48 protein-coding genes (1 of these 48 running past the window's edge) are annotated in these 57,671 nt (G+C 53.5%); 11 read left to right on the forward strand and 37 right to left on the reverse strand.

Annotation, left to right across the window (positions count from 1 at the left end; genetic code table 11):
• Positions 1–39: 39 nt before the first annotated feature.
• The 3 genes from JW984_12785 to JW984_12795 form a co-directional block, all read right to left on the reverse strand.
• The gene (locus JW984_12785; protein ID MBN1574064.1) at positions 40–474 is read right to left on the reverse strand and encodes a C_GCAxxG_C_C family protein; all 435 of its coding nucleotides are present in this window, start codon (positions 472–474) and stop codon (positions 40–42) included.
• 32 nt (positions 475–506) lie between these two features.
• Positions 507–1,595 (reverse strand): alpha/beta hydrolase, encoded by a 1,089-nt coding sequence (locus tag JW984_12790; protein ID MBN1574065.1) that lies wholly within the window; start codon positions 1,593–1,595, stop codon positions 507–509.
• A 129-nt stretch (positions 1,596–1,724) separates the two neighbouring features.
• Positions 1,725–2,612, reverse strand: coding sequence for a thermonuclease family protein (locus tag JW984_12795; GenBank protein MBN1574066.1), 888 nt, complete (start codon positions 2,610–2,612; stop codon positions 1,725–1,727).
• Between the two features lie 378 nt (positions 2,613–2,990).
• On the opposite strand from JW984_12795, the gene JW984_12800 reads away from it, so the two are divergent.
• Both JW984_12800 and JW984_12805 read left to right on the forward strand, forming a co-directional pair.
• Positions 2,991–3,251: a thiamine-binding protein gene (locus tag JW984_12800; GenBank protein MBN1574067.1), complete on the forward strand. Its 261-nt coding sequence runs from the start codon at positions 2,991–2,993 to the stop codon at positions 3,249–3,251.
• Positions 3,252–3,394: 143 nt separating this feature from the next.
• Positions 3,395–4,075, forward strand: a complete 681-nt coding sequence (locus tag JW984_12805; GenBank protein ID MBN1574068.1) for a class I SAM-dependent methyltransferase — start codon at positions 3,395–3,397, stop codon at positions 4,073–4,075.
• A gap of 333 nt (positions 4,076–4,408) precedes the next feature.
• On the opposite strand, the gene JW984_12810 is transcribed toward JW984_12805, so the two are convergent.
• Positions 4,409–4,852: a methylglyoxal synthase gene (locus JW984_12810; protein MBN1574069.1), complete on the reverse strand. Its 444-nt coding sequence runs from the start codon at positions 4,850–4,852 to the stop codon at positions 4,409–4,411.
• Between the two features lie 137 nt (positions 4,853–4,989).
• A complete protein-coding gene (locus JW984_12815) occupies positions 4,990–5,535 on the reverse strand; it encodes a hypothetical protein (protein MBN1574070.1) in 546 nt (181 codons plus the stop codon).
• A 92-nt stretch (positions 5,536–5,627) separates the two neighbouring features.
• Here JW984_12815 and JW984_12820 point away from each other — a divergent pair, with 92 nt between their 5' ends.
• A complete protein-coding gene (locus JW984_12820) occupies positions 5,628–6,296 on the forward strand; it encodes a lysoplasmalogenase (protein ID MBN1574071.1) in 669 nt (222 codons plus the stop codon).
• 6 nt (positions 6,297–6,302) lie between these two features.
• On the opposite strand, the gene JW984_12825 is transcribed toward JW984_12820, so the two are convergent.
• On the reverse strand, positions 6,303–7,721 hold the full coding sequence (locus JW984_12825) for a patatin-like phospholipase family protein (GenBank protein ID MBN1574072.1): 1,419 nt from the start codon (positions 7,719–7,721) through the stop codon (positions 6,303–6,305).
• A gap of 622 nt (positions 7,722–8,343) precedes the next feature.
• Complete coding sequence (locus JW984_12830; protein ID MBN1574073.1) at positions 8,344–9,672, reverse strand: patatin-like phospholipase family protein; 1,329 nt, start codon at positions 9,670–9,672, stop codon at positions 8,344–8,346.
• Positions 9,673–9,895: 223 nt separating this feature from the next.
• On the opposite strand from JW984_12830, the gene JW984_12835 reads away from it, so the two are divergent.
• Positions 9,896–11,254 (forward strand): C69 family dipeptidase, encoded by a 1,359-nt coding sequence (locus tag JW984_12835; GenBank protein MBN1574074.1) that lies wholly within the window; start codon positions 9,896–9,898, stop codon positions 11,252–11,254.
• 78 nt (positions 11,255–11,332) lie between these two features.
• Positions 11,333–11,602 (forward strand): bacteriophage holin, encoded by a 270-nt coding sequence (locus JW984_12840; protein ID MBN1574075.1) that lies wholly within the window; start codon positions 11,333–11,335, stop codon positions 11,600–11,602.
• Between the two features lie 361 nt (positions 11,603–11,963).
• Here JW984_12840 and JW984_12845 read toward each other — a convergent pair whose 3' ends face one another.
• Both JW984_12845 and JW984_12850 read right to left on the reverse strand, forming a co-directional pair.
• The gene (locus tag JW984_12845; protein MBN1574076.1) at positions 11,964–12,413 is read right to left on the reverse strand and encodes a CBS domain-containing protein; all 450 of its coding nucleotides are present in this window, start codon (positions 12,411–12,413) and stop codon (positions 11,964–11,966) included.
• 156 nt (positions 12,414–12,569) lie between these two features.
• Positions 12,570–13,787, reverse strand: a complete 1,218-nt coding sequence (locus JW984_12850) for an anaerobic sulfatase maturase (GenBank protein ID MBN1574077.1) — start codon at positions 13,785–13,787, stop codon at positions 12,570–12,572.
• A gap of 236 nt (positions 13,788–14,023) precedes the next feature.
• Here JW984_12850 and JW984_12855 point away from each other — a divergent pair, with 236 nt between their 5' ends.
• The gene (locus tag JW984_12855) at positions 14,024–14,584 is read left to right on the forward strand and encodes a hypothetical protein (protein MBN1574078.1); all 561 of its coding nucleotides are present in this window, start codon (positions 14,024–14,026) and stop codon (positions 14,582–14,584) included.
• 111 nt (positions 14,585–14,695) lie between these two features.
• Here the strand turns inward: JW984_12855 and JW984_12860 are convergent, their stop codons facing one another.
• The 4 genes from JW984_12860 to JW984_12875 all read right to left on the reverse strand — a co-directional run bounded on the left by JW984_12860 (position 14,696) and on the right by JW984_12875 (position 18,408).
• A complete protein-coding gene (locus JW984_12860) occupies positions 14,696–15,859 on the reverse strand; it encodes a hypothetical protein (GenBank protein ID MBN1574079.1) in 1,164 nt (387 codons plus the stop codon).
• 136 nt (positions 15,860–15,995) lie between these two features.
• On the reverse strand, positions 15,996–17,165 hold the full coding sequence (locus JW984_12865; protein ID MBN1574080.1) for a hypothetical protein: 1,170 nt from the start codon (positions 17,163–17,165) through the stop codon (positions 15,996–15,998).
• A 330-nt stretch (positions 17,166–17,495) separates the two neighbouring features.
• On the reverse strand, positions 17,496–18,074 hold the full coding sequence (locus JW984_12870) for an ECF transporter S component (GenBank protein MBN1574081.1): 579 nt from the start codon (positions 18,072–18,074) through the stop codon (positions 17,496–17,498).
• Between the two features lie 100 nt (positions 18,075–18,174).
• Entirely contained in the window at positions 18,175–18,408 is a 234-nt protein-coding gene (locus JW984_12875; protein ID MBN1574082.1) for a hypothetical protein, read from the reverse strand.
• A gap of 200 nt (positions 18,409–18,608) precedes the next feature.
• Between JW984_12875 and JW984_12880 the strand changes: the two genes are divergently transcribed.
• The 3 genes from JW984_12880 to JW984_12890 all read left to right on the forward strand — a co-directional run bounded on the left by JW984_12880 (position 18,609) and on the right by JW984_12890 (position 24,600).
• The gene (locus JW984_12880) at positions 18,609–20,603 is read left to right on the forward strand and encodes an ATP-dependent helicase (protein MBN1574083.1); all 1,995 of its coding nucleotides are present in this window, start codon (positions 18,609–18,611) and stop codon (positions 20,601–20,603) included.
• Positions 20,604–20,769: 166 nt separating this feature from the next.
• The gene (locus tag JW984_12885) at positions 20,770–22,374 is read left to right on the forward strand and encodes a leucyl aminopeptidase (GenBank protein MBN1574084.1); all 1,605 of its coding nucleotides are present in this window, start codon (positions 20,770–20,772) and stop codon (positions 22,372–22,374) included.
• 261 nt (positions 22,375–22,635) lie between these two features.
• Positions 22,636–24,600: an acetoacetate--CoA ligase gene (locus JW984_12890; GenBank protein MBN1574085.1), complete on the forward strand. Its 1,965-nt coding sequence runs from the start codon at positions 22,636–22,638 to the stop codon at positions 24,598–24,600.
• 851 nt (positions 24,601–25,451) lie between these two features.
• Here JW984_12890 and JW984_12895 read toward each other — a convergent pair.
• The 10 genes from JW984_12895 to JW984_12940 all read right to left on the reverse strand — a co-directional run bounded on the left by JW984_12895 (position 25,452) and on the right by JW984_12940 (position 36,653).
• Complete coding sequence (locus JW984_12895) at positions 25,452–25,850, reverse strand: Zn-ribbon domain-containing OB-fold protein (protein ID MBN1574086.1); 399 nt, start codon at positions 25,848–25,850, stop codon at positions 25,452–25,454.
• A 13-nt stretch (positions 25,851–25,863) separates the two neighbouring features.
• Positions 25,864–27,042, reverse strand: coding sequence for a propanoyl-CoA acyltransferase (locus tag JW984_12900; GenBank protein MBN1574087.1), 1,179 nt, complete (start codon positions 27,040–27,042; stop codon positions 25,864–25,866).
• A 22-nt stretch (positions 27,043–27,064) separates the two neighbouring features.
• The gene (locus JW984_12905) at positions 27,065–27,439 is read right to left on the reverse strand and encodes a hypothetical protein (GenBank protein MBN1574088.1); all 375 of its coding nucleotides are present in this window, start codon (positions 27,437–27,439) and stop codon (positions 27,065–27,067) included.
• Positions 27,440–27,780: 341 nt separating this feature from the next.
• A complete protein-coding gene (gene meaB / locus JW984_12910; GenBank protein ID MBN1574089.1) occupies positions 27,781–28,773 on the reverse strand; it encodes a methylmalonyl Co-A mutase-associated GTPase MeaB in 993 nt (330 codons plus the stop codon).
• A 510-nt stretch (positions 28,774–29,283) separates the two neighbouring features.
• Entirely contained in the window at positions 29,284–31,014 is a 1,731-nt protein-coding gene (locus JW984_12915) for an AMP-binding protein (protein ID MBN1574090.1), read from the reverse strand.
• A gap of 364 nt (positions 31,015–31,378) precedes the next feature.
• Positions 31,379–32,179 (reverse strand): ABC transporter ATP-binding protein, encoded by an 801-nt coding sequence (locus tag JW984_12920; GenBank protein ID MBN1574091.1) that lies wholly within the window; start codon positions 32,177–32,179, stop codon positions 31,379–31,381.
• Between the two features lie 40 nt (positions 32,180–32,219).
• The gene (locus JW984_12925; protein MBN1574092.1) at positions 32,220–32,999 is read right to left on the reverse strand and encodes an ABC transporter ATP-binding protein; all 780 of its coding nucleotides are present in this window, start codon (positions 32,997–32,999) and stop codon (positions 32,220–32,222) included.
• A gap of 73 nt (positions 33,000–33,072) precedes the next feature.
• A complete protein-coding gene (locus JW984_12930) occupies positions 33,073–34,269 on the reverse strand; it encodes an ABC transporter substrate-binding protein (GenBank protein MBN1574093.1) in 1,197 nt (398 codons plus the stop codon).
• Positions 34,270–34,367: 98 nt separating this feature from the next.
• Positions 34,368–35,471 (reverse strand): branched-chain amino acid ABC transporter permease, encoded by a 1,104-nt coding sequence (locus JW984_12935; GenBank protein ID MBN1574094.1) that lies wholly within the window; start codon positions 35,469–35,471, stop codon positions 34,368–34,370.
• Between the two features lie 27 nt (positions 35,472–35,498).
• On the reverse strand, positions 35,499–36,653 hold the full coding sequence (locus tag JW984_12940) for a branched-chain amino acid ABC transporter permease (GenBank protein MBN1574095.1): 1,155 nt from the start codon (positions 36,651–36,653) through the stop codon (positions 35,499–35,501).
• 242 nt (positions 36,654–36,895) lie between these two features.
• On the opposite strand from JW984_12940, the gene JW984_12945 reads away from it, so the two are divergent.
• Positions 36,896–39,349 (forward strand): hypothetical protein, encoded by a 2,454-nt coding sequence (locus tag JW984_12945; GenBank protein ID MBN1574096.1) that lies wholly within the window; start codon positions 36,896–36,898, stop codon positions 39,347–39,349.
• A 34-nt stretch (positions 39,350–39,383) separates the two neighbouring features.
• On the opposite strand, the gene JW984_12950 is transcribed toward JW984_12945, so the two are convergent.
• From JW984_12950 to JW984_12980, 7 genes are all read right to left on the reverse strand, one after another.
• Positions 39,384–40,034 carry a protein-L-isoaspartate(D-aspartate) O-methyltransferase gene (locus tag JW984_12950; GenBank protein MBN1574097.1) on the reverse strand — a complete coding sequence of 217 codons (651 nt, stop codon included), beginning with the start codon at positions 40,032–40,034 and terminating at the stop codon, positions 39,384–39,386.
• Positions 40,035–40,245: 211 nt separating this feature from the next.
• Positions 40,246–40,755, reverse strand: coding sequence for a Rieske 2Fe-2S domain-containing protein (locus JW984_12955; protein ID MBN1574098.1), 510 nt, complete (start codon positions 40,753–40,755; stop codon positions 40,246–40,248).
• 117 nt (positions 40,756–40,872) lie between these two features.
• Positions 40,873–42,474 carry an FHA domain-containing protein gene (locus tag JW984_12960; GenBank protein ID MBN1574099.1) on the reverse strand — a complete coding sequence of 534 codons (1,602 nt, stop codon included), beginning with the start codon at positions 42,472–42,474 and terminating at the stop codon, positions 40,873–40,875.
• A 344-nt stretch (positions 42,475–42,818) separates the two neighbouring features.
• Positions 42,819–44,636, reverse strand: coding sequence for a Stp1/IreP family PP2C-type Ser/Thr phosphatase (locus JW984_12965; GenBank protein ID MBN1574100.1), 1,818 nt, complete (start codon positions 44,634–44,636; stop codon positions 42,819–42,821).
• A gap of 9 nt (positions 44,637–44,645) precedes the next feature.
• Complete coding sequence (locus JW984_12970) at positions 44,646–46,148, reverse strand: VWA domain-containing protein (GenBank protein MBN1574101.1); 1,503 nt, start codon at positions 46,146–46,148, stop codon at positions 44,646–44,648.
• A 466-nt stretch (positions 46,149–46,614) separates the two neighbouring features.
• Positions 46,615–47,379: an FHA domain-containing protein gene (locus JW984_12975; protein MBN1574102.1), complete on the reverse strand. Its 765-nt coding sequence runs from the start codon at positions 47,377–47,379 to the stop codon at positions 46,615–46,617.
• A 238-nt stretch (positions 47,380–47,617) separates the two neighbouring features.
• Entirely contained in the window at positions 47,618–48,265 is a 648-nt protein-coding gene (locus tag JW984_12980) for an FHA domain-containing protein (protein ID MBN1574103.1), read from the reverse strand.
• Between the two features lie 363 nt (positions 48,266–48,628).
• Here JW984_12980 and JW984_12985 point away from each other — a divergent pair, with 363 nt between their 5' ends.
• On the forward strand, positions 48,629–49,141 hold the full coding sequence (locus JW984_12985; protein MBN1574104.1) for a hypothetical protein: 513 nt from the start codon (positions 48,629–48,631) through the stop codon (positions 49,139–49,141).
• Between the two features lie 623 nt (positions 49,142–49,764).
• On the opposite strand, the gene JW984_12990 is transcribed toward JW984_12985, so the two are convergent.
• The 7 genes from JW984_12990 to mreC form a co-directional block, all read right to left on the reverse strand.
• A complete protein-coding gene (locus JW984_12990; GenBank protein MBN1574105.1) occupies positions 49,765–51,297 on the reverse strand; it encodes an AMP-binding protein in 1,533 nt (510 codons plus the stop codon).
• A gap of 354 nt (positions 51,298–51,651) precedes the next feature.
• The gene (locus JW984_12995; protein MBN1574106.1) at positions 51,652–53,085 is read right to left on the reverse strand and encodes an RtcB family protein; all 1,434 of its coding nucleotides are present in this window, start codon (positions 53,083–53,085) and stop codon (positions 51,652–51,654) included.
• A 16-nt stretch (positions 53,086–53,101) separates the two neighbouring features.
• Positions 53,102–53,578, reverse strand: coding sequence for an archease (locus JW984_13000; protein ID MBN1574107.1), 477 nt, complete (start codon positions 53,576–53,578; stop codon positions 53,102–53,104).
• 13 nt (positions 53,579–53,591) lie between these two features.
• Positions 53,592–54,674, reverse strand: coding sequence for a rod shape-determining protein RodA (gene rodA, locus JW984_13005; protein ID MBN1574108.1), 1,083 nt, complete (start codon positions 54,672–54,674; stop codon positions 53,592–53,594).
• 20 nt (positions 54,675–54,694) lie between these two features.
• Positions 54,695–56,527: a penicillin-binding protein 2 gene (gene mrdA, locus JW984_13010; GenBank protein ID MBN1574109.1), complete on the reverse strand. Its 1,833-nt coding sequence runs from the start codon at positions 56,525–56,527 to the stop codon at positions 54,695–54,697.
• A gap of 44 nt (positions 56,528–56,571) precedes the next feature.
• Positions 56,572–57,144 carry a hypothetical protein gene (locus tag JW984_13015; GenBank protein MBN1574110.1) on the reverse strand — a complete coding sequence of 191 codons (573 nt, stop codon included), beginning with the start codon at positions 57,142–57,144 and terminating at the stop codon, positions 56,572–56,574.
• Positions 57,137–57,671, reverse strand: partial view of a rod shape-determining protein MreC gene (gene mreC, locus JW984_13020; protein MBN1574111.1) — the 3' portion only. The gene runs 314 nt beyond the window's last position; the window shows 535 of its 849 coding nt (coding positions 315–849); its start codon lies off the right edge, out of view — the gene reads right to left on this strand; it ends in the stop codon at positions 57,137–57,139. Before mreC ends, JW984_13015 begins: the two co-directional genes overlap by 8 nt.

Below are 57,671 nucleotides of genomic sequence, written 5' to 3' on the forward strand. Positions count from 1 at the left end.
ATTTCCTCAACATTATCTCTTTTCGTTCAAATAACGCCCCTAAAGCATCTCTTCGATGATCTCCGCCGCAAACCTGACAAACCCCGGGCACTTGGTGTAAAAAAGCTGATTGTCGACGGCGAGACTCCGCCCCTCTTCCGTTCCGATGTCGCAACCAAGTAGATCTCTACAGACGATGGACCCGTTTTTCGCGTTGAATTTTTCCGCGAACCGGTGGACCGCTTCGTAGGTCTTTTCCTTTGCGTCGAAATCTCCACCCTTCGAGGAAGGGAACTTCAGCCCCAGCACCATGAAGGCGCCGGTCACCGCCCCGCATGTTTCCGCCATTCTGGCCATCCCCCCGCCAAACCCGCAGGATAATCTGAGCGCACTTTCGAGGTCGATGCCGAGCTCCACCCCGTACGTCGACAGGATCGCCTGGGCGCAGTTGTAACCCTTTTCAAATTGAGAAACCGCATCTTCCGTCCTGCTCATAATTACAACTCCAATTCATTTGTTATTAGAAATCACCGTTTATACGTCTCGGCCTTGACCTTTTCCACCATAAGTCTGTTGAATCTCTCAGGCTCCTCGAAACACGGGCTGTGGGCTGATCTTTCAAACCAGATGAACTCCTTCTTTGGAGCTTTAAGCGCCTCGAAATATTCCTCGGCGAGCTCAAAGGGGGTGTTCCAGTCGTGCCTGCCGATCATGAAGTAGACGGGGACTTCCACCTCTTCGATCTCGGTCATGAAGTCTATCTTCATCACATCCTCCCACATCAGAGGAAGAGAGAATTTCAGCCCCTTCATAACGTTAAGCGAATCAAATATCGTATACTCCTCATTGAAGATATATGTTATATATAAACTTCTATAACTGCTTTTGCCATAGCAAGCTCCCCCGAATTTCGTAAGCCACTTTCTTTGAACGAGGAGATCGTCACAACCGTTTTTGTAAAGGCCGTCTTTCGGTGGGCCTATCCTATTCAGCTCTTTCAGCGCTTTTCTGTTATTGGTCTTTTCCGCCGTCCGCAGCGTGAAATCGTACGAGAGCGCCTCGTTTCTCGCGCCGTCCACGCACTGGCCGATACCCACGTAGGCGTAGAAATCCCCGGGGTATCTGTCTATCAGATACATTCCGAGGATGCTCCCCCAGGAGTGGCCGACAATATATATTTTGTCGGTATTGAACTTTTTCTTCAGATACTGGACAAGCTCATGGGCGTCCGAGATGATCTGCTCCACGGTCATCGACTCCGGCGGTATATCCTTTGAATACGATTTACCGGCCCCCCTCTGATCCCAGGTGACCACCACGAAATCGGACTCCAGATCGCCGTTGTCCTTGATCACACTGGGGGTTGTGGGCACACCCGGCCCTCCGTGGATGAAGAGAAGCACCGGATTCCCCACATCGGTGCCCCTCATTACAATCCACTGATCCACCCCGCCGAGGTTCACCTTCTCTATCCTGGCGATGCTCCTCTCGGAAACCAGTCCGTTTGCATCGACGATCTTCGGCGTATAGCTGCACGCCAAGGCGACAAAAATAGTCATCGACAAAAGGATCATCGGTCGAAGCGATCGTATAAAACCGCGTTTATAACTTTTCATCTTCTCTCCTCTTTTCTAAATTGAGAAAGTATATATTAAAAAAACCCGGACTGCAAGCCCGGGCCGTAATATTTTTTACTTTTATTGAAATTACTATTTGCCCCCGTCGGCACCATTAATCCTAAGGCATCAATCCCCAGGGAGCAGGTTCATTGTTCCGACCGCCTCGGAGACGTCGTCGGGCCATACGAAGATGCGCTTGAAGGGCTCGACCTTGATGTAATCCTGCGGATTGTAGATCTTCCTCGTCGTCATATCGACGCAGTAGCGGCTTATCCATGCATATCTGTCCGCCGTGCTCATCTTGCTCCCCTCTACGATATTTTTTGTTATGTTAAAGAGCTTCACGCACATCCTGAATTCGTATCCTGTCAGGGACTTTTTGTCGGACCAGCATCCCGCCTTTCCCTTGTACGCCTTATTTGCGGCCTCGTAGAACATCACAAGGTCAACGTGCCTCGGGAGGCTGGGATAGATCATCATGGACGCCGCCCAGCCCGATTTTATCATCAGCAGGTTGAATGTTGCCCGCTCCTCCCTCGTCATGGTCTCTCTCTCCTCCGCGCTGTACGAAGGCGCCATGTAGGCCAAAAGCCTGCCGTACTGATCGAAATGCTCGTCGGCGGCCATAATGAAGACGCTCCTCGGTTTGCCGCTTGGCCTTTTCAGTTTCTCTTCCACCATATCGGTGAACTTCCGGGATGCCTCCTCACCCTGGTCCTCCTGGAGGGTCCCCGCCTTCCCCGTCTCGAGCTTCGGCAGGAGAAACTTGCCGAGCTCCTTTTCGATGGGGGCCTTCCCCTCTTTTATCCACTCCGCCAGCTGGGCCAGGTTTCCATTCTGATTAGAGGGCCTCTGGTTCCCGGGATAGTGGACCTCCGGTGTTTCGATGCTCAACAACCTGATGGATGTCGATACGTAAGGAGTATCACCGTCCGTTGCCCTAATATACTTCGTCGTTCCCACCGAATCAAGCTGCTGTCCCATAGGGTCCCAAAATATCATAACGTCAGACATAACAGACCTCCTTAAGATTGTTAAAAAAATTGCCAAGGTATTTTGTAGTGAAACTGCGCCGGGCTTTAACCGAAGCTCAGAAAGCGAAATCAAGAACGATTAAGAAAATGCAGGATCAAGGCAAAGGAGATACAATTCCAAGGTAAAACAGATGTAAGATCAAAGTAAAGGAAATGTAGAATAAAGCTAAATGAGATGTGATTGGCTACACAGTTGTTCATGATATTATCACATTTGTATGATAATGTCAAGAATAGTGCTATTTCTTATGATTATTTTTATGCATGCTTTTATTTGTTCATGAGGAAATATTTACTATTTTTCGGAAGATATTTTTAGTATAATGCAAAAGCTTCAAAGAACGAAGGGAGGGAAACTATGACCCATATATCTTGTGAGGTGAGCCTTTACCCGTTCGTGAAAGACGAGCCGTTCGAGCCGATACGAACCTTTATCAAGAGCGTCAAGGAGTCGGGGCTTTCGATCCACACAGGACCGATGAGCTCCCATATCGAGGGCGATCTGGAAAAGGTCTTCGATGTCCTTAAGGGCACGTTCGGCGACGCCTGTGAGAGTGGCCCCGTTGTCATGGTGATGAAGGTCTCCAACACCTGCCCCCCCTGGCATGAGCCGAAATAACACCGGTGATCCGCCCTTGCTTTAAAGAAAACTCTCTCAAAGCTGCGGGGTCTTCTCCACACTTGTAAGGGCAGTAAGATAATTTTAAAATTTTGAGCTTCACTCAAAGGTGCGAGCTTGCCGAGCTTGCTTAAATGGATAATATGGATAATATTGATAGTGCAGAGAATCCCTTCGACAACAGGAAAGTCGCGGAGTCTTACGAGGCCTACTTTGAAACGGAGAGGGGAAAAGAGATAGACACGGAAGAGAAAAGTCTCATCCGCTCCCTCGTGGGTGGGGGCGGCGGCAGGAGGCTCCTCGATGCAGGGTGCGGAACCGGTTACTTCGGCCGGTTCTTTATCGATCTCGGCTACAATGTGACAGGCCTCGACCCCTCCAGGGCGATGCTCCTCGAGGCGAAAAGGAAGGGTGGCGTAAGATGTATCCTCGGAGACGCCCACGATCTGCCGTTCCCAGACCGCTCCTTTTCAGGGGCGGCCCTCTTTACAGTCATCGAATTTGTGGATGATCCCGAGACGGTTATCGATGAGCTTATCAGGGTCTCCGACAAATCCATTTTTATCGCTTTTCTGAACAGATGGGGCCCCCTGAACGTCAAGAGGTACATAAAAAACCAATTGGGGGGAAAGGACCTGTTCGCCGCGGCCCGCTTCTACTCTTTTAGCCAAATCCGCAGGATGATCGTAAGGTCGGCCGAAAAAGCGAAAAGGAGGTGCGAGATCAAATGGGGGGGAGCGCTGGGGCCGAGGTTAATCTCGACGAAGCTAACGAGGGCCCTCTTTTCCGAGTTCATCCTGATAAGGGCCGACCTCGATACCTGACACCGTTATCGGAAGCGGGGTCAACATTCGGGCTTTTTATATCGGCTTGACGAGGACGCCCTCTTCAATAAAGATAACTTGCCCGTCCAATCCTTACACAATTAAAAAATGAGGGAATACCCCCCCTGAAAAACGAGGACAGCCTGACATCCTCGGCCGTATCTTGTGCCTTACATATCAGGCCAAAAACCTCCTCCCCCCTCCCCTGCAATCCCAAACGCCCTTCAAGTGCCAAGGCTCCTCAAAAACCGAGCTTTTGGTTATGAGCGCCGAGGCCGCGATGATTCTCAAGACCCTGCTTAAACGAGATCGCCTGCCTAACAGAAAGAGGAGTTACAGCTTCGGCACCTCCCTCTTTATCCTTGAGCTGAAATCTATCAGCGTTCTCTCGTAATCCTCTCCCATCAGGTGGGAAGAAATCATGAAGTCCGCCGTGGAGCGGTTGCACGCCACGGGGATGTTGAAGAGCACCCCGATCCTGAGGAGCGCCTTTACGTCCGGGTCGTGGGGGTGCGAGGCAAGGGGGTCCCAGAAAAAGATCATAAAGTCGATCTCACCATTGACGATCATGGCCCCTATCTGCTGGTCTCCACCCAGTGGGCCGCTGTTTAAGGAGCTTATTTTTAGTCCCAACTCCTCCTCTATCATCCTGCCGGTGGTGCCGGTCCCGAAAAGATCGTGTTTCGAGAGCGTAAGCCTGTTGAACTGCGCCCACTCCAGGAGGTCCCTCTTGCGGGCGTCGTGGGCCACAAGCGCTATCCTCTTCTTTTTCCTTATCAGCTTTGTTTTCAATATTAATCCCCCATTTAAAACAAATTTTCCATTGCCCCCTGCCTGTTGAGGCCGCAGGGGCACTTCGGTCAAGTCCTATAAATCGAAAACCGCGACTTAATATTCAAACAACTCAAGCCTGTTTATCTCAGCAGCGCGAAGCTCTCCACCACGTGCTTGAATACGCCCCTATTATCCTTGAGATATGAGTATGATCCCGAGATGTCGATGAAGTAGTCCATGTTGTTCCCGTAGAAATGGACGAACCAGTGGTTTACCGCCTGGGGGTCGTCTTTGATCACGTCCTTTACCATGATCCCGTAGCCCCCGGGGAACTCTATTGTCTCCAGATCGTCCAGTGTGGAATCGGGTTCTTCCATAAGCGCCTTCAGACCGTTCAGCTTGTTGAGGTAGTAGGTCTTGGTGGAATACCTCCTTGGTATCTCCGTTGTGATAACCGATACCATCGGCACCACGGTTCCGCAGTCCTCTTCTCCTTGACCGGGGTTGAAACTCCACGATGTGAACTTCCCCTCTTTGCCGTCCATTTTGAACCCGAGGGGAATATCCATAGAATAGCCGTACTTCATGCTCTTAAAGAGGACATATTGCTGGTCCTCGGCCGTTGAGAAAACGGCAAAGACGATAAGCGTTGCCAAAACGGTCAATATCGATATATTTAGCTTCATTTTTTTCCTTTTTTGGTGACTTAAAATAGTTGCAATTTCTCCATAGCAATAGTATATATTATTAAATAGAAAAAATAAAAGAGTAATTTCTCATGTTCCCTTATGTGTATATTATCCCGTTTCTCGCAATATTCGTTGCCGTCCTCGTTACATCCGAGCTGAAAAAGGTGAAAAAGGGGACCTACGCCACCAAGCCGGTGGCGACGCTGTTGGTCATTTTGACGGCCCTCCTGTCGTTTAAGGTTCCCGAGACAACCCGCCAGTACACGCTTCTTATCGTAATCGGCCTAGTCTTCTGCTTCGGCGGCGACATGGCGCTGATGTTCATGGAGTCGAAGAAGGCGTTCCTTATAGGGCTTGTCCTGTTTCTTCTGGGCCACGTCGTCTACGCCGTTACGTTTCTTATTTACGGCGGCGACTCCTCTCATCTTCTGCTGACGGCCCTCGTTCTATTCGTGATCGGTGTATTTATATATGCCTTTCTCTATCCCGGACTTGGCAAGATGAAGGTTCCAGTCGCCTTTTACATCTTAATAATCTCGGCGATGGTTGCGGCGGCGGCAGCCAGCCTCTTTTCGGCGTCGGTTCCGAAGACTGTCGCGTGGCTTATTACGATCGGCAGCGTACTCTTCTGGGTCTCCGATATTGTTCTGGGTGTAAACAGGTTCAGGATCCCGTTGAAATACGACCGCCTCTCGCTTATCGCCTACTACTCGGGGCAGTTTTTGATCGCCGTATCGACCTACTACTTCGTCTCGTAGGAACGGCTATTTTCGAGGGGCATCCTTACCTTCGAAGTTCAGGAGGATAGTCTCTTTCATATCTCCGACGACTTCCTTTGCCAAGTCGTCGAGGAGCTTGGCCGATTTGGGATCGATCTTGAATCTCGTCCCGATCTTCTTGAGCTCCTTTTCACCATTATCTTTATCTTTGTCATTGTCTTTATCGCTACAATTATCTTCATCGTTACCATTGTCTTTATCTTTGAGGTATGGGAGGTATGGAGAGAGGTAGACGAAGCGGACGTTTCTAAAGGCGGGGTTCTGCTGTAAAAGAAGGATGTTGTAGTAGATAAAGTATTTATGGCGATAATCGAAGATGTCGAGGCTCCTGCCCAGGATTTTTCCGGTGGTGAACTCTTCTATGGAGCACGTCGAGTCCTTGGGGTCGATTAGGTGGCCGGCGTCGATGATGAGCACGAGCCCCCCCCTGTATCTCTTATTCGGATCGCTGAACCTATTTAACATGAGCTGGATTACGGTTTCGAGGCCCAGATTGTCGGCGATGCCGCCGTCGTTGATGTGGAAGTATGTCATCTTCCCCGGCATCTTCTTCGTTTCGCCCTCAATGATGATCGGCCCAAAGAGGAGGGGTATGCTGGCGGACCCCATCACCGCCCTCGAGACCCTCATATTACCTATCGATTGGCCGATATCTCCGGCGAACATGGCGCCCTCCTCCTCTTTGACGGGCAAGATATACTCCCATGCGGCCGCCGTCTCTTCAGGCACCTCTGTTTTAGAGAAGGTATTAAATAAGAAGTCTGACCTTCTCAGCGTTGTGAAGAGGAATTTGGAGCCGTTGTCCATAACCGTCCCATTTATTATGATTGTGGGGCACTGCACCTTGAGCTGTCTCTCGTGAAGATCTCGGAAGTTTTTTGTCCCTCTTTCCGTGAGCATTCTATCGAAAACCCTCTGCAGTATCACCCCCTTATCCGTCGCCTTGAGGAATACCCTCTTCCACTGCCACGGCTTGTATATGGAGACGATCTCCTTTTCAAAGTTCCTCCTCATGTCTTCGGTGTAGTTATCGAAGAAAATATCATATTCTTTCTTTTCCCTTGTATCGACCACGGGCTTTCTCATGCAGTAGTACGCCGAGGCGAGGCTCCCCCCGGAAACGCACGATATGTAGTCGACCTCGTCCAGCACGCTCCTTCCGTCGGGGAGCTTTACCTCTTTGTAGAGCTCGTACAGGACCGACGAGGTCCAGACAGCGGCCCGGCTTCCTCCGCCGGAAACGGAAATCGCAAAGAAGAAGTCCCCGTCATCGGCGGCGGAGAATTTTTCATCAACCTTTTCGGGCAATTTATTTATCGTGAATATATCCGGAATGACGCTGCAGGATATGAACGATACTGCAAAGAGGAGAAGAATAATCGTCATAAAAACTATACGCTTCATGGCTCCCTCCAGGTTATGAAATTTACATGCATTAGTCACGATTTCTCTTGCGTTTTTCTTCGGCCAACACTTTTCATTCATACTGTGTCATCCCCAACCCGATTGGGAATCCTTATTCTGTCATTCCCAGCTTGACCGGGAATCCTTGTTTTGTCATCCCCAACCCGATTGGGAATACTTGTTCTGTCATTCCCAACTTGATCGGGAATCCTTGTTCTGTCATTCCCGACCTGATCGGGAATCCAGAAAAAATATTAACCTGGATTCCCGCTTCCGCGGGAATGACAGTATATTTACGGTTTCCGATTTCCTATGGAATCCTTGTTCTGTCATCCCCAACCCGATTGGGAATCCTTGTTCTGTCATTCCCAACTTGATTGGGAATCCAGAAAGAATATCAATCCCCTGCATACGCAGGGACAGGCTGGATTCCCGCTTTCGCGGGAATGACAGTATAATTACAGTTTCCGCCTCCCATGGAAATGACATTTTATGCTTCTTCTTAAAACCCCTTACGGGCAACGCCGCGCGATTGCCTCGTCGCTCGCCATTCAAAAAAGTCGCTTGTCGCAATGACAGTTTTTCCGTTATTTATGTCCCGCAGCTCATCAACGGTGCCATCCTACTCCCCCCCAAAGTTCTTGATAATCTCGTCCCTGACCTTCCCCACGACTTTTACAGCCGCCTTCTCAAGGATTTCAACGTCCTTCTTCTTGATTCTCAGCCGTGTGGGGATCTTCTCAAATTCCTCGATGAGTTCTTTGTCATCGATGACGTAAGGGGATATGTGAACAATCTTGACTTTTTTGAGCTCCTCGTTTTGCAGGGAGAGCATATAAGTGACGTAAGTCAGGTACATCGCTTGACCCGAGTATATCAGGTTAGTCCGAGAGGTCAGCTCCTTCGCCTTGATATTCTCGGAGACTATGGTGTCATTCTGATTGATCCTGCGGCGGGCGTCTATCACGATGATCATCGCCCCCCTGTAATCTTTTTCGTCCACGTTGATGCGGTTTTCGAGGAGCTGCAGCACGGTTTCAAGGCCGAGGGGATCGCAGACCCCGCCGTCGCTTATGTGGAAGTAAGCCCCGGGCTTTTTAAGGAGCTTTTTACGGTTCATCAGGGGAACCGGGCCTATTAACGGAGGCGCGCTGATGGAAGACGCAATAGCCCACGATATCTTCATGTCGCGAATGGAGATGCCGAGGTCTTCCGCGTAGAGGGTTGAATATATCTTGTTCTCAAAGGGGACATTGCTATTTCCTATTGGTGTGGGTCTGAACCCTTTCAGATAGCCTTCGCTGCCGGCTGCGAAGTTGGAGCGGTGAAGCGTCGTGAAGAGGAACTTGTCGCCGCTGTTCATAACCGTCCCGTTGACGATGAGAACGGGCGTGTCCCCCCTCTCCGTCCTCTTCTGGAGATATTCAAATGTAAGGCCTGACAAATAGTAGAGGTTAAAGTCATTCTTCAAAAAGAAGGCCTTTTCCATCGGGGAGGTCAGTATCCGAGACCAGAGCCTTGGCCTAAAGAAAACGCTCTTTTCGATGTTTCTGCTCATCTCACCTATGAATTCCTTGAAGAACTCATCGTAGTCCTCTTCGTCCTTGTTTTCGTGGAGGGGCTTTTTGAGGCAGTAGTACGCCGACGACAGGCTGCCGGAGGAGACACACGATATGTAGTCCACCTCGTCAAGGATGCTCCTGTCCTCATCAAGCTCCACCTGTTTGAAGAGCTCCCTCAAGACCGCGGCGCTCCACACGGCGCTCCTGCTCCCGCCGGTCGATACCGTCACGGCCAGAAAGTAATCGCCGTCGTCGTGTTTCCAGACCTCATTTTTTACAGGCTCCGGCTGCCTGTATACAAGCCTGGACGGCGCAATATGAGCGCACCCGGTCAGCAGCAAAATGGTAAGAGTCGATACGACAAGGCGAGAGAGAAATGTTTTTGGCATTTTCCCACCCCTTTAATGGATTGATGGAGGATCGACCTAAAACATTTTCAATCGGTTGGAATTAATGGATTAGTGCACATATTATACACGCACGGTCAGCTATTTCAAGGAAAAAATTTCGGGCTTAATTTTCTAAAACCGGCGCTCCCGTCAAGAAATTAATTGCCTTTTTCCCCTCAACGATGGTATATAATAGGGTAAGTAAAGAATTCTGGAGGGAGATATGTGCGATACATTCGTAGCCACGGGAGCGGCCACCTTCGACGGCTCCGTCATCTTCGCCAAGAACAGCGACAGGGAGCCGAACGAGGCTCAGGCAGTCGAGTATTACCCCGCCAAGGTCTACAAGAAGGGTGAGGACTTAAAGCTTACCTATATTACGATACCTCAGGCGGTGGAGACCCGGGGCGTCCTTCTCTCCCGCCCCTTTTGGATATGGGGAGCCGAGATGGGGGCAAACGACGCGGGGGTGGTCATCGGAAACGAATCGGTCTTCACCAAGCTCCCGATGAGAAAGGAGAAGATGCTTTTGGGGATGGACCTTTTGAGGCTCGGCCTGGAGCGGGCCGACACGGCCGAGGGCGCCCTCGATGTAATGGCGGAGCTCCTCGGGAGGTACGGCCAGGGGGGGCCCGCCGGGTACGAGGACAAAAAGCTCCTCTATCACAACTCCTTTATCATAGCGGACCCGAAGGAGGCGTGGGTGTTTGAGACGGCGGACTACGAGTGGGCGGCGGTAAAGGTTAAAGGCGTCCGCTCTATATCGAACCGGATAACCATAGGAAATGAGTTCGACAGGTCGTCTCCCGGCCTCGTCGAGACCGCCGTGAAAAAGGGGTGGTGCAAGTCGGGGGAGGATTTTGACTTCGACAGGTGTTATTCCGACTGGTTCTTCTCGACCTTTTCGATGGCAAGGCAGAGATGCGAGAGAACCCAGGAGATGATCGACGGCGGGGCCGGCAAGATCGCCCCCCCCACTATGATGAGTTATCTTCGCGACCACAACATCGACGATGAAAAATACAGGACGCAGAAGCGCTTTTTCATGGACGAGATATGTATGCACGCCGCAAACGGCCTCCCGAGGGCAAGCCAGACCACCGGGTCCCTGGTGTCCCACCTTACGGGCAAGATAAACACCCACTGGATAACGGGAACCGCCGCCCCCTGTACCTCGGTCTTCAAGCCGTTCTACTTCGAGGCGGGAAAGCTCCCGGACGTCGGCCCAGAGCCGACCGGCAGGTTCGATAAATCAACCCTCTGGTGGCGCCACGAAAGGCTCCACAGGGAGGTAATCAAGGACTACCCGAAAAGGATGAAAGCCTACCGGGACGAGAGGGACAGGCTCGAGGCGGAATTCCTGAAGGAGAGCGAAGAGCTCCTCAAGGGCGCCTCGAAGGGAAAAGGGGAAGAGTTTTCTAAGAAGCTCTACGCCTTCTCGGAGAACTGCTTCAAAAGGGCGGGGGAGGCGGAGGACAAGTGGATTGAAACCGTGAGGTCGATGCCGATAGAGAAAAAAGCAAATTTTGTCTATTCCAGCTACTGGAAAAAGCAGTCGAAGAAGGCGGGGATACAGGCCTGATATTTTCGTGTCGGGAGGATTGGTTTTATCGAGATGGGGGCCATTTTTTAGATGAGCAAAAACGGGAGGCAATGAACCATGAAGCTGAACGTTAGGGCCTTTGCGCTTATGTGCGCGATTGTCTGGGCGGCCGCCGTTCTCCTCTACACCTGGTGGATCATAATTTTGGAGGGGGCCACTGGGGAGATCACTATGATCGGCCGTATCTACATCGGATACAAGATCAGCGTCACCGGGAGTCTTATAGGGGCGGCCTGGGGATTCTTCGACGGCCTGATCGGGGGATTCATCATCGCCTGGCTCTACAATTTGCTCACAGACAAAATGCCGACCGTGAAAAAGGGTTGATGCCGGCGGATTTGTATCCCGGGCTTGCCGCCTAAATGAAGTTTCTGTTCATTGAGAAAAGGGTGCCCTGCAAATTATCTTAACGCCGGATCAACAAGGCGAATCGGTCGAGATTGTTTCCGGCCCTGGAAAATATGGGTGCCGCTTATATAGCAAGCACCCGAATATTTATTGGTTCTATTTTTTACTATCAAAGGAGAGGGGACGGTCAATAATAAGACGGAAGAAAACCTGACCGTGCCGATGCCTCACGATCCAACAAAATATCGCCAGCAGAATATCAATATCTCCGCAGCCCCAGCCAAAAATTCAATCTCAAATATTGAGCTCCAGCTCAGCGCAATCGGCCGGCCGATCCTCTTTATCTCGGGTACTCGTCCGTTATGTAATCCCTCAGATACTTGGTCTCCTCCTCGAGGCCCGACCTGATAAAGTTTACGATGTCCTTCATCGAGATCACCCCGACGACCTCCTTTTTCGATACTATGGGAAGATGACGGATTCTGTTCTCAATCATGACGTTGCTCGCCTTGTCCAGGGTGTCATCGGGAGAGGCGCAGATCAGGTCTTTGCTCATGATCTCCTTGACCTTATAGGTGCAGAGGTCTTCGGAGCAGGTGCCGAGATGCGTCAGGAGGTCCCTCTCGGTAATAATCCCTGTGTAGCTGCCCGAATCGTCCTTCACCAGAAGCGATCCCACCTTTTCAACGTTCATCACGGCCACGGCCTCGCCCACGTCCACGTTCTCGTTGATCGAGAGGATCGAGGCACCCTTTTCCTTGAGGAGATCGGAAATTGTCTTCTTTTTCATAGACATACTCCTTCGATAGATAATTTAATTTCAAATGAATTTAGTATAACATAGTGTTTATATTCAAATTGTCAAGGAGGATAAAAAACTTTACATTACATATTTTATAGTATTTTAAAAAGCGGAGCAAATTCAATCCGCGATGACTGCCTTCTGTTACCTTCCGCAGCACTTCTTGTATTTCCTGCCGCTCCTGCAGGGGCACGGGTCGTTTCTCTTTACGTTTTGAAACGTTAGCCCCGACGGATCGATCTCTCCGCTCCTCACCAAGGCTACCCTCCGCCTTACCTCCTCGATGTGCGGCTCGATGTGGTTAAGGAGCATCTTCCTCGCCGCGCAGAAGGTCGAGATGTTGTCGTATCCGGATGTGACGGACAAGCCATCCCACCGGAACTTGGTGCAGTCGCCCCGGCAGAAGGCGAGATGGGGACAGGTTTTACACTTTACGTTCAGCTCCGCCTTCATCTCTCCAAACCTGAACCTCAGGGGGCTTGCCAGTAGCTCCTCCACCCGGTCTTCAACGATGTTTCCGAGCCTCCACTCCGGGTATACGAAGAAGTCGCAGGGGTAGGTGTCGCCGTTGTGCTCCACGAGGAAGTACGAGCCGCACCTCTCCAGCCACCCGCAGGAGGTCTTTCTTCCGTCGAGGAGGTAGATGAAGATGTCCTCGAAGATCCTGATCGATACCTTGAAGAATCCCTCCTCCATCCAGAGATCGAAGAGGCGGGTGTGAAACTCCCCAAGCTGCTCCCCCGTTATGGAGTACGGTAGGGGCCTTCCCCCCTCGTCGTATTCCAAACAGGGGATGAACTGGAGGTGTGTAAAGTCGTTGTCGAGAAGAAACCTGTATATCTCCTCCGGCTTTCCCGCGTTTATGTCGGTCAACAGGACGAGGATGTTGAACGGGACGCCCCTCTCCCTCAGAAGGTTTGCGGCCTTCATTACCCTCCCGTACGTCCCCTTGCCGGCGTTGTCCTTTCTGTAACGGTCGTGGATATCCCTGGGGCCGTCAAGCGACAAACCCACGAGGAAGTTCCTCTGCTTCAAGAAATCGGCCCACGAATCGTCGATAACGACCCCGTTTGTCTGCAGCGAGTTCTCGACGACCTGCCCCGGCGACCTATATTTGTCCTGAAGACGGCAGACCTCCCTGTAGAAGTCGAGTCCCATAAGAGTCGGCTCGCCCCCCTGCCAAGTGAAGGAGTTGTGGCGTGCCCCCATCTCGAGGGTCTTTCTGATGATCGCCTCGGCCGTCTCGACCGTCATCATCTTGCCCACAGGGTAGACGTCGGCCACACGCTTGTAGAAGCAGTAATCGCAGCTCAGGTTGCAGAGGTGGGAGGAGGGCTTTAGGAGGAGATATAGGCTCGGGATTATCATCTTTGTCCTTTCATCGCGGATAGGAAAATGATTTTCACCGCTTTAGATCTACCAAGGATATTCTACCCTTTTGGAAACGCTCATGCAAACGATTTTGTGCCGACAGAGAGATTGCAGAATTCAATATTCCGGCCTTGCTTAATTCACCTTTTTTCTCTTGAAAAATGATGCGGTTTACGTATAATTTTCGTTAAATATTCGACAAAATACCATTTACAGAAGACTAAAAAATGAAATCACTCAAAAACCTGATCGCTATTGCGACGCCGACGAGTATTTTTGTCATTAGCGCCGTTATTATCAAGACGTCCGACCTGTCTCACCTCCATCCCAATATCCAATTCATGGCCCCCCTCTCGATAATGGTCACGATCATGGTTATGGGAATCGGGAGCGGAAGCCTCTCCAACAGGTATAAAATCCCCTCGATCCCCTACGGCTTTTTCCTGCTGTACCAGCTCTTCTACATGACCGACACCGACATCCCGTTCAGGGTAGAGATACTCGACGACTTCTTTGAGTTCGACGTCATCAACTCCGGCGCGCTTACGTGCATCATCAACTTCGTAAGCCTCTGCCACATATGCTGGGACAGGATGAAAACTTGGGAGATGAGAAGGACATATATGACCGTGATGATAATCCTTGGATTTCTCGCCGTCTTCTATCTGCCGTTTGAGATTCCGGACATGAATTTCTATATATTATTGATCTCGCTCATCGGTTATTTTTTGGGTCTGATCGCCCCTAAGATGACGATCTTCCCGGCAGGAAGTCCGGTCAAGGACTAGCCTAAAAAGGAGGCATGACCAAAGAACGGCCCCGCCGATTCAAGATAAAAAAGACCATCTTGACAAACCGACTTCGACACTGGATTAATGGGTAAAAGCTATATCTAATCACTACATCGATATCGGGTATTTGCCGTACTTGTGGACGGCCTCTATCATGACCCTGACCTTCTCTATGTCCATGTCCGGGTGGTCGTGGGCGGGACCGAGTAGATACCTCCCCCCCGGTGCGCACATCTTGATGAGGTGCCTTACCTCCTCCTCCACCTCCTGGGGTTTTGAGCGCTCCGTCAAGGTATAGTCGATTCCCACCCCGCCGACGATCGTGAAGACGTCGCCGTGCTTCTTTTTCTCCTCGAAAATATCCACGTTGGAGGTGTTTTCGTAGGCGTGGCCGCCGTCAAAGCCCCACTTGATGAAATAATCGAAGAGCTTGGTGTTGTCGCCACAGGAGTGGATCATGACCCTCCCGCCCCGGTCGTGAACAGTCTTTGTGTACCTTGTGTAAAAATCTCCGAAGAGCTCGTCCATCAGCTTCGGATTCAACATGGGGCCGGTCTTGTACGCCATGTCGTCCCCCTTCAAAAGAACCTTGACGCCGGCGTCCATGACCGCCATCTGTGTCTTCATGGTATATTCTTCGTTGTACTTTATGAGCTTCTGAATATACTCCCTGTTCTTTTTGAGGAGGATGGGCAGGGCCTGAAATCCCACCATCTGAAGTATTATCTCGAAATTTCCGCTGGACACCTCCCCTATGATACATATCTTGTCCCCGTACTTCGCCATCGCCTTCTTGAAAAACTTGTAGGCCATGTGGGCAAGCTCGTCTATATCCTGATGATACTCCCACGCATCGTACTCTTCCGGGGTGGAGATAGCCGGCCCCCTGTACATGAAATACATGTTGCCGTGGCCGTCATCGATCCAGTCCATGAAGCATCCGGTGGTCTTGGCCAGCGTATTTGAATCCCACAGCATAATGGTTCCCTCAAAGACCGCCCAGGTGCAGTCGAATCCGAGCTCCACCGCCGCCTCGATCCTCTTCATCAGCCCGCTGCCCAAAAAGGGGTCAACGAGCAGTTTCTTGAGCTTTCTTCCCCACCTGTCTATGATAAATGTGGAGACCGGATTTTTGAAAATAAGCTTCGGTGGTATAAGTGGTTTCCCGAGGACCTGCTGCACAGGCCAGTCGTCGAGGCTTGCCGAAAACGTAGGAACCCTGTCGATCTTCTTGCCGTCGATAGCGGCTACTATTCTTTCAGTAAAATCCATTTTTCACCCCTTCATGTTACCGGTCTTTATGATATTATTTCGAACGTGACTTGCATTACAGGGATTAGAATAACCAAAGAGGCCCTTTTCAGGAATATCCTTCATTCCTGATCCAGTCCCAAGCGACCGCGCTCTCTCACCCCATTTTAGCTACGGGGTATTTCCCGTATCTATGGGCGGCTTTAATCATGAGCCTTACCTTCTCCATATCCATGTCCGGGTGGTCGTGGATCGGGCCGATCAGAAACCTCCCGCCGGGGCCGCAACGCTCGATCAGCTCGATAACCTTCTCCTCCACCTCCTCCGGCCTTGACCTGGTCGTCAGGAGGTAGTCCACCCCCACCCCGCCGACGATCGTAAAGACGCCGCCGTGTTTCTTCTTCTCCTCGAAAATATCCACGTTGGAGGTGTTCTCGTAGGCGTGGCCGCCGTCGAAGCCCCAATCGATGAAGTAGTCGAACATCTGGGTGTTGTCCCCGCAGGAGTGGAGGAGGACCTTCCCTCCCCGGTCGTGAACCGCCTTGGTGATTCGCCTGTAGGAGTCTCCGAAGAGGTCGTTGCAGATCTTCGGGTTCATCATGGGGCCGGTCTTGAAGGCGAAGTCGTCGCCGTCGAAGATGACCCTGATTCCGGCGTCCATCATCGCCATGTTGGTCTTCATGACGATCTCCTCCAGGAGTCGAATGAACCGCTTTATCAACTCGGGCTCTCTCCTTATGAAGAGGGCCATCCTCTCGAAGCCGACCGACCAGAGGATCGACTCGTGGATTCCGAAGGAGGATTGGCCCAGAAGACATATCCTGTCGCCGAATCTCGACCGGGCCTTCTTGAAAAATTTGTACGTCTGATGCGAAAGGTCGTCGATGTCCGGGAAGTAGGGCCACTCGTCGAAGGCCCTGGGGGAGTCTATGGCGGGCCCCCGGTACATGTAGTAGGAGTTTCCGTGGCCGTCGTCCAAAATGTCGTAAAACGACCCGGTAACCCGTGCCATCGTCTTTGCGTCCCATATCATGAACATCCTCTCGAAGAGTCCCACCACCGAGTCGAACCCGAGGCTGACTGCCGCCTCGATGCTCTTCATCATCAGGTGGTCGAGGACTGGGTACAGGACTATGCCCCCGAACCTCCTGCCGAGGGTGTTGAGAAAAAATCCCGCAACCGGATTCTGGAGCATGAAGCTCCTGGCCAGAAGCGACCTCCCAAGGACCTGCTCCACAGGGTAGCTGTCCAGGTAGTACGAAAACGTCGGGACCCTGTCGGTCTCTTTCCCCTCGATTGCGGCTACAATCCTCTCTGTCGGATCCATTACATCACCTGTTAAAGCGTTGACTGTAGAAATCGCTGACAATTTCTAAATAGCCGGGTAAGTCAAAATCCCACAGCCCTAAAAAAATGGGGGATAGCTATTTAGACAGCCCTCCCCCGCACCTTTCGATCTATCCCCGCCAAGCGCCCCCGGATTTAAGGCAATCCCTCGAATCGGGACCGCCCCCCCCAACCGCCCCCTTACAACCTCACCCCTAAAAAAATGACCCGCCCCTCCCTAAAATTGGAGCCATCCCCCTACTAAGTTAAACCAACCCCACCAAAAATATAACCGACTCCACCCTTCCCAAAGCTGATACTGACCAACCCCCTACCCCCCTCCCCTTCCGTAGTAGGTGATATCCGTCCTTTTGGGCAGCGCCAGGGCGACGATCGGCACCAAGACGACCGCCACGGCGGCCGATATTCCCCCCTGGGCGACGTTGAACGGAAGCTCCGCAAGGGGGGGCGCATAATCCAGCCCGTAGATGATGTACTCCGCCCCGAAATAGCCGGCGACCATCCAGGCCGCGGCCAAGGCAAAGGAAAAAGCCGAAACGATGATTCCCTTTACACTCCAGGGCTTTACCTTGAAAAATCCCAGCAGGAACCCCGCCATCAATCCCTCGATCCCTTTTATGAAAAACGTCCAGGGCGCAAAATGGATATACCCCCCGATCATGTCGGCAAGGGCCGACCCCACTCCCCCGACGATCATGCCGAAGAGAGGCCCGAAGAGCGCCGCCGCAATAAAAATAAGGGCATCGCCGAGGTTGAAATAGCCTTTCGTGGCGACAATGGGAATCCTGACCACCAACGTTGCAACGGTAACCAGCGCGGAAAGGAGCGCGAGGAGCGCGAGCGTACGGGCCGACCGAAAATCGGCCCTCATCTTACCTTCGGAACTCATAATATTGCCTCACCTTGTTTATAAAAAATGCCGGGAATTGATCCACTCTAACTAAAGAGAGTCCAAGAAGTGTCCATGCCCGATTCGATATAGAAGGCCGTCAGGCGTAACCCCTCTCCACCTCAACCACCCTTATCGCGATAAGCCCGATGTAGAGTCCCCTCATCTCCATAAGGGGCACCACCTTTTTCATCCTTAACACCTGAATGCCCCGCTCGACCTCTCCCTTCAAGAAACAGATATCGGTGGGGCCGAAGTTCTCCAGTTCTTCCACCCTCTTCATGATTTCCCTGTGGTGGAAACCTATAAACTTCTCGACGGCATCGATCTTCATTTTTCCCGACGAAATGTTCGCCCCCCCTATATATCTTTATATCATTGAAAGTAGCATAAATCAATAGATTTCTACCCTTGAAGCCCAGACGGACATCTCTGAAAAGCCTTGAGGACACCGGCAAGCAGCTTCTATCGTTCATAAAGGGCAAGGTCAGCAAAAGACTTGATAATCTGCCGACATTCTGATATTTTATTTACATGAAGAAGTACACGATCAAGCGCCAGCCGATAGAGGTCGATATATCCTCGATGTCGATCGACTACGCAAAACTCCTCAATCCCGCCCAGCTCTCGGCCGTAACGTTCGGCGGCGGGCCGTCCCTCATCATTGCCGGCGCCGGGAGCGGGAAGACCAGGACCCTCGTCTACAGGGTCGCGTACCTCGTCGAGCGGGGGGTGAAGCCCGCCTCCATACTTCTTCTGACGTTTACCAGAAAGGCCGCCCAGGAGATGCTGAAGAGGGCGGCGGCGCTGACGGGAAGCGGGATAGACTCTACCTCCGGCGGCGTCGAAGGGGGGACGTTTCACTCGTTCGCCAGCCGTACGTTGAGGGAGTTCGCCCAGGAGGTAGGATTCTCCCCCTCGTTTACCATCTTGGACAGGAGCGATTCCGAAGACGTGATCAACCTCATCAGGGGGGGAATGGGGCTGAACGTCAGGGAGCGGCGCTTTCCGAAGAAGAAGACGATAGCGGACATCTTCTCCAAATCGATAAACAGGTCCATCCCGATGAGCGAGGTCGTGGAGACCGAGTTTCCCCACTTCGCAAAGGAGATCGATCAGCTCTACGAGCTGTTGTCGGGTTACACCGAGTACAAACAGAAACACATGCTGATGGACTACGACGACCTCCTGGTGTATCTCGCGAGGTTATTGAAAGAAAAGGAGCCGGTGGCGGCAAAGCTGAGGGGCCGCTACGCCTATATCCTCGTCGACGAGTACCAGGACACCAACAGCCTCCAGGCCGACATAGTCAAGTACCTCGCCGGGGAGAACGGAAACGTCATGGTCGTTGGGGACGACTCCCAGAGCATCTACTCCTTTCGGGGAGCGGACTTCAAGAACATCATGGACTTCCCGAAGCTGTTTCCGAAAACTAAAATAGTGAAGTTAGAGGAAAACTACAGGAGCACCCAGTCGATCCTCGATCTGGCAAACACGATAATAGACAGGGCGAGGGAGAAATACACGAAGGTCCTCTATACGAAGAGGGAGAAGGGCGGACCGCCGGCGCTGGTACCCCTTCCGGACGAGTCTACGCAGTCGGCCTTCGTGGCGCAGAAGATATTGGAGCTGAGGGAAGAGGGAGTGGCGCTCACCGACATCGCGGTCCTCTTCAGGGCCGGCTTTCACTCCTTTGACCTCGAGATGGAGCTGAAGAGGCGGAACATCCCCTACGTCAAGTACGGGGGATTCAAGTTCATGGAGACCGCCCACGTGAAGGACATTATGGCTCACTTGAAAATCCTGACAAACCCGAGCGACGCCGTGGGATTGGAGAGGGCGCTTCTTCTGGTGGACGGTGTGGGGCCCGCCGCCGCAAGGGAGATCTCGGAGCACGTCATTTCCGAGGGGGTTACGTCGAAGGGGCTCTCATATTTTTCGGGCGACAGGAGGTACGGGGAGGGGATAGCGAGGCTCGCTGGGGCGATCTCGACCTTGGAGGAGAGCGAGATGAGCCCCGCCGACGCCGTCTCTCACCTGATAGATTACTACACCCCAATCCTCAAGAAGAGATACGACGATTACCCGAAGCGGCTCCAGGATCTGGAACACCTCTCGGTGATCACCGGCAAGTACAGGGACCTCGACTCCTTCATGACCGACATGGCCCTGGAGCCCCCGAGCGACAGCGTCTCCGACATCGCGAGGGAAGACCCCGATCAGGAGAGGCTTATCCTCTCCACGATCCACTCGGCAAAGGGCCTGGAGTGGCACAGCGTCTTTATCATCTGGGCCGCCGAGGGGTATTTCCCCACGTCCTACGCCGCGGACTCCGTCGAAGACCTCGAGGAGGAGCTGAGGCTCATGTACGTCGCCGCGACGAGGGCAGAGCAGAACCTCTTTATCACCTATCCCGTAAAGATTATAACCCACAAGGGCCCCACGTACGGGAAGGCATCGAGGTTCGTTATGGACATCGATGAAGGCGTTTTGGAGACCTGGGTGGTGGAGGAGGAGTGGGACGTATAAAACCGGATATTTAATCGATTTATCTAAAGATCAAGAATCCTCTTTCAATATTTTTGTCCACCTTTCTGATATGGACAGCCAAAGATCTTTCAGTTATGATATTTTTAAATAAATTTAGATTTGCCGCCGCTGAAAACATGAATTACGACTCTCAAGGGAGCTTATAATGAAGAGAAATATCAGTAAAGAGCTGCCAAAGCTCGCCATCGCCGAGGGGCCGTTATCGACGATCAAGACCGGGGCGCTTGTCGTGGGGATCTTCTCCAACGGAGACGGCCTCTCTCAAGAGGTTAAGATGTTAGATACCGCCCTCAACGGAAAGATCAAAAGGCTTATCGTCTCGGGAGACTTCAAAGGCAGACCGAAGGAGACGCTGACGATATATCTTGACGACCAAACGCCTGACGGCGAGGCGGCCGACACAGGCCCGGAGAGGATCATATTGGCCGGCCTTGGGAAGAGGGAGGAAATCGACCTTGACACGATACGGGCAGTATCCGCGGCTGCGGCTAAGGCCGCAAAATCGATCGGGGTCAAAAAGATCGCCCTTCCCTTTGACCTCGCCGCGGGCTGCAAGATCGAGGGGGCCGACGACGCCCGGATTTCCGGGGACGTCTTCATCGGGGCCGCCCTCGGCACTTACGACTACACGGCGATAAAGGGGAAAAAGAAGCTCCTCAAGATAATAAAGGACGATCATCACGAGGAGAAAAAGGAGCATATCGACGAGATCACGGTTGTCAACTACAGGATGGATAAGGCAAACGGCTCCGAGATCGAAGAGGGGGCGACGGCCGGGATGATCATCTCCGACTCCGTCTATCTCGCAAGAGACCTCATAAACGCGCCGCCCAACCTGATGACCCCGAGGCTCCTTGCAAGAACGGCCAAGGAGGTGGCCTTCAGGTATCAGCTTATCTGCGACGTCTTCAAGGCTGATGATATTAAGAAGATGAAGATGGGGGCGTTTTTGAGCGTGGCCAGGGGATCAAAGGAACCGCCCGCACTGATAACGATCGAGTACGTCCCGAAGGAGAAGGCTGCAAAAAACGTGGCCCTGGTCGGAAAGGGGATAACCTTCGACAGCGGGGGTCTCTCTTTAAAGAGTGCCGAGGGAATGACGGACATGAAGACTGACATGAGCGGAGCGGCGGTGGTCCTTACGACGGTCATGGCCGCGGCAAGGCTGAAGCTCAAAACGGGGGTCGTGGGAATCCTCCCGGCGACGGAGAACATGCCGGGCTCAAACGCCACAAAGCCGGGGGATGTGGTCACCGCCATGGACGAGACGACCATAGAGATATTGAACACGGACGCCGAGGGAAGGCTGATCCTGGCCGACGCCATCACCTACGCGAAGAAATACGAGCCGACTGCCATCATCGACATCGCCACCCTTACGAGCGCCGTGGTAATCGCCCTGGGCAAAAAGGTGGCCGCCATATACTCCACCGACGACGCGCTTCTGGAAAGGCTCAAGGCGGCGTCCGCCGCGTCCGGCGAGAAGCTGTGGCCCATGCCCCTCTACAAACACTACGAGGAGCAGCTCAAAAGCGACATCGCCGACATCAAAAACAGTGGCGGCAGGGAGGCCGGATCCATCACGGCGGCAACCTTCCTGAAACACTTCGCGGGAGACTACCACCCCTGGGCCCACATAGACATCGCGGGGACGGCCCGGGCCGAAAAGGAATACGACTGGATCGCCAATGGGGGAACCGGCTTCGGCGTCATGCTCCTTCTTAGATTTCTGGAAATGATGGGGGAATAACAGACATCTTTTTCCCCTTATGGCCGCTTTCTTTTTTTGCAGTGGTTTGTATCCATCCGTTTTCTCTATACATTTTTTACATATTCTAAATCACAGTATCAGAAGATGCCGCGGCCTGTCTTCGTTGGTTCCTTTTCCAAACAATTTCCTCTTTTGACTTGACAACACCCCCTTATTTTTTTAGAATTCTACACTGATTGAGAAGTCAATCAGTCTTCAAAAGTCTTTTTTGTTTACTATTACTTTTTATTAGGAGATGACATGACATCTGACAAACCCCTTTGGAAGCCATCGGAAGAGAGAATCAAGGGCACCAACATGTATCGCTTTATGAACTATATCAACGAAAGATTCTCCAAAGACTTTAAAACCTACGATCCGATGTGGGAATGGTCCATCGAAAACATCCCCGACTTCTGGGAAGCGATCTGGGACTTTATGAATATTGTGCATTCAAAAAAATACGACAAGGTCTTGGTGGACGGGGACAAGATGCCCGGGGCCAAGTGGTTCGTGGGTGCCGAGCTGAACTTCGCCGAGAACCTCCTCAGACACGCGAAGGAGGACAAGACCGCTATCATCTTCAAGGGCGAGGCCCAGGATTTGGTCCACGTCTCCTACCCGGAGCTGTACGACAAGGTGGCCCGCCTTGCAAAGGCGATGCGGGAGATGGGGATAAAGAAGGGCGACCGCGTCGCCGGCTTTATGCCCAACATGCCCGAGACGATCATGGCGATGCTCGCCGCAACGAGCATCGGCGCCATCTGGTCGTCATCGTCCCCCGACTTCGGGATAAAGGGCGTGCTTGATCGCTTCGGACAGATCGAGCCAAAGCTCATCTTCACCGCCAACGGCTACTCCTACAACGGCAAAAAGTTCAGCTCCCTCGAAAAGATCGCCGACATCTTAAAAGACCTCCCCTCCATCGAGAAGGTCGTCGTGGTACCCTACACCGAAGAGAACGCCGACATCAGCGGGGTCAGGAACTCGGTGCACCTGAAAGACTTTATGTCGGACGAGAAGGGCCTTAAAATCGAGTTCGAGCAGGTCCCCTTCGATCATCCACTCTACATCATGTACTCATCGGGGACGACGGGGCTTCCCAAGTGCATGGTCCAGAGCGTGGGCGGCATCCTCGTGCATCACATGAAGGAGCTCATGCTCCACTCTGACCTTAAGCCTGAGGACAGGATATTCTACTTCACCACCTGCGGATGGATGATGTGGAACTGGCTTACAACGTCGCTCGCCGTCGGCGCCACTATAATCCTCTTCGACGGCTCCCCCTTCTATCCCGATCCGGGGGCTTTATTCACGCTTGCAGAGGATGTGAAGATGACCCACTTCGGCACCAGCGCCCGCTACCTGGCCGCCGTGGAAAAAGAGGAGCTGAAGACCCAGGGCAAGTACGACCTCTCCGAATTAAGATGCATGATGTCCACGGGCTCCCCCTTAAACGAGGAGCAGTTCGACTATGTCTACAGGGATATAAAGGAAGACATGTGCCTCTCGTCCATCGCCGGCGGAACCGACCTGAACGGCTGCTTCGCCCTCGGAAACCCGATGGGGGCCGTCTACAGAAGCGAGCTCCAGTGTCGGGGACTCGCCATGGACGTTCGGGCCTTCAACTCTAATGGGAAGCCGGTCGTGGGTGAAAAGGGAGAGCTTGTCTGCATGAAACCCTTCCCGTCGATGCCCATCTACTTCTGGCGAGACGAGGACGGCTCGAAATACCACAGCGCCTACTTCGACGTATACCCGAACATCTGGCGCCACGGAGACTTCATCGAGATAACTGAGCACAACGGCGTCATCTTCTACGGCCGCTCCGACGCCACCCTCAACCCGGGCGGCGTGCGCATAGGAACCTCCGAGATATACAGCGTGGTGGAAAACATGGGCGAGATCAACGACTGCATCGTGGTGGGCCAGGACTGGAAGAACGACGTGAGGGTGATCCTCTTCGTCAAGATGGCGGAAGGGGTGGAGCTCACCGAAGAGCTGGTAAAGAAGATAAAAACCGACATAAAGAAAAACGCAACGCCCCGCCACGTTCCGTCAAAGGTAATAGCCGTGGACGACATACCCTACACCATTAACCTCAAGAAGGTCGAGCTTGCGGTAAAGAAGGTCATCCACGGGGAAGAGGTGCTGAACAAGGACGCCCTGGGCAATCCCCAGGCCCTCGACCTCTACAAGGACATCAAGGAGCTCAAAGAGGATTAACCTCTTTTTCGTGCGTAGGGGTTGGGGCCAATATTGTGAAGGGGGTTGGGCAATATGATGAGGGGGGATGAGACAATAGTGCTCAGGGGGTCGGGCAACTGGAAAGTTGGCAAATAAGGATCGGGGCAATGTTGTAAGGGTGGAGGGTGATAACATGTAGGGGATCGGGCAATATTACAGGGGGTTGGAAAACGGGAATTTGGGGAAACGGGAAAACAGCGGAATTGGCCGATGGAGGATTGGGGAGGGATGGGGGATTCGCCCCTCGACCAATATCCCCCGCCAAATTGCAAGGAGCTTGGACATAGATCGTTTTAACGTCAACGGGGGTAGATTGAAATCCATCCCCGTTTTTATTATGACTAAATAAAAAGGGCACGTCCCAAGCTTTCAAGCAACTTAAGTTAAGGGCGTGCCTCCTTCACAAACAACCAATACGGTCTTATGTCTTGTGTGGAAAGGCTGTTTCCCCTCTCCCGCCGCGTCCTTTTTATCAGTCTTGCTTTTTTATCAACTTTGATATTCCCCCCCCTCGAATACCTTCCCCATGGGGGCATCAGGGATTGTGCGGTCAAGCTCCCGCATCCCCATTGTACACATGGCTTATATTCTCAACTCATACACCTCGTCTCTGCTCAACCTCGGCGGACAGATCGCCTTCGGCCACCTTATCGCCTTTATATCCCTTCCTCGTCCACAGCCCCGGCATCACCCGTCAAATTGCCAAACCACTTCCTGCTACACCCACCAAGTAAAAAATCATCCGCCGTTTTTTATTGCCCCGAAGCCCCCGACCGCTATCACCGACATCAGATCCGAATCGAGAGCTCCGGCAATCCCGTCAGGGCAACTCAGGCCTCGAAGCTGAACAGCGGCCTTGCCATGTCCCCCGCGGAGTATTTGTCTCCAGGGAATACCTTGACTCCCATGACTACCCGCTTTCCGATGAGGTCCATATCCACCTTGTTCGGGGCGATGTCGATAAGGTTTCCCATGATCCAGGGGCCCTCGTCGAGCTCCACCATGACAATTATATACGGGGCCTCACACTCCCTCCCCTCCGCCGCCACGTAGTTGGTGGTGAAGGTCTTGACGGAACCCTTCCCCGAGAGCTCGGTGATCTCGAGGTTGGTGCCGGTACACTCGGAGCAGACCATCTTCGGCGGGACGTTAATCGCGCCGCAGTCGCCGCATTTCAGGCCGAGAAGTTTGTTTTTCTTCAGCGCCTTGTTGAACTCCTTGAAACTCAGCTTGTATTCCATTTTACCAACCCCTTTCCAGAATAATATTAACGAGTGTTCCGCCGTCGCCGCCCAGGGTGTCGGTCATGCCGATCTTGGCGCCCTCGACCAGCCTCTCCGGCTCCACCTCTCCCCTCAGCTGGTTCACTATTTCATATACCTGACCGCCGCCGGTAGCTCCTATCGGGTGTCCCTTGGCCTTCAGTCCCCCGGAGGGATTTATCGCCACCTTGCCGCCTATTGCGGCCTCGCCCTTCATCCAGGCCTCGCCCGATGTCCCGAACTCGAAAAAGCCGAGGCTCTCCACCGCGATGATGCTGGCAATCGAGAAACAGTCGTGGAGCTCGCAGACGTCGATGTCATCGGGTGTCCTGCCCGCCATCTTGTAGGCCAGCTTCGAGGAGACCTCCCTCGAATATATCCTGGGGAGGTACTTCTTCTGGCTCGAGAGGGGCCCGGCTGAGGCCTGACCCACGCCGGTAATATATACGGGCTTGTCGGTCAGCTTCTTTGCGGCGTCCTCGGACGCCAGTATCAGGGCCGACCCTCCGTCGGAGAAGGGACAGCAGTCGTGGAGCTGAATCGGCGTCGAGACCATGAAGGAATTGAGGACGTCCTCTATGGTTACCTCTTTTCTCATCTGGGCCTTCGGGTTATGCATCCCGTACTTGTACGACTGGACCGACACCTGGGCCATCTGCTCCTTGAGCTTTTTCAGTGGGACGTTGTAATGGCTGGCGTAGAGGTGGGCGAGCATTGCGAACACCCCCGGAAATGTTATACCGCTGGGGAATTCGTATCTGCTGTCGCTGAACATGGCGAACGTCCTTGTCGCCAGCGGGGTCCCCATCGTTGCGGCCCTCTCCACGCCGCCCGCCAGGACTATATCGTAAAAGCCGGAGGCCACCCACATGAAGGCGTCCCTTACGGCCATCGAGGCGGAGGCGCAGGCGCCCTCGTACCTGTTGGCGGGCACGTTGAAACAGCCGATGTTTTCCGCCGCAAATGCCTGAACCATACCCTGTCCCTCGGAGAAATCCCCGAGGACGTTTCCCACAAAGAGGGCCTGAATGTCCCTCGGCTTGATATTCGACTTGGCCATCGCCTCCAGCGCCGCCTCGGCGAAGAGCTCCACCTCCGTCTTATCCTGTGCGGCCGTGAAATTTGTCTGGGCCACACCGATAACTGCTACCTTTTTCACTACACTACCTCCTTTAGCTGTCTTAAAAAATCGCTTTTTCTTCTACAGTCACAATTTTCGTATTATACGGTTCATTAAAGGGTAACGGCGACTTCCAATAAAAAAAGTAAGGACAAAAAAATCCCGCCGCTAAAGACAATCCGGGTTCCGGCCGCCGAAAATGAATTAATGGGGAGGCGGCCGTCCAGCACCTCTCAAAGCCGTGATCCTCGCCAGTCGCCGCATGACAATACACATAAATAACCGCGGCATAAATAGTATTTCCAATTGGGCGGGGGCCTGTGAGGCGTGCTTCGGCATAAGGGAAGGCGGGTGTGGGGGCCGCCGGAAAGGCCCCGGTTTTTGGCACATTAAGGCGGAGGGAGAAAATAAAATCCGAGTCGTACCCGATCTTCATATCAAAATCTTGCCGAGCCTTGACATAAAGGAGATAAGGAGAGAGACCTATTATCCTCAAAGGTTTTTATCAAAGGCGTTAGGAGTTTTGATATTTTTGCCAAAGAGCGATTCAGTAAATAGTACGAAGTTTCAAAGAACAATTTACTCTTCACATTCAAAAGAGATGGATTTTGATACAATAACTGTTTTTGCCGCGTCCTAAATCAGTGTCCCACGTACAAATAGCTTTGTGAAAAACGGTCTGCAATTCCCCCCCCCTCCCCCCCCTTTTTTTTGTCATCACTCCCTGAGGTCGCCGCGGGATCTCACTCTTTCAAGCCGCTTAAGGGAGAAACCGCCTCAAACTCCCTTCTTGTAGGCACCGCAGACCTTGCCGATATTGTTAAATATCTCTTCGGCCGCGCTGTAGGGGTCTATCTCCCCGGACGATGCCATCTTCTGAACGAGGTCGTAATAATCTCCGCCGGAACAGATGGCCCCCTTGACGGCATCGTCCACCATCTGCTCCACGATCTTGAAAAGCTCCGCCTTCGACCTCTTGATTCTTCTCTCTTCCAGCCCCCCCGATCTTTCGAGGTATTTTCGGTGCTCCTCGATGACCTCGATAAGCTCTTCTATCCCCTGGTCCATCGTGGCCACGGTCTGAACGATTCTCTCCTTCCATCCCTTGTTTCCTCTATTCCCGAGCTGGAGCATGAACTCGAGCTCGGAAAGCATACGGGACGCCTCCGGGCGATCCGACTTGTTGACGACGTATATATCGCCGAACTCCAAGATGCCGGCCTTTATGCTCTGGATGGCGTCGCCGCCTCCGGGCATGGTGACGATAATCAGGGTTTGGACGAAGTTTTCGATGTCGATCTCGTCCTGGCCCACGCCGATGGACTCCACGATGATAACGTCCTTTTTGAAGGCGTCCAGTATATTGATCACGTCGTTCGTCGCGATGGCGAGCCCGCCCGACGACCCTCTCGTGCCCATGCTCCTGATGAAGACCCCCTTGTCGCCCGTGAGCTCCAGCATCCTGACCCTGTCCCCCAAAAGGGCGCCCCCGGTCAGGGGGCTTGTGGGATCGACGGCGATTATGCCCACGGTCTTTCCCTGTTTTCTGTACGCCAAACCCAGCTTCGCGATGAGACTGCTCTTGCCGACCCCGGCAATACCGGTAATCCCGATGATGTGGGCGCCTCCCCCGTATTTGTAAAGCCTCTTTATCGCCTCCCTCGCCCCGGGGTCGTTGTTCTCCACGAGGGTGATCAGCCGGGAGAGCGCATGATTTTCACCGTTTAAAAGCCTTTCCACAAGGTCTGTTCCCTTGGCACGACTTGAGATTGAACCTCCACTCTTGTTTGCTGTGTCTCTGATTTCTCTTCTCCTAAATAATCAGCTTGAACCATTTCCTTTTCAATATATTCCGGTCACTCCGGTAAACAGTGAAATTTCTCATTAGGATTACATTATTTTGTCGATACGTCAAGAGATTTCAACCAATTTTCCGCTTCTCTTTTTAAATATCTTGCGACGCGGACAAACGCTCACTCACAAGTTTTAAAAAAACTGTTGACTGTCGATAAAGATTTTCTCAATCAGACAATGGGAATTAATTAGGACGGCAGTTCCTGCCAAAGGAAGGATGGGGAACAGGTATTAAAAACGTTTTCTATTTATGCGGCATCGCTTTTTTTAAGCGACCCGATTGGTGCGTCATTGGCCCGCCCGATGGACTGGCCAACCAATCGCAATGAAATTTCTTTCAGCTCCCTTTCAGTTCCATTTTCCCTAAAAAGCAAAAGAATTAAATGAACAGATCTAATATCTATCGGTCTATCGGGCATCACCTATTCAGTACATGCTCTCGATGATGTCCTTGTACATCTCGTTTATCTGCTTGCGCTTCACCTTCATGGTGGGGGTCAGCTCGCCGTCCTCCTGGTCGAGCCTCTTGTCCAGTATCGTGAACTTCTTTATCGACTCTACCCTGGCAAGCTCGTCGTTTACCTTTTCCACCTCGCCGTCGATCAGCTTTACTATCTCCGGGTTCCGGGAGAGGCTGGCGTAGGTGGTAAAGGGTATCCTGTTGTCCTGGGCGTACTTGGTCACGTTCTCCTCGTCTATCAATATCAGGGCGGTGAGATATTTTCTCTTCTCGCCTATCACTACCGCATCGTTGATGTACGGGGACATCTTGAGCTTGTTCTCGATGAACTGGGGGGCGATGTTTTTGCCGCCGGACGTGATCAGTATATCCTTTTTTCTGTCGGTGATCGTCAGGAAGCCCTCGTCGTCCATCACTCCCACGTCCCCGGTATGGAGCCAGCCTTTGATAAGAGTCTCCGCGGTCGCCTCCTTGTTCTTGAAATACCCCTTGAACACGTTCCCCCCCTTGACCAGTATTTCGCCGTCCTCGGCGATCTTTATCTCCACGCCGGGGAGCGGCTGCCCCACCGTGCCGAGCTTGATATTGTCGCCCTGGTGGATGGTCGCCGGGCCAGCGTCCTCCGTCTGGCCGTAGACCTCCCTCATCGGGACCCCTATCGCATGGTAGAACTCCAGGACGGCGGGCGAGATCGGGGCGGCCCCGGATATGACGAAGCGGGCGCGCTCCAGCCCCAGACGCTCCTTGAGTTTTCTCATGACGACGTAATGATACAGGCCGTAAACGAGCTTCAGTCCGAGGGGCACCCCCCCGGGTGAGAACTTCGCCTCGGCATACCTCATGCCGGCATTTATGGCCAGGTTAAAGACCAGCCTCTTGAACCATGTGGCCTCCTGCATCTTGATGATTATCGTCGAGTGGTACTTCTCCCAGATTCTTGGGACGCCGAAGACCACGGTGGGAGACACCTCCCTCATATTGTCCGATACGGTGTCCAGATTTTCTATGAAGTTTGACGTATAGCCGAAGTATATGCCGTTGAATACGGTCATCACCCTCTCGGCGATGTGAGAGAGCGGGAGGTAGGATAAAATCTCGTCGCTTTTGTAGATGGGATTCGTCTTTCCGAGCGAATCGGTCGTCCAGATGATGTTTTTGTGGGTGAGCATCGCCCCCTTCGGCGGACCGGTGGTTCCGGAGGTGTACACTATAAGGGCGGTGTCGTCCGCCTCGATTGTTTTGAGCCTCTCATCTATTGCGTTCGGATTTTTGTTCGCATAATCCCTTCCCAGCTCGAGGAACTTCTCGAAGCTCATGACCATCGGATCCGAATACCTCTTTAATCCCTCCATGTCGATGATTATTATCTTTTCGAGGCCGGGGAGCCTGTCCCTCACCTCCAGGGCCTTGTCAAGCTGTTCCTCGTCCTCCACGAAGTAGAAGCGGGATTCGGAGTGGTCGAGGATGTAGTGGACCTCGGCTGAGGCGTTGGTGGTGTAGATCGCCGTGGTGATCCCGCCCGTCGTCTGAATCCCCATGTCGATAAAGAGAAACTCGGGACGATTTTCTGATATAAGGGCCACCCTCTCCCCCTTTTTCACCCCGAGGGACAAGAGCCCGTTGGCGACCTCTCTCGCCCTCTCAGCGTACTCCCCCCAAGATATGTCGTGCCAGATCCCGAACTCCTTCTTTCGCATGGCCACCTTGTTTTTATCCCTCTTGGCCCTGCTGTAAAGATATTCGGGGACGGTATTGAAGTCCCCTAAATTATCCCTAATCTCGGTCTCTTTCAACAGATTTTCCTCCTGAAAAGGATTTTATCTTTTAAATAGAGCCTCTCGTTCAAACAAGGACGGTCCGCCGTAATTTGATAAGATATATTTATAATAGCATTAAAAAACCACAAACACTCAAAGTCCCCTTCCACCCCTCATCTAAAAAACCAGCTAACAGCAAATATCAACCTCCCCCCCATCCCCCCCTCTCCTCACGGCCTTACCAATACCCCATCGACCACCACCCATCGCCCATCGAATATCAAATCCCGAAACCGAACCCTCCCTACCTCCACCTCTTTTTTCTCTTGTAGCGCTTGAACCCCTTGACCGAGTCCTCCTTGACAGCCCCGAGGTAAAACTCCCTGACGTCCTCGTTCTCCATGAGGTTCTCGCAGGTGTCGGAGAGGACTATCCTCCCGGTCTCTAGGACGTAGCCGTAGTCCGCGATGTGAAGGGCCATGTTTGCGTTTTGCTCCACGAGGAGGATCGTAACCCCCTCTTTATTGATCTCCCTTATTATCTCGAATATCTCCCTTACCAGAATTGGCGCAAGCCCCAGCGACGGCTCATCCAGCATCAAAAGCTTCGGGCGGGACATCAGCCCCCTGGCGATGGCCAGCATCTGCTGCTCCCCACCTGAGAGGGTGCCGGCAAGCTGCGTTCCCCTCTCCCCCAATACGGGGAAGTGTTCAAGCATTCGCTCGTAGTCGGCGTTGATGCCGTCCTTGTCCCTCCTTCTGTAGGAACCCATCCTTAGGTTCTCTTTGACCGTAAGCTCCGGGAAGACCTCCCTCCCCTCCGGGACGTACGATATCCCCAGAGAGACGAGGTTTTCGGCTTTCTTTCGTTCGATGTTTTTGCCGTTAAAAACGATCTTTCCCTTCTCCGGCTGTTCTTCGAGAAGGCCGGCGATCGTCTTTAGAATCGTCGTCTTTCCCGCGCCGTTCGCCCCGAGGATCGTGACGATGCTCCCTTTTTCGACTGTGAGCGAGATGCCTTTCAGTGCCGTTATCTTGCCGTAGAGGGTTTCTATGTTCGACACCTCCAGAAAGCCCGACCCTCCCACGACATCCCCCCTGCTCATCCCTTTACCTCCACTCTTAACACCCCTGACGTTGTCGGTCTTACTCATTTGCGGCCTCCTCCTCCCCCAGATAGGCCCTTATAACCTCGGGGTGCTTCTGGATCTCCTCCGGCTTTCCCCGGGCGATCTTCCTTCCGAAGTTCAGAGCCATGATCTCGTCGGAGATGCTCATGATCAGGTTCATATCGTGCTCGACAAGGATTATGGTTATCCCGAAATCGTCCCGGATGTCCTTGATCCAGATCATCAGGTCTTCCCTCTCCTCGAGGTTCATTCCCGCCGACGGCTCGTCCAAAAGCATGATCACGGGATTGGTCGCGAGCGCCCGCCCCAGCTCCACGAGCTTCCTCGTGCCGTAGGGGAGGTTTATGACAAACTGGTTCCTCGCCGACTGGAGGTCCAAAAAGTCGATGATCTCCTCGGCGACCTTCCGGTTCTCTATCTCCTCTCTCGCCATGAACTCGGTAAAGGAGAGCATCGACCTCACCACGCCTCCCTTCATATGGAGGTGCCTGCCCAATAGGATGTTATCGAGGGCGGTCATGTGGGAGAAGAGCTCGATGTTCTGAAACGTCCGGGCGATGCCCAGCTTGGCAACCCTGTGGGGCTTCTTTTTGGTTATGTCAATGTCTTTAAAAAATATCTTGCCGCCGTCCGGCCTGTAGTTTCCGCTGATGCAGTTGAAAATGGTCGTCTTTCCCGCCCCGTTCGGGCCGATGATGGAGAATATCTGCCCCTTTTCAAGCTCAAAGGACACGTCCGAGAGGGCGGAAATCCCCCCAAAGGCGATTGACAAATTGGATACGGTCAGGATGGACATCAAACAGTTCTCTTTATTAGAAATGGATGAAAGCGGGCGGGGGAGAGTCCCCCGCCCATCAAATACGAATTTCTCACTCCGCGGGATAGAACCAGCCGGTTATATCCTCCAACTCTCCGGTCTCTGCGTTCGCCTTCATAAGGTAGAAGGAGGTCTGTCCCCTGTGATCCTTTTTAGAGTAGGTCACGTCGTGAATGAACATTCCCGAAACGTTCTTGAAAGAGTTCATCGACTTGATAAGGGACTCCCTGGTCAGGGGGCCCTTCACCTTCTTCAAACCTTCCACGAGGTACTCGGCAAAGTAGAAGCCGGCTATGGTAAACGTCCCTATGGCCTTGTCCACATCGCTCTCTGCGTACTCCTCCAGCGCCTTCCTGTACCATAAGGCTCCCTCGGAATCCCCCTGGGGATTCGGCGCGAAGTTCGCCACTATGGCGCCGTCCCAGGCCTTGCCCAGAAGCTTGATCATAACGGGATCGGAAATGGCGCTGGTGCCCAGCCATTGGGGCAGAAATCCCAGCTGTGCGCAGGTTCCTACAAAGAGGGCTGAGTGCCTAGCGGTGCCGTAGATCACAACCGCATCAGGATTGGCCTGCTTCATCTTGAGGGCGTGGGCGGAAAAATCGGTGTCGGACACCTCGTAGGCCACCCTCTCCACCACCTCGATGCCGTTCTCCGTTGCGGCCTTCTCCGCCCCGGCAAGCCCGTCACCGCCGAACTCGTCGTTCTGGTAGAACACGCCGATCGTCTTAACGCCGAGGTCCTTTGCGGCGTAGTTTACAAGCGCCTGCGCACCCAGATAGTACTGGGGATAGCCAACGAATACATTATCCAGCGGCGGCTCGGATATGGAGCGGTTGCCGCCGATGACCCCGATCCAGGGAACATCGCTCTTGTCGATGTAGTCCTTTACGGCCTCGACGTTAGCGGCCCCGAGGACCCCGACGATAGCAAAGACCTTCTCCTCTTCGACAAGCTTCTTCACGTTGGTGAGGGCGTTGGGGGGCATGTAGCCGTCATCCAGGATAACTATCTTGAGGTTCCTGCCGTTTATCCCCCCCTCGGCGTTTATCGCCTTGAAGTAGGTCTCCATTGCCCGCTGGACGGCGCCCCATGCATTGGCGGGGCCGGTCAGGGGGCCGGTGGTTCCGATCAGTATCTCGGTGTCCGTAACGCCGGGCACCTCCTCCGCCGGTTTTGGCTCACATCCGATAACACAAAAGAGCCCGAAGATTAGAACGAAAACTGCAAATAGTCTAAACGCTTTCATAATATACACCTCCAAATAATAATGGTGCTAACACATCAAAAATACCAATCTTCATATATCACCCCCTTTTCCATCATAAGGTAACCAAATTTTATATTTTACACCTTCTTTACGTAATGCCTCGCCAGAAGCCCCGACGGCCTGATGCACAGAACGATAACGATCACCAGAAAGGCGAAGGGCGTTTTTAGATCCATCGACACGTAAAATCCGAAGAGGTTTTCCGTAATCCCCAGTATCCACCCCCCGATGATGGCCCCCGGAAGGCTCGTCAACCCCCCCATTGTCGCGGCGGCAAAGGCCTTCAGAAACGGAAACAGCATCGTGTTCGTATTCAGATAGAACTTCGCGGCGGTGAGAATCCCCGCTATTGCGCCGAGGACGGAGCTCATACCCCAGGTAAGGGCGAATATCCTCTTGGTCTTGATCCCCATGAGCCTTGCCGCCGATTCCACCTGAGAGGTCGCCCGCATGGCGGTCCCTACCTTTGAAAATCTGAAGAAGAAAAAAAGCAGTACGATGAGGAGCGCCGTTATGACGAGGATGATCAGGTCGAGCTGGCTTACCTCGATGTTCCAAAAAGCGATCATCTTGAAGTTCTCCGGCCCCATCGGGTTGGGCAGAGCGTGATCCTGGGTGCCGAACCTGCTGCTGGCCACCCCGTCGAGAGCGAGCCAGAGCCCTATCGTAACGACTATCAGGCCCAGCTGAGTCGGCTCCTTGGCCGGCCCCATCGTGAAAAACTCGATTACAAAAAAGATAAAAAAGATCAGGCAGGAATAGAAGGCCGGCATATTTGAGCGTATCAGGAAGAAGATGCATCCCGCGAGGGTGGCCGCTATGAATAAAATGACCTTCCACTTTGTGATCGGCCTCAGCGTGAAGAACTCTATCGCGGCCCCCAGAATAAACGCCGAGATAAATATTATTACGAGGATCAGAATAAACGCAAGCGTCAGGGGAAGCCCCCCCTCTATTCCCCCCCCTCCCCCTGAAAAGGAATTTACGGCCACGATAATCCGGGGCATATGCTTTTCCATCAGGGTATAGCAGCAGAAGGTGATAAACATCCCCATGTTTCCGTGGGCGAAGTTCAAGACCTCCGACGTCTTGTAGATCAGGACGACCCCCAGGGCGATCATCCCGTAGAGGCTTCCCACCGCCAGACCCTGCAGAGTCAAATATGTAATATCTCCATCCATAATCGATTCCAACCCGTCGACTCAATATTAAAAAGGCCACATCATCCAGTATACCTTAAGCCTTATCCAGATTCCCCTGATCCCGAGCGGCTCCAGCATTATTATGACGACCATGATTGCGCCCGTAACGATGACGTTCAGATCGCCGTGCCCAGAGAGGAACTGGGGAAGTATCGTAAAGAGGACGGCCCCCGCTATCGATCCGAGGATGGAGCCGAGTCCCCCCACGACGATGATTGCGAGCATAGTGATGGATGAGATGAGGCTGTACTGCATGGGGGCCACGAACTGAACCATATGCGCCTGCAGCGCCCCCGCCATCCCCGCATAAAAGGCGGAGATCGCAAAGGCGAGCGTCCTGTAGTAGGTGAGATTCACCCCCACGGTCTCGGCCGCTATCTCGCTGTCCCTTATCGCTATGAAGGCCCTCCCTATCCTCGACTTCATCAGGTTGACGGCAAAAAGTACCAAAATGACCGTAATAAAGAGTATCAGGTAATAGACCTGCTTATCCGGCGTCAGCCTTATCGCCCCGATGAAAATATCGGTGTCCATCGTGTCGAATATCGCAAAAGTGGGAGTCTTCAGGCCCATCCTTCCGCCGGTCAATCCCTTCAGAAACTCCAGGGCCGGCCCGAAATCGAGGGGCGGGACAAACTCCCCCCCGCCTCCGCCCCCCCTGAAACCAAAGACGATCCTCGCCGGCAGATTTATGAATAAATTCACAAACCTGATGAATAACCCGAGCACGGTGTCCCAGACGCCGAGCACCTGCTCGACGGCGATCCCAAAGCCGAGGGTAGCAATCGCCAGATAGGGTCCCTCCATCCTCAGGGCCGGAAGCCCGAGTATAAAGCCGAAGAGAGCCGCCATCAGGCCCGCCGTGGGAATCGCCAGGAGCATGGGGAAGCCGGCCTTCATCACCAGCAGAACCGAGGTGTAGGCTCCTATGGCAAGGAAGCCCGCATGACCCAGCGACACCTGCCCCGTATATCCCACAAGTATATTTAAGCCTATGGCTATTATTATGTTGATAAAAAGTGTGCTTGCTATGTGTGTGTTGAAGCTGGTTGCGAAAAGCGGGAAGAATAAGAGAAAAACAAGCAGGATTAAAGTCCAGACACCGATGAAATTACTCTTTATGAGCTTTATATCCTCATAATAATTTCGCTTTAAATCCATACAATCCCTTTTCGAGCTTTGCCGGATCTTCAGATTTGACTTGAGAGTGAGCGGGGAAAATATACAATATGAGATTGAGGGAGAGAAGAAGTCAAATTAATGTTGCTTCTGTATATCAAAAACGGCAAACAAATTCAAGTCTTTTTTTATGAAAACAGCTTTTTCAATTGTATTATTGCCGATTAATGTGATTATAAGAAAATTTTTTTGACCACACAAATTTAATGTAATATTATTGAGGAATGGACCCCCATGAGAAAATAGGAAGGTCGACGCTTACCGGAATCGGCTCCCTGACCTTCGGGGCGATAGTGCTCGAGGTTTCCTTAACGAGGCTCTTTTCGGTCTCCCAGGGCTACCACTTCGCCTTTCTGGTCGTAAGCATCGCGCTTTTGGGAGTCGGGGCCGGGGGGAGCTTCCTGATGGCCTTCGGGGACAGGATCAAGGGATCAATGAACGTTCTGCCGACGGCATCGTTCCTCTTTTCCGCGACCACCTTGGCCTCCTACGTTTGCGTGAACAACATCCCCTTCGACCTCGATAGAATCGCCGTGGATCCGAGACAGCCCTTCTTTCTTTTCGCCGCCTATTTCGCGCTGTCCGTCCCCTTCTTCTTCTCTGGGCTTGCGGTCGCGTTCATCATCTCGAGGGCGCCCCGATTCTCAGGGCGGATATTGTCCGCCGATCTGATCGGCGCGGGGTTCGGCGGCGTTTCGGCCCTCCTCTTCCTGAGCATAAGCGGCGGGAAGACGGGGATCATAGCCGCCTCCCTCTTAGGCGGGGTCGCCGCCCTCTTCCTGTCGAGGGGAAGGATAACGTTTATCTTGTGGTCGGCGGCAACGCTGATCCTCCTTCTTTTCGCCCCACCCTTCATGGACGTCAGGATATCCCCCTACAAGGAGCTGTCCCAGGCCCTGAGATACCCGAACTCCAGCGCCGAGACCTTCTACAACGCGGTGTCGAGGATAGACCTCGTAAAAAGCGGCGCCGTGAGAACCGCCCCCGGAATCTCCCTGAAGTACACCGAAGACCTCCCCGAGCAGCTGGGGCTTTCCGTCGACGGGGAGGGACTCGTCGCCGTAACGAGGGGGAACGGGACGGGAGACGACTGGAGGTTCGTCGAGTACCTCCCCTCCTCCCTGCCCTACTATTTGATCGAAAGCAAAGAAAGTAAAAAGCCGGAAATCCTCCTACTGTATCACGGTGGCGGGATGGAGATCGCCGGGGCGCTGCGGCTCGGAGAAAGCAGGGTCACAGCCGTGGAGAGAAACCGACTCATTATTAAGCTTATAGGGGAAAAACTTGACGGGTTTACGGGGGGACTCTTGAGAGACGAGAGGATCACGGTAAAAGTAGGCGCGCCGAGGGCGCTCCTCTCCGGTGACGATGAGACCTACGACCTCATCGTGATAGCCGGCCCCACGACCCTCGGAGCTTCGAGCAGCGGGACGGGCGGGATAGGGGAGAACTACGATCTGACGATCGAGGCGGTTGGCCTCTACCTCTCCCACTTAAGGCCGGGCGGCTACATAACCGTCACCAAATACATGATCCCGCCCCCCAGGGAGGAACTGAAGCTCCTCGCCACGCTCGCGGCTGCCATGAAATCGGTCGGTCTCTCCCCGTCCCGTTCAACGCTGGCGATACGAAGCTGGGGCACCATAACCTGCGTCGTCAAGAAAGGCGGGTTGTCCAAAGAGGAGGTGGAGATCACAAAGCGGTTTTGCGAGAATCGCTCCTTTGACACGGTCTATTTCCCGGGGATCAACGAATCGGACATCAACAGGCACAACATCTTCTCGGAGCCGGTCTACGAACGCTGCATCAAAAAGATCTTGGAGGAAACGGAAAAGGCAACTCCCTCGAAAAGGAACGCCTATTTTGACGAAGCCCGAGCCGAAACCGGGTTCTTTTCGGACTACCTCTTCGACGTCAGGCCCGCCACCGACAACAAGCCGTTTTACTACAAATTCTTCAAGGGGGACAGGGTTAAAGAGACGTATCTCGCCGTGGACAAGAAATGGCCGATACTCCTGAAGGGGGGCTACCTGGTGTGGGTCGTGTTCCTGCAGGGGATGATATTGAGCCTTCTCCTGATCGTCTTTCCCGTCCTGTTCAAGAGGAGGAGGATCAGAAGGGGCGACCTCTCCTCCCTCTACCCGTTTTTCGCCATAGGCCTCGCCTTTATCTTCCTGGAGATCGGGCTGATCAAGAGGTTCATTTTCTTTCTCGGCGAGCCGACTTTCGCCGTCAGCGCCGCCGTCTCCTCGATCCTCGTCTCCGCGGGGCTGGGAAGCTACACGTCGGGGAGGATAAAGGGAATCGGGATCAGGTACCTCCTCATCTCGGCCGTGGTCGCCCTCTCGGCCTTGATACTTATCTACAGGCTTTTTCTCGTCGGCATCCTCGACGGCCTGATAGCGCTTCCTACAGTCGTCAAGTACATGGCTTCGGCCCTCATAACGGCGCCGTTGGGCTTTGCCATGGGCTTCCCGTTCCCAACGCTGATAAGAAAGGCTGAGGTGGACGGGAGGGGTGAGCTGATTCCCTGGGCGTGGTGCGTAAACGGAACCGCCTCGGTCGTGGGGGCCCCGCTTTCGGTTATCTGCGCCCTTTCGGCCGGCTTTTCCGGCGTGATGGCGGCGGCGGCCCTCCTATACCTCACGATTCTTCCCGCCCTCGTCCGAAAAAGGTGACCGGGCACCCCCCTGATATAAGCGGAATCCTCCCCTACCGCCTCTGGGCCTCGCCTGTCATCGGGACGAAGCGAACGGACATCAGGTGCCGAACTTTGTAATCATCACCGTCTCTGGTCACGAGTGTCAGGGTCTGAAAATACTCCGTGCTCCCCAGGGGGATGACGAGCCTTCCGCCGTCCTTGAGCTGCCTCAGGAGGGGAGGAGGAATGTGGTTTGCGGCGCATGTAACGACAATCGCGTCAAAGGGGGCCGCGTACTCCCAGCCGTAGTAGCCGTCGCTGGCCCTGACCTTAACGTTGTGGTATCCGAGTCTAAGGAGCCTCTTCTCCGCCTTGTCCGCCAGGAGCCGTTTTATCTCGATTGTGTAGACCTCCGCCGCTATAAGCGAGAGGATCGCCGCCTGATAACCTGAACCAGTCCCTATCTCCAGGACCTTTGAGTTGGTTTTGAGCTTCAGAAGCTCCGTCATCACTGCAACGATATAGGGCTGGGAGATTGTCTGTCCCTGCTCGATGGGAAGGGGATAATCCCCATAGGCTTTATCGACCAGCTCCTTTGGGATGAACTTGTGCCTCGGAACGGCCATCATGGCCGAGAGGACCCTCTCATCCGTAACTCCCCGGGCCTTTATCTGGTTTACGACCATGTTCTTTCGCTGGCCGTAATATTTATCCTTATCCATTTTAGCCCCTTCGGCCCCGGAAGCCGGAATCAAAAGGATGCAGACGAGGAGAAAAACGGTGAAGCCTCTTAGACTTATCCTGTTCACCTCGATTCCCCTTTTTATATAACAGTCCACCGATTTATATTTAAAAGTCAGAGAACTCAAACGACCCGCGTGTGACGGGATACGATCTTCGAGAAGGCCATCGACCCCAAGAAGAGTCGGCGGTCTAACCCCTCAAATCAATCTTCAATAGGTTCCCGTCGAGTCTGACATTGTATATCCTGAGGTTTTTTTCCGCTGGGCCCATGATCCTGTTCCCCTTGAGATCGAAGGCGCTGGACCCGGCGCTGGAGCAGATGAACTGCTTCTTGTCGTGGTGATATTCCAGCTCCACGCCGCGGTGGGTGCAGTGAATCGAAGCCGCAACGTATTCATTCTCCCCCACCCTTGCGATAATCAGAGCGTCAAGAAGCCTCGAATCGATTATCTTCACCGACCCGCCCACAATGCTGAGGTCGGGGGTTTTGTCGAGATTGACAACGACCTCCGGCCCCTCCTCGACGGTATAGGCTTCGCTGTCTATCGGCGGCGTTTTGCCCACGCCCGTAAAGGTGGAACAGCCGGAGATCCCGCAGAGGCAGACCGTAGCCCCGGCCGACACCGCGCCGCATATAACGAAATCCCTCCTCGTTATTCCTTTCTCATCGATCTTATCATCGACCTTCTCATCAACCATTTCAGTCCTCCACTTTTTAAACATGTTAAACCAAAACCTCTATCGACTTATATCACACCAATCTGACGAAAAACAATAACCACGGCACAACCCCCCACATCCGGACGCCGGAAGTCGTCATTGACCGAAGACGAAGGTCGTCCTTCCTATCTGGATTTTATCCCCCTGGGAGAGGGGTATGCGGGTGACCGGTTTTCCATTGACCGTCGTTCCGTTCTTGGAGCCGAGGTCTTCTATAACATATCTCCCGTTATCCACCTTGATCATAGCGTGCCTCCTCGAGGCCTTGGCGTCGTAGTTCAGCGCTATGTCGTTTTCCGGGCTTCTGCCGATGCGAACGGGATCGACCCCGAGGCGTATGACCACCCCCTTCGCCTCCACGCTGATGACTGTCAGGTAGCCGCCCCCCGAAATATCTTTGGCCCCCCCTCCCGCCGGCTGCTTACGGGGGGGTGGGGCCTCCCGCCTAATGGTCGCCAGCATAAGCTCCCTTGCCATCTCCGAGGCGCTCGAGAAACGATCCCCGGGATTTTTCCGCATCGCCTTTAATATCACCGCCTCGAGATACTCCGGGATATTCCTGTTTATCGAGCTCGGGGCCGGGGGATTTTCCTGGATGTGCTTGTTCAAGACGGCCAGGTGGTCCCCCTCGAAGGGGGGCCTTCCGGTGGCCATCTCGAAGAGTATTACGCCCATGGAGTAGAGATCGGAGCGGTGATCGACCCTGTCCCCCCTCGCCTGCTGGGGCGACATGTAATAAGGCGTTCCAATTATCGTCCCAAGGGAGGTGATGGTCCTCTTTGTGGTTATCCTCGCTATCCCGAAGTCCATCACCTTGACGATCCCGTTTCTCATCAACATCAGGTTTGCGGGTTTCAGATCCCTATGCACTATGTTCAGGCCGTGGGCATAGTCGAGGGCGGAAAGGGTCTGGGACGCAACGTCGAGGGTGAACTTCAGGTCGAGGGGCCCCCTCTTTTTGTATATCAGCTCGTTTAGCGAAGAGCCCTCCAACAGCTCCATGACCAGGTGCGGGACCTTCCCGTCCATAACCATCCCGTAAATCCGCATGATGTTCTTGTGATTGAGCTTTATCCCGAGTTCTCCCTCCCTCTTTATCCGCTCGAGGTTTTCCGGCTCCGCTATTATATCCCGATGGGGGATTTTCACCGCCGCAAAGCCGCCCCCGGGAACAAGCTTCGCCCGATACACCGTGGAGTATCCCCCCACCCCTATCTCCTCGATTATCTCATAGGAGTCAAACGTCACCCTCTCCGGGGCGGTGGAAACCCTCCCCGGGGCCGGTGCCGGGCGCCTATTAATATTCGAGTAGTCACGGTCGGGGTCGTCGACAAACCGGAGGATCACCCCCCCCATCCTTATCTCGTCTCCGGGACTCAAGAGGGCCGTCTTTACCTTCTTGCCGGAAACGAACGTCCCGTTGGAAGAGCCGAGATCGTGGATGAAGAATCCCTCCTTCTCACTCACGATCATCGCGTGGTTTCTGCTGACCTCGAGATCGTTTAATAAAATATTGTTTTGCGGGCCTCGCCCGATTGAGATCTCTGGGCTGTCTATGGGAAAGAGGTCGCCCTGGGCCGAGCCTGACAGGAGCTTTAAGAAAAAGCCCGAGCCTGAGGCCGGCTTTTTTGCCCCCGAGGGTTTCGGGACGGAGCCTTCGCTCCCCCCGCCGTCTACCACCCTGGTCTTGCTGGACATAAGTCTATAAAACCTATTATCCCGGTCTTTTAAAATATATGAAACGGCCCGTCTCAACGGGCTTCGGCGAGGGATAACAACGGCGATTACCACAGTTAAGAAATCACTGTGAGAAACGCCCGGACAACCTACCCTCCCCCCCAATATCGCCCCGCAATCCCCATTCCCTCGACCACCCCTAAATTATGGGTTTACGACCCCCACTTCCTCCATCCCGTCACACCATCCACCAATATCCGAAACCGCCGTCGCCCAAACGGTCAAAATCAAGCCCGTCCGCGAGATCGGCACGGCCCCCCCATCAAATCGACCCATACCCCTACAAAACGGCCCGGCGATGCCGCCTACTTCCCCTCACTTGTCTTGCAGAGGGGCTCAGACTCCCTCTCCACCAGGACCTTCTCCACGGGGACTATCTTGTATTCACCGTCGCCGCCCCTGACAAGGAGATAGACGATGTCGCCTCCCGACGCAATCCTCACGATCTCCCCCTCTTCCACCGGAGCAGGGATCTTTAAGGATGTCTTGTTGACCAAGTCGATTTTGAACAACTCCTTACTTGACGCAGCAAAGAGGGCGCCCCCCTCTCCGATCTTATAAATATCGACGATTTCCTCTGGAAACGGCTCCACGTCCGGACTGCATATCTCCCTGGGCATTCCCGCCCCGGCGTGAAGGAGGTAAAACCTCCCCCCGTCCACGTAGATAAATCCGGGGGGACTTATGAATTTAGAGTCTTTCTCGTAGAACGGGAAGGCGAACGCCCCGGTCGGATTTTCGAGCTTCCACTTCCTCTCGATCCCGTTTTTCCCCTTTATCGATGCCCAGTAAAGCCCACTGGAGAAAATGAAGTAGATGTTGCCGTCGAGGACGGTCATGGCGGCCGGGGATTCCGCTTCTACCTTGGGAAGCTCGATGGAGACCCCCTCGGACCACTTGCCGTTGGAGGGATTGTAGGTGGAAAAGGAAACCGTATCCTTCTTTTTCTCCCCCTCGGTAATGCCCATTACCCCCAGAACCTTATTTCCGGGGGGATTTTCGGTGTAGGTAAGGGCTAGGGGCTTTCCGATCTTCTCCGCGATGGGAATCTCGTTTATATACAGCTCCGCCTCGTTCTTGCCCTCCGCATTTGCCGGGTCGTAGGTTACAATGGAGGCCATATCAAGCACATGGAGCTTGCCGTCTCCGAAGACCATCCCTTTTGGATTGATGACATCGATCTTGATAACGGGAGGCGGGCCCGTCTCCACTGGCTCTTCCGGCGGTGTGATTTTGGGCAATATCAAGATCGCGGCCGTAACAAGCGCAGCGGCAAAAAGCGTTGCAGCACCAGCAGCAACGGCCATCGATCTCTTTCCGATCCTCACCCTTACACCGGCCTTTCTCAGCCTCTTTCCGGCCACGCTATTTACCATGACGACCTGAACGGTGATATTGTCGTGACCGCCCCGCTCCTTTGCGAGCTCAACCATCTGCCTTGCCGCCTCCTGCGGTGAGTGGGAGGAGACGTACGTCAAGAGCTCCCTGTCCTTTACCAGCCCGGAAAGCCCGTCACTCATAAGGAGAAAGATATCGCCGGGCATTATGTCTATCGGCCCGAAAATATCTACATCCACCTTCGGCTTCGAGCCCAGACTCCTCGTTATGACGTTGCTGTAGGGATGGTTCTCCGCCTGCTCGGGGGTGAGTCCCCCCGCCCTCACCTGCTCCATTACCCAGGAGTGATCCTGCGAAATCTGGGCGATTGTGCCGTTTCTAACGAGATAGGTGCGCGAATCCCCCACGTTGGCGACGATGGCGCTCCTGCCGACAATGGAGAGGGCGCTCACTGTGGTTCCCATCCCCTCCTTGTCAGGATTTCTCCTCGCCTCGTCATATATCTCCCCGTTCGCCGCCTCGACAGACAGCTTTAGGGCCTGGGCGGGATTCAAAGGGGCTCTCTCGGAAAAATATATCCTGCCGATGGTCTTCACGGCTATCTGGCTTGCCACCTCTCCCGCCGCGTGTCCCCCCATCCCGTCGCAGACCACATAGAGCCTCCCCTTCGCGGCCAAGAGCATCTCGTTGTCCGGCTCGAAGGAGCCGTAGTAATCCTCATTGTGATCCCTCACAAGCCCGACATCCGTCAGGCTTGCGAAGGTGACGTCGCCCTTTGAACCCATTTTTGCTCCTTACCCCTTTGATTTGACGATCCTGATGATTGCTTCCGTATCTCCAAAGCCTATCTTGTCACTGTCCTTTATAACCCTCGTGGAGACCTTCTTCCCGTCTACGAAGGTGCCGTTCGTGGAGGCAAGGTCCGTCAGCCTGTACCTTCCGTCCTCGTTGTCGATCACCGCGTGCTCCCGGGAGATGGTGTCGTCGGAGAGAGATATGTCGTTTGCGCCGGTCCTGCCTATCTTGGTCCTCTCTTCCTTGAGGTTGAAGCTCTTTCCCTTGTCCGGGCCCTTCGTTATTTCGATCCAGGCGGTGAGAAATTCCTCCGCCTTCATAATCACGGTTTTGTCCGCGGGATAGGCGGCTCCCGTCCCCCTCATCGTCCGTCTCCCTTCCTCGACCCCGCCCGCGGCAAGACCCGTAACGGTCATCGAATCGTCCATCACATCCGAATCGGGCGGGTACTCCCCTGCCTCCGCACCTTCCCCCTTCGACTTTCTCTTCTGGCTGACTATCACGATAATCAGGATGATAATCAAGACAACCAGACCGGCTACGGCTATCCAAAACCAAGTCCAGTTCCAGGCGGTGGTAGGAGGTGAAACCTTGGGCGATATAAACGTCCTGTCGTCCTTGAATATGGAGTCGCCGATGGAAACGGAAAGCCCCAGGGTATGCTGGAGGCCGTCGCCCGTAAGGGCGGTCGTGACGTAGGTGAGGATATACTGGTTCTTTAACTGCTCCGAGATCGCATCGTAAAGTGTGACCAGATCGGAAGATGTCGGCGCGAAGAGGGCCTCTCCCCCCGTCAGACGCGATACCCTCATTAAAGGCTTCCTGTCCACATTCGGCCCCAACCCGATCGTATAGACCGGTATGGAGGAGTCCTTGGCCCTTGTTATGCCGTCGTCGATCGTCAGGACGCTCCCCTCGTCCTTGCCGTCGGAGAGGATAATAATCACCTTCCTGAAGGGAAGTCCCGGCCTCGATCCTATCTCCAGGGCCTTGTAGATGGCATCGTAGAGGGCGGTCTTCGTTCCGGCGACGTCGAGCCCCTCGATGGCCCTTTTGAGAGACTCCTTGTCCGACGTAAACTCGGAGATTATATGCTCCTTGTCATTAAAATCGACCACGGCGGCCAGGTCGTTATCCCCCAACCCCTCCACGAATTTCAGGGCCGCCTCCCGGGCGTGTTCCATCGCCTGACCTTTCATGCTGCCGCTCGTGTCGATGGCAAGGACAACGGCGATGGGCTCTCCGGAACGCAGCATCGATTCAACTGTGAAATTCGTGGGCCCGGGAATCCCGTCTTCGGTAATCGTGAAGTTGCTTTCGAAAAGCCCCTTGACCGGCTTATTACTATCGTCCACAACTGAGATGTAGGCTTTTATCTCCGGGAACTTCGATGTGTCGATCTGGTTTATCTTCACGCTGTACTCGGCCTTGACGGTCACGGCTGAAGTCAAAAAACAAAAAAGAGATAAAAGAAAAAACGCGGTTTTTACTCGGTTTTTCATATCTCCCCCCGTAAATAAGATTTTATACAGATATGTTATAAAGTAAAAGCAAACGTCCATAACCGGACGCCCCTCAGCCCCTTCCCCTCCCCTTTACATATATAACTTCGATCCCTTGAAAGCCCTTGTATATCTGAACGGTTTAACCACAAAATGGGACGCAATCATGGTGAACTTAAACCATCACTCAGCCGAATAACCGCGATACAGACACTCCCCACTCCCGCAAATTCCCCTGCTCAAAGCGACCTGGGCCTTTAAGCCCCCAGCCCTCGGCAATTTAAGATAGGAATTCGTGATTACCCGACCCCCCGTCCTTCTTATCCCTCCTCCGGCCTCGACCCCCCATATCGCGGAGACCGGCATCGAAACGCCTTCAACGAAATTCGGCCCTTCTCCGTCCTGCCTTCTTCGCCCTCCCTCCTCTTTCCCTCCCCCTCCCCCCCTAAAAAAAACGGCCTAATCCCTACAGGCTCTTGAAGACGAATTTCATCTCGCCCAGGGTGATGTTGTCACCGTCCCTCAGCTGGGCCTTGCTTATCTTTTTATCGTTCAGGAACGTCCCGTTTCTGCTCGCCAGGTCGTAGAGGATATATTTTCCCCCCTCGTTTCTGATCTTGGCGTGGTGTCCCGACACCGTCTCGTGGTCGATAATGACGTCACAGTCCGTTCCCCGTCCCACATCCGCCTCGTCCCCTCGGATATCGAAGCGCTCCCCCTTCCTGTCGCCGGAGGTGACGACCAGCCACCCGGTAACAGGCGCCCTGTCTCTCTCGGATATGAGGACAGTCCTATCGGGCGTGTTCGCCCTGCCGCCGCCCCCTCCCCTCATATCCATCGTCTCGCCGCCGGAGGGCACGCTGTGAGGGGCCGTCACAGTCTCCCTGACCGTTATCGCCGCCGGGCCCGGCTGGTAGCCGGCATCCGGCATCTGCGCCCTCACCCCGTATCCTCCAGCCATCTCCTTCGGGCGTGCCAGAAGGTAGATTAGCCATCCTATCGGGAAGAAGAATATCGAGAAGACCCAGAGCGCCCCGCCTCCCCTCGCCTTGCAGTCCTTGAAAGACCATATAACCGCCCAGACAAAAAGGGCGAACATAATCAGACCGATCAAGGCGATCACTATAAAAAGTATAATGTTGAGTATCGCCCCCGGATTCCCCTGTCCCATCAGGAAGGGCAAGGAGAACAGGAAGATCAGAAAAGTTAATAGCCTCTCTTTTTTTATCATTTTTTATTCCCCCAAATTTTACTAATACTTCTTCTTTCTTTCAAACCCGTACATTCAATCCCTTTAGAACCTCTTACAATATCAGCATTTACTGTTTTTAACACAAATTTTGTAACTTTGTCAAATATTGTCTTTTGAATAAAGAGCGTGAAAACAGAGCGATATTCGACCTTATATATCCCATATCTCCATATCGTCTTTCGTGGGCCGCCGCCTGCAAATACAGGCTCATTATAGATTATAGAATCGCAATCAAAAGACCAATGACAAAAACTATAGCAGAAAGCACGGCCATCACTATCTGCCAGATCAACAACGCCAGTAGACACCCCTTTCCGTCCGGCGGATTCCCGTATGCCCTCTCAAATTTTTTTGCCTCGAAGTAGAATACGAGGTTGAGAATCAATCCAACCGGCCAGGTAATTACAAGTATGTAGAGTCCAAGAACTAAAAAGCTCATACCGAGATAGCTCTTGTAGGGCGGCGGTGCCGAAACATTGACGTTAACCGGCTGTATAACGGCCGGACCGGCCGGCTGTGGATGGGGAGCGGACGCCCCCGGGTAAGGAGCGGGCGCCCGGCCCGTCGATATGGGAACGTCGCTGTAATACTTGATCTTCGTCCCCGATATCTCGACCGTGTCCCCAACCTTCAGGCTCACATCTTTGTTTATGAAAAGCGCGCCGTTCACGTAGCTCCCGTTCTTGCTCCTGTCGCTGAACGTGAGGCCCCTGCTTCCCGACCTGAAAAAGCCGTGATCCCTGGAGGCGTTGTCCCCGCCAATCACGATGTCGTTGTGGCTTCCCCTGCCCACCGTAATCGTAGATTTCTCAGACTCAAATCTCCTCGATGCGCCCCTTTCATCCTTGATTACAAAAACCTTCATAATTTCACCTAAAAAATGAGGTGGAATATAAAAATGTTTGCCGCTTGTTCTTATTTATGCGTATTAGATTACATAAATGTAACATGATTGTCAATTTTATATTTTCCTCAATAATCGGCCGCAGAAAAGAGATTGGACCTGTCTTTTCACACAAAACCCTACGGCGTTTAAACCTCCGTGAAATGCGAGTGTATCTTTTTTGTTCATTGTATTTGACATCCGTTCAATTTGTCATTATGATACTGAAAAGCGCCGGGGGATTAAACGGGAGAGACCGGCCTTTGTCAACAACTCAGTATCGATCGAGGTCTAAAAAAAGGTCGTTACACTAATATATAATAAAGGTATTTGTGGGAAGTTGGAATGGGGTATTTTTTTGCATTTCTCGGGGTTATCGCCTTTGCCGCATCACTCTACTTCTGGGGGCAGATCTACTTTTACATCCTGGCCATAGGCGGTTTTCTATCCTTCATATACGGCATTAAGACCATACAGGTGGCCAGAAAGGAGGGAATCAAAAAGAGTGCTTCCAGCAAGGTGGACAGGCTGGCAAGGGATAAAAGGATTCCCACAAAGATCTGTCCTACTTGCGCAAAGGAGATCGAGGCGAGCTCCAAGGTGTGCCCCTTTTGCAACCACCATTACCAGATAATCTATTCGCTGACCGTTTTTGCACCCATGGACAGAAAGCAGAGGGAGTCCCTCGTCAAGACCCTCTCGGCGAAGACCGGCAAGTCCGCATCGGCGATCAGCCTGGAGCTTGACAGAGGGATGGTCTTCAAGTTCACAAAAAGGGAGCTTTACCTCAAGAACAAGCAGATATTCGAGAATATCGGCTGCCGGGTAAAAGTGGCGGAGATCCTCTCGAATCGATAGGCGCTCGGGCCTTCAATGATGCGTTTTCGTCCAAGGTTTCGAGCTAATATTAAAACAGCCGGGCAATTCGTTCGGCCTTCAAAGAATCTCATTTAGGGAATTCGCCTCCCTCTCACAACCACAGTAAAGACTTACCATTTATTCGGGAAACGACGGGCAAAATCTCTTTAAGTCCTTGATATTATTAATATTTTTTACTGCTTAAAAAATAGGCTGTTTCCGAAAGCGTATCAATTTCAAGGACTTTTGTGCCATGCTAATCGACTTATCCACGATCTTTCCACAACCGTCCCCAAACTCGATTCGGAATCAAGATTGTCATTTCCGACCCGCTTGGGAATTTATTTAGTCATTCCCAGCTTGATTGGGAACTTATTCTGTTATTCCCAACTTGATTGGGAATCTATTTTGTCATTCCCAGCTTGACTGTGAATCCAGAAAAATATCATTATGGATTCCCGTTTTCCAAGGGAATGACATCTATTTATTTTGTCATTCCCAACTCGATTGGGAATCCAGAAAAAATATTAAGCCCCTATATACGCGGGGACAGGCTGGATTCCCGTTTTCACGGGAATGACAGTATGTTTCCAAATTCCCGCTTCCCAAGGGAGTGACATCTATTACTTCGAGTACTTCTCCACCAGGACGAATTTTGTGACCTTTCCTGTGGGCGTCCTCGGGATGGAGTCGGCAAAGATCACCCTCTTGGGCGCCTTGAAGTGGGCCGTCTTGCCCCTGACATACTCGATAATCTCGTCCTCTGTTACCTCGATATCGGGATTCTTCAAAACCACCGCCGTGACGAGCTCCCCCCACTTTTCGTCGGGGAGGCCTATGACGGCGCAGTCCATTATCGCGTCGTGGCTCATGAGTATGTCTTCCACCTCAACGGCGAACACGTTCTGCCCCCCGGAGATGATCATGTCCTTCTTTCTGCCGGAGAGATATAGAAATCCCTCTTCATCGAACCTTCCTAAGTCCCCTGTGTAAAACCACCCGTCCTTGAACATCTCCTTGGACTTCTCCTCGTTTTTGAAGTAGCCGGTGGTCACCGCGGCGCCCCTCCCTATGATCTCCCCCACCTCCCCCACCGGGACGTCCTTCCCCTTTGTGTCCACGACCCTCACGTCCGACCCGAGATGGGGAAGGCCCACCGAATCGGGCTTCCTCTCCTTATCATTAGGCTTGATCTGCGTCAGGATGCCGCTCTCCTGGAGTCCGTAATACTCGTAGATGTTGGGGCATATCTTCTCCTTGACCTTCTCCTGAAGGCTCCTTGGAAACGGGGCGGCGGCAAAGACAAGACCCCTCAAAGACGAGTAATCGTAATTATCAAAGTCGGGAAAACTCATGACGATATTCGCTATGGTGGGAACCCAGTTCGAGATCGTCACCTTCTCATCCCCGATGAGCTTCAGCAAATTTCCCTGTCCGAACTGGTGTATGACGTTTCTGGCGCCGACCATAAACGCCATCGCGCACCAGGCGAATCCCACCCGCCCGAAGATCGGAAAGACGGTGAGGATCACGTCGTTTTCGCAAAGATCATGGGCCATCGCCATAAAAGGCCCCGCCGCCACATTGTTGTACTGCGTCAGGAGGTACGCCTTCGGAAGCCCCGTAGTCCCGGAGGTCAGGTTCATGTACTGGATGTCCTCCTCGAAGACCTCGACATCCGGCTCCTCCACGGACGACTCTTTTACCAGCCCGTCGTATGACTCGGCAAAGCCCGGGACTTCGTCACCCACACCGATGTAGCGCTTGATGTCCTTGAGGTCCCCCCTCATCCCGTCAACTACCTCGGTAAAACCGGGGTCGAATATGAGGTTTTCCGCGTCGCAAAAGGTCATAAGCTCAACCATCTCGTTCGGGGCGAGGCGGTAGTTCAGGGGAATCCCCATGACCCCGATCTTCGCCAGGGCGAAGTAGGTCTCCACAATCTCTGCCCTGTTGTACAGTAAGAATGCGCAGACGTCCCCCTTCTTCAGTCCCAGAGACAGGAGGCCGTTTGCCAGGGCGTTGGTCCTCTCGTTCATCTCGTGAAAGGTAAACCTTCTTCCTGTCATGGAGCAGAAGATCGCCTCCTTCCCGGCGTAGCGCGCCGCCGCAACCTTGATTATGTTTCCCACCTGAAGAGTTCCTGTGGCTTTCATGGTATTACTCCTTTGATAATAGACAAAAAAAGAATTATAAAATAGCTTCCTTTTTGAAAAATATCAATCCCCACATACGCGGGGACAAGCCTGGATTCCCGCTTACGCAGGAATGACAGTATATTTATTAATCCCTCTCTTCCGAGGGGAATGACATGTATTTATTCTGTTATTCCCAACTCTAATGGGAATTTATTCTGTCATTCCCAACTTGATTGGGAATCCAGAAAAAATACTAATCCCCCACATACGTGGGGACAGGCTGGATTCCCGCTTCTCACGGGAATGACATCTATATCTGCATTATCCCCGCCCCACAAGACAACACTACCAAGCAGAAAACAGAGTGCCCACCTACCCCTTCATCACGCCGATGGGCTTGAGCCTTGCCACCTTCTTCGATATCCCGGCGTTGTGGGCCACCTCCACCACACTGTCGACGTCCTTGTAGGCCTCGGGCATCTCTTCGGCCAGAGAGGTCTTCCCCCTTGCCGTGACGAAGACGCCGCCATCCATCAGCTCCCGGGCTATCGACCTCCCCCTCGCCTCCCTCTTCGCCTGATTGCGGGACATCACTCTTCCGGCGCCGTGGCAGGTGCTCCCGAAGGTCTCCTTCAGCGCCCCCTCGGTTCCGACCAGAACGTACGAGGCGGTCCCCATATCCCCCGGTATCAGGATCGGCTGGCCCACCCCTCTGTAGACCTCGGGGACGAGCCTGTGACCCGGGGGAAGGGCCCTCGTGGCTCCCTTCCTGTGGACGCAAAGCTCCCTCTCCTTACCATCTATTTCGTGTCTCTCTATCCTCGCTATGTTGTGGCAGACGTCGTAGACGAGGCTCATCCTCAAATCCTTGGGGCTTGCCCTGAAAAATCTCTCGAAGACATCCCTTATGAAAGAGGACATGGCCTGCCTATTTGCCCAGGCATAGTTTGCCGCGCAGGCCATGGCGGAGAGGTAATCCCTTCCCGCAGCCGACTTGATCTGTGCGCATGCCAGCTGCCTGTCAGGAATTTCTATCCCCTCGTCCAGGGTAACGCGTCCCAGCCTTTTCAGGAACTCGTCGCATATCTGATACCCGAGCCCCCTCGATCCGGAGTGTATCTGAACGACAACGCCGTCGGTGAAAAGCCCGAAGGAGTTAGCTGCCGCCTCATCGTAGATCTCGTCCACGAAGCCGACCTCTATGAAGTGGTTGCCGCTCCCCAATGTCCCCATCTGGTCCCTCCCCCTCTCGAACACGCGCTCCGATAGGAGTTTGGGGTCGGCCCCCTCCATCCTTCCGCCGTCCTCGGTGTGAACGAGGTCTGCCTCAGTCCCCATCCCGTTCTTCACGGCCCACCTCGCCCCCTCCCTCAACACGTCGAGCTCGTCCTTTCCCCTCAACCTCAGCTTCCCCGCGGAGCCTACCCCGGAGGGGATTGTGTGAAAAAGCTCCATGGTCAGCTCCTTTATCTTCGGTAATACCTCCGAGACCTGAAGCTCCGACCTCAAGAGCCTGACTCCGCAGTTTATATCGTACCCGACCCCTCCCGGAGATATGACGCCGGTATCGACATCGAAGGCCGCGACCCCGCCGATCGGAAACCCGTAGCCCCAGTGTATGTCGGGCATGGCCAGGGACGGGCCGACAATCCCTGGAAGGGTCGCAACGTTTGCGACCTGAACGGGGCCGTTATCTTTTTTCACGTCCTCGATCATCGCATCGTCGGAGTAGATGATCCCATCGGTCCGCATCTTTCCGGACCTTTCTATCTTCCACCTGTACGGGTCTATCTTTTTAAGCTTTATATCCATTGTCTTCCCCTCATACGTCAAAGACGATCGCGGCCCTGTGCCTATCGCCCTCACTACTATCGGCTCCGTCTATCTCTATCTTAAGCCCGTGATAGGTGACCGCCTTTATCTCCGTCTTGATCCCGTGTCTCTCGATATCGAATTTCTCCCCTGTACATACGGCCTTAACGACCTTTTCAGTCAACTCGACAATCTCAAAACGAAAAAGCACAACTCCCTTTACGGTAAAGGTGTACAGAAGCTCTCTCAACCAGTCGATCAGGAGCTCTTCGAGGGAGTCTCCCGCCGCGGCGACCTCACGGCGAATCTCCTTTTCCCCTCCCAGCCGGTCGATCCCCACGAGGAGGTCGGCCAACGCCTCCCCCGCCGAGACAAACAGCCCCTCCCTCCCCTCTCCGACAACCTCGATCCTCAGATCGGCGGTGTGGTCAAGGAGCCGATATTTATTGCCACGGCTATTGTTACGGCTATTTTTATGGGCCTTCACCGGAAACGCCCCGCTAAAAAATATTCCTTCTCCTATAGATATTGAGGAGGAGACCCACCCCGATAAGCATCGTCACTAGCGACGTCCCACCGTAGGAGAGAAACGGCAGAGGGATGCCGACGACGGGAAATATCCCTGTCGCCATTCCTATGTTGATAAACGACTGCCACATTATGATGATCGAGATTCCCACCGCCACCACCGCTCCGAAGACATCCCTCGCCGAGCGGGCAATGTGGAATCCCCTCAGAACAATAATGCAAAAGAGGACGAGAAGTACAATCGATCCGATAAAACCCCACTCCTCGGCCAGGACGCTGAAGATGAAGTCGGTGTGCTGCTCCGGCAGGAACTGAAGCTGGCTCTGGGTGCCGTGCATGTACCCCTTGCCGATGATCTTACCGCTCCCCACGGCGATCTTCGACTGGATGATATGGTAGCCTGAGCCGAGGGGATCGGTGTCCGGCCTGAAAAAAGTGAGTATCCGCTGGCGCTGGTACGGTTTCAGGAACCGCCAGCCAAAGATAAACGCCGGAAACATGGACACCACCCCGGTCAAGATTACCGCCGCGGCGGTTTTTGGGCGCATCTTCACAGCGATGAGAAGGGTGCCAAAGACCAGAACTATGAGTCCCGCAGAGCCAAGGTCGGGCTCCTTTATTATCAGGACGGTCGGAACGACCGCGAGGATCGCCGGGATAAGGAGGTGCCTTATTGTGATGCCGTCAACGGGCATGTTTTTCTGTAAGTAGCGTCCAAGGGCCAGAATCATCGACACCTTCACAAACTCCGAGGGCTGAAACGATATCGGCCCAAGGGCAAACCAGCGGGCGGCGCCTCCGGTTCGATCCCCGAAAAAGAGGACTGCGACGAGGAAGAAAACGGAGACCAAATATATCCCGTAGGCCCACCTCTCGAAAAAGCGGGTGTCGATAAACATGGTGACAAACATGAGAGAGAGCCCGAGCGCTGCCCAGTATATCTGTTTGATGTAGAGGGAGACGGCCGAGATCTCCTCCATCCTTGAGGCGGAGTAGAGGTTCAATATCCCCACCAAGAGGATTATGACAACGGCGGTCAAGAGAACGGTGTCCATCTTTTTTAAAATATCTTTGATCACCTTCTCTTTCTCTCCTTGAGCTCGAAGTACTTCTTTATGACCTCCCCCACTATGGGGGACGCCGCCGTGCCCCCGAACCCGCCGTGCTCAACGAGGACGACGACGGCGATCTCCGGCTTTTCGAGGGGTGCAAAGGCCACAAACCAGGCATGGTCCCGAAGCTCGTAGGGGAGGTATTTGCTGCTCATCCGCCCAGTTATCACCTGGGCCGTACCGGTCTTTCCGCAGACGTTTTTATCCTTTACCCTCGCCCTCCATCCCGTTCCGTGGGGCTCGTTGACGCCGCCGTAAAACCCCGATTTTAATATCTCCAGGTTCTCCGGAGACACCAAAACCTCCCCCCTCTTGACCTTTTTGAATTCCTCTATCGTCTCCCCCTCGGGGCTCAATATCTTCCTTACTATCATCGGCTCGTAGACTGTGCCGCCGTTTGCAGCGGCGGAAAAGGCGACCAGAAGCTGGAGGGGCGTAACGAGGGTATAGCCCTGGCCGATGGAGCACGAAATAGTCTCCCCAGGATACCAGGGCTGGCCGAAGTAGTCCTTCTTCCACTTGGGGGACGGATTTATCCCAACCTTTTCGTTGGAGAGCTTGATTCCCGTAAGCTTGCCGAAGCCGTAGCTGTCGCCGTAGCGTGAGAGCCCCTCGATCCCGACGCCGTTTCCCACCTGATAGAAGAAGACGTCGCACGACTCCACAATGGCCCTGTGGATCTTTATCCCGCCGTGCCCCCCGGCCTTCCAGCAGGCAAAGGCCCTTCCTCCGAATCGATAGTAGCCGGGGCAGTAGAGCTTCTTGTCGATATCGATAAATCCCTCCTCGAGGCCCGCCGTGGCGGTGATCAGCTTATAAGTCGATCCCGGCGGGTATTGTCCCGAGATCCCCTTGTTCTCGAGGGGGTGCCTGGGGTGATTGACCAGCGCCTTCCACTCATCGGCGCTGATACCCTTGGCGAACGTGGCGGGGTCGAAGCCGGGGGCCGAGACCATCGCCAATATCTCGAAGCTCCGGGGATCCATCGCAATGACGGCGCCGGCGTAGTCGTTCTCCTCCATAAGGCGCCTTGCGAACTCCTGAAGCTCAAGGTCTATAGTAAGGACGAAGTTGTTTCCCGGAACGGGATCGACCTTCCCCAGAAACTTAAGCTCCCTTCCGGTGGAATCGACCTCCATCTGGATACCGCCGTCCACGCCCCGTATCTCCCTGTCCCACTGCTCCTCGATCCCGCTCTTTCCGATGATGTCCCCCGTCTTGTATCCCCGGTACTTCTCCAATTCCAGCTCGTCGTCGCCTATCTCCCCCATGTATCCAAAGAGGTGCGGGGCCAGAGGGCCGTAGACGTAGTTTCTTATCGGCAAGACCTCGAGCTCAAGCGCCGGGTAGCGGTGGATGCGCGAGATCAACGGCGCCATGTCGTCTTTCGGGAGGTCCCTCACGACAGTCAGGGGCCGATACTTCGGGTTCTTATCCTTCTCCCTCTTGAGATTGGTCTTAAGGATCCCCGCCTCTACGCCGGTGAGCTTCGATACATTAGCCAAGGCATCGTCGATATTCTCTACGTACTCCGTCGCCAGCTTTACGTCGAACGAGGGCCTGTTGTCCACTACCACACGTCCGTGACGATCGAAAAACATACCCCTCGGAGCCGGCACCTTGACGAACCTTATCCGGTTGTTCTCGCTCAATATGCGAAAGGTCTCCCCCATGTAAAGCTGGAGGTATGCGAGCCTCACACACAATCCCATAAAGAGGAGCACGGCGACAATCCCGATCAGGGTAACCTTGACCGACCGATGCGGATCAACCCTCTTTATGTCGTAATCGGACATCAAAAGGCCTCGTTAAAAACCCGACAAATGTTCCCGGCAAAAGTTCATATAAGCGGGATCTCCTCCTCCTCCCGCATGAACCTGGTAAAATAGTAGCCCCCCCGCTCCGGATCGATAAACTTGATTATTAAAAAGAGGGGGACCGACACGGCCGCTGTAAGGAGCGAAGAGAAAACGATATGGCGAAGTAATAAGTCGATCTCCCCCGCCGCGAATCGGCTCAGAAGAAAGACCGTGACAAGGATCGCGTTCAGGCTTAACGTAATCGCGGCCGTCGTCAGAAACATAATCAAGGGTCTATCCGCATAGATGAGACTCGAGATCACTCTCGCCGCCCCCATTGCGTAGAAGGCGCAGAAAAAACCCTGGCCTGTCGGGGCGCTGGAAGAAAGGTCGAAGAGGAGCCCCAGAACCGCCGTTATGAGAAAGCATAAGCCCGGAGACTTGTAGATTCCCACGTAGATGATGAAGATGAAGAACCACTCCACCCTGATCCCGAAGAGTTCCGGGACTACCCCCTGAACTACAACGGCTAAAAAGCCGAGGGGGATAAAGAGGATAAAGCCTACTATCCTTCTCCCCCTGCTCATCCTGACATATTTATCCGCTTTATTCATCTGGGGTTTCTATTTTCGACCTAATGATAATCAAGACCTCCTCGACGCTCTTGAGATCCACTTTAGGCGCCACCACAATATCCTGAAAGAGGCCGTACTTGGGCCTCTTCGCCTCCGCTATCCTTCCCACCAGAAGCCCCTTGGGGAATATATTTTCCATCCCGGATGTGACTACCACATCGCCCGGCTCTACTACGTTCTTTCTGTCCACAAACGATAGGTGAATAGTCCCGTCCGCGTAGCCCTCCAGCACACCCCTGGTGCGGTCATCCTGAAGGGTCACGGCTATTCGGCTCCTCCTGTCGTTAAGGAGCATGACGGTGGATGATTTGTCGGAGACGTTAAGGACGATCCCCACTATCCCGCTTACGGACATCACCGGAAGGTCCCTGACAACGCCGTTCTCTTTCCCCTTGTCGATTATTATCGCGCTGGAATAGGGGGCCGGGTCGCTTCCGATTACCCTTGCGGGCAGCAGCGTATAGGGCGCAATCATCGTGAATCCGAGCATCTCCTCGAGTCTTCGG

It is taken from the genome of Candidatus Zymogenus saltonus (assembly GCA_016929395.1).
In the GTDB taxonomy this organism is placed as follows: Bacteria; Desulfobacterota; Zymogenia; order Zymogenales; family Zymogenaceae; genus Zymogenus; species Zymogenus saltonus.

Bases quoted from the DNA above. Each gene is read 5' to 3' on its own strand.
- JW984_12785 (MBN1574064.1), bottom strand. From the start codon at position 474: ATGAGCAGGACGGAAGATGCGGTTTCTCAATTTGAAAAGGGTTACAAC.
- JW984_12790 (MBN1574065.1), bottom strand. From the start codon at position 1,595: ATGAAAAGTTATAAACGCGGTTTTATACGATCGCTTCGACCGATGATC.
- JW984_12795 (MBN1574066.1), bottom strand. From the start codon at position 2,612: ATGTCTGACGTTATGATATTTTGGGACCCTATGGGACAGCAGCTTGAT.
- JW984_12800 (MBN1574067.1), top strand. From the start codon at position 2,991: ATGACCCATATATCTTGTGAGGTGAGCCTTTACCCGTTCGTGAAAGAC.
- JW984_12805 (MBN1574068.1), top strand. From the start codon at position 3,395: ATGGATAATATTGATAGTGCAGAGAATCCCTTCGACAACAGGAAAGTC.
- JW984_12815 (MBN1574070.1), bottom strand. From the start codon at position 5,535: ATGAAGCTAAATATATCGATATTGACCGTTTTGGCAACGCTTATCGTC.
- JW984_12820 (MBN1574071.1), top strand. From the start codon at position 5,628: ATGTTCCCTTATGTGTATATTATCCCGTTTCTCGCAATATTCGTTGCC.
- JW984_12825 (MBN1574072.1), bottom strand. From the start codon at position 7,721: ATGAAGCGTATAGTTTTTATGACGATTATTCTTCTCCTCTTTGCAGTA.
- JW984_12830 (MBN1574073.1), bottom strand. From the start codon at position 9,672: ATGCCAAAAACATTTCTCTCTCGCCTTGTCGTATCGACTCTTACCATT.
- JW984_12835 (MBN1574074.1), top strand. From the start codon at position 9,896: ATGTGCGATACATTCGTAGCCACGGGAGCGGCCACCTTCGACGGCTCC.
- JW984_12840 (MBN1574075.1), top strand. From the start codon at position 11,333: ATGAAGCTGAACGTTAGGGCCTTTGCGCTTATGTGCGCGATTGTCTGG.
- JW984_12845 (MBN1574076.1), bottom strand. From the start codon at position 12,413: ATGAAAAAGAAGACAATTTCCGATCTCCTCAAGGAAAAGGGTGCCTCG.
- JW984_12855 (MBN1574078.1), top strand. From the start codon at position 14,024: ATGAAATCACTCAAAAACCTGATCGCTATTGCGACGCCGACGAGTATT.
- JW984_12860 (MBN1574079.1), bottom strand. From the start codon at position 15,859: ATGGATTTTACTGAAAGAATAGTAGCCGCTATCGACGGCAAGAAGATC.
- JW984_12865 (MBN1574080.1), bottom strand. From the start codon at position 17,165: ATGGATCCGACAGAGAGGATTGTAGCCGCAATCGAGGGGAAAGAGACC.
- JW984_12870 (MBN1574081.1), bottom strand. From the start codon at position 18,074: ATGAGTTCCGAAGGTAAGATGAGGGCCGATTTTCGGTCGGCCCGTACG.
- JW984_12875 (MBN1574082.1), bottom strand. From the start codon at position 18,408: ATGAAGATCGATGCCGTCGAGAAGTTTATAGGTTTCCACCACAGGGAA.
- JW984_12880 (MBN1574083.1), top strand. From the start codon at position 18,609: ATGAAGAAGTACACGATCAAGCGCCAGCCGATAGAGGTCGATATATCC.
- JW984_12885 (MBN1574084.1), top strand. From the start codon at position 20,770: ATGAAGAGAAATATCAGTAAAGAGCTGCCAAAGCTCGCCATCGCCGAG.
- JW984_12890 (MBN1574085.1), top strand. From the start codon at position 22,636: ATGACATCTGACAAACCCCTTTGGAAGCCATCGGAAGAGAGAATCAAG.
- JW984_12905 (MBN1574088.1), bottom strand. From the start codon at position 27,439: ATGAAGATCGGGTACGACTCGGATTTTATTTTCTCCCTCCGCCTTAAT.
- JW984_12915 (MBN1574090.1), bottom strand. From the start codon at position 31,014: ATGCGAAAGAAGGAGTTCGGGATCTGGCACGACATATCTTGGGGGGAG.
- JW984_12920 (MBN1574091.1), bottom strand. From the start codon at position 32,179: ATGAGCAGGGGGGATGTCGTGGGAGGGTCGGGCTTTCTGGAGGTGTCG.
- JW984_12925 (MBN1574092.1), bottom strand. From the start codon at position 32,999: ATGTCCATCCTGACCGTATCCAATTTGTCAATCGCCTTTGGGGGGATT.
- JW984_12930 (MBN1574093.1), bottom strand. From the start codon at position 34,269: ATGAAAGCGTTTAGACTATTTGCAGTTTTCGTTCTAATCTTCGGGCTC.
- JW984_12935 (MBN1574094.1), bottom strand. From the start codon at position 35,471: ATGGATGGAGATATTACATATTTGACTCTGCAGGGTCTGGCGGTGGGA.
- JW984_12940 (MBN1574095.1), bottom strand. From the start codon at position 36,653: ATGGATTTAAAGCGAAATTATTATGAGGATATAAAGCTCATAAAGAGT.
- JW984_12945 (MBN1574096.1), top strand. From the start codon at position 36,896: ATGGACCCCCATGAGAAAATAGGAAGGTCGACGCTTACCGGAATCGGC.
- JW984_12950 (MBN1574097.1), bottom strand. From the start codon at position 40,034: ATGGATAAGGATAAATATTACGGCCAGCGAAAGAACATGGTCGTAAAC.
- JW984_12955 (MBN1574098.1), bottom strand. From the start codon at position 40,755: ATGGTTGATGAGAAGGTCGATGATAAGATCGATGAGAAAGGAATAACG.
- JW984_12960 (MBN1574099.1), bottom strand. From the start codon at position 42,474: ATGTCCAGCAAGACCAGGGTGGTAGACGGCGGGGGGAGCGAAGGCTCC.
- JW984_12965 (MBN1574100.1), bottom strand. From the start codon at position 44,636: ATGGGTTCAAAGGGCGACGTCACCTTCGCAAGCCTGACGGATGTCGGG.
- JW984_12970 (MBN1574101.1), bottom strand. From the start codon at position 46,148: ATGAAAAACCGAGTAAAAACCGCGTTTTTTCTTTTATCTCTTTTTTGT.
- JW984_12975 (MBN1574102.1), bottom strand. From the start codon at position 47,379: ATGATAAAAAAAGAGAGGCTATTAACTTTTCTGATCTTCCTGTTCTCC.
- JW984_12980 (MBN1574103.1), bottom strand. From the start codon at position 48,265: ATGAAGGTTTTTGTAATCAAGGATGAAAGGGGCGCATCGAGGAGATTT.
- JW984_12985 (MBN1574104.1), top strand. From the start codon at position 48,629: ATGGGGTATTTTTTTGCATTTCTCGGGGTTATCGCCTTTGCCGCATCA.
- JW984_12990 (MBN1574105.1), bottom strand. From the start codon at position 51,297: ATGAAAGCCACAGGAACTCTTCAGGTGGGAAACATAATCAAGGTTGCG.
- rodA (MBN1574108.1), bottom strand. From the start codon at position 54,674: ATGGACACCGTTCTCTTGACCGCCGTTGTCATAATCCTCTTGGTGGGG.
- mrdA (MBN1574109.1), bottom strand. From the start codon at position 56,527: ATGTCCGATTACGACATAAAGAGGGTTGATCCGCATCGGTCGGTCAAG.
- JW984_13015 (MBN1574110.1), bottom strand. From the start codon at position 57,144: ATGAATAAAGCGGATAAATATGTCAGGATGAGCAGGGGGAGAAGGATA.